Raw genomic sequence first — 57671 nt, 5'->3', positions numbered from 1 at the left:
GGGTGCTTTAAAAAGAATGTACATAGAAACTAAGATAAAAGAACTCTTAATTTTACAACTGGAAAGTCTTATTGAAAAAGCAGCCCCAAAAGAATTTATAGACGAAGATGATTTTATTAAACTTCAGGAAGCCAAATTAATATTGGATAAAGATTATGTGCACGCACCTACCTTACCCGAACTTTCAAGAATGATTTCTCTTAATGAATTCAAACTTAAAAAGGGCTTTAAAGCTTGTTTTGGAACTACTGTAAAAAGTTATATTATCGAACTTCGTATGCAATATGCCAAAGAATTATTTAAATCTAAATCGATTAGCGTAACCGAAGTTGCCTATAAATGTGGCTACAAAGATGTTTCCCATTTCTCTGCAGCTTTTAAAAATTTTTATGGTTTTTCTCCTCAAAAATTTAAAATCAATTGGAATATTATTAATGCCTGGCTCACGAGTTTTCTACTAATAACCTAAACTCCATTTTTAAATACAGGCTCTAATGAAGAAATCCATTCGGCAAGATTTATATAATCTTACTGAATGGATTTTTTGTTTTTTGTATCTAAAAATCATATCGCATAACTTTAACTATTTTGGAACATAATCCTATTATAAAAACAACTAAAAAAAACACTTAAATCAAACATTTTAAAATAGTTACAATTTTATTTAATAGTGTTGTTTTAAAATATTTTTAAACTACATCTAATTTAATTAATTAAAAATGACTGGATTTTATGCGTCATTTATTACATCTTAAAACGTCATTTATTATATAACTCATTTCTTAATTTAGCTCATTATTAAGTCTAAATAAAAATAATAAATGACCCCAAACAGCCAAATCTTAGAACAAAAAAAGATTGACAACTTAAACCTTTTTGATGCTTCATCAAAAACTGAATACCAAAACAGTATTCATAAAACAACTGAATATGTCTTAGGTTTCTTAGACAATAGCAAGTTTTATAGTGGAGCTACAGTAAGTGAACTCAGGGATAAAAAAAGGATAATCTCTGTATCTTCCGATGAAACTTTGACTCTCGATGAAGCTTTAAAAGATATAAAAGAATTGTATCTGGATCATGCAATTTCATTTCATAATACATCATATGTAGCCCATTTAAACTGTCCTATATTAATCCCAGCTTTGGTAGGAGATTTAATTGCTACGGCGGTAAATACTGCTGTAGAAACATGGGATCAGAGTACCTCGGCAACACTTATCGAACAAGAGATTATAAACTGGATATCGGGCGAGTTTCAATTACCACACACTTCCGATGGAGTATTTACCAATGGCGGAACGCAGTCTAATTTCATGGCTTTATTGATGGCAAGAGATCATTATGCGTATCAAAATTTCGGCATTAATATCAAAGAAAATGGATTAAATGAAATTGTAAGTAAGTTTAGATTCTTCTGCTCGGAGAAAGCGCACTTTAGCATCCAAAAAAATGCTGCCCTACTTGGTATGGGATATCAATCGGTGATAAAAGTAAAAGCCGACAGTGATTATAAAATGGATCCTGAAGCTTTATTATTGGCTATCGAAAGAGAAAAACAATTGGGTAATATCCCTATTGCTGTTGTGGCGACTACTGGTACAACCGACTTTGGAAGTTTTGATCCTGTCGAAATCATTTCGAAAATAGCTAAAGATTATAAAATGTGGCTCCATGTAGATGGTGCTTATGGAGGATGTTATATCCTTACAGATACTCATAAACATTTATTGGAAGGGGCAAAATTTGCAGATTCTATAACGGTAGATTTTCATAAAACATTATTCCAGCCTGTATGTTCAAGTGCATTTTTGGTAGCAGATAAAAGTAACTTTAAATATGTATCTCATTATGCCGATTATCTAAATCCTATAGAAACTAAAGACGATGAATATCAAAACCTAATCGTTAAATCGGTACAAACAACCAGAAGATTTGATGCCTTAAAATTATGGTTTACACTAAAAATTACCGGTAAAAAGAAACTAGCCGAATACCTGGAAATGGTTCATTATAAAGCCATCGAAGCACATTCGATATTAGGCAATGATGCAGCATTCGAAACTATTCATAAACCTCAATTAAGTACTGTTGTTTTTAGATACAAAGCACAGGGAATTGCAGATGATAAAATTCACGATACCGTTAATTTGTATATAAAAAACACCTTGTTTAAAAGCGGAGAAGCATCTGTTGCGAGTACAAAACTAAACGGAAATATTTATCTAAAATTTACTTTGTTAAACCCAAAAATAACAACCGAAGATATTCAACACATCGTAAGTCTTATGAAACAAAAAGGCGATGAATATCAAAAAAGCAATTAATCTCAAAATACAAACAAAGAATAAAATTAAAACAAAGTACAATAAAATGGATAATAAAATATACGATTATATAGGAATAGGTGTTGGACCTTTTAATTTAGGATTAGCTTGTTTACTAGACCCTATTAAAGAATTAGATGGAGTTTTTTTAGACAAAAAAGAAAATTTTAATTGGCATGCCGGTATGCTCTTGCAGGATACAACATTACAGATTCCGTTTCTTGCAGATTTGGTAACATTAGCAGATCCTACAAGTTCATTTAGCTTTTTAAACTACATAAAAGAACAAGGTCGTATCTATTCTTTTTATATCAAAGAAAATTTTCTTTTGCTAAGAAATGAATATAATCTTTATTGCAAATGGGCTATCGAAAAACTAAAAAATATTGAATTCAATACTTCTGTAGATCAAATATTTTATAGTGACGAGGAACAATGTTATATCGTAACAACTTCATGTACTCAAACCAATAACACCAAAATATATAAATCTAAAAAATTGATATTTGGTACAGGAACTTCCCCATTTATTCCTGCTTGTTGTAAAGATTTAAAAGATAAAATAATTCATTCGTCTCAATATTTGGATCAAAAGGAAGAATTACAAACCAAAAAATCAATCACAGTATTGGGCAGTGGGCAAAGTGCAGCCGAAATATATAATGATTTGTTACAGGAAATAGATTCCAAAGGTTATCAGTTAAACTGGATAACGCGCTCTGCAAGATTCTTTCCTTTGGAGTATACCAAATTAACTCTGGAAATGACTTCTCCGGATTATGTTGATTATTTCTTCAGCTTACCTTCTCAAAAAAGAGATCAGATGAACAAGGAACAAAAGAATTTGTATAAAGGAATCAATAGTGATCTTATCAATACCATTTATGATACACTTTACACCAAAAGTCTTATGACTAAAATTGATGTGAGCCTGAGAACTAATTCTGAATTAAAGAAAATAGTACATAATGCTGTAAAAAACACTTTTGAATTAGAAGTTCATCAAGTAGAACAAGACAAATATTATAAGCATTCTACCGAAGCTGTTGTACTCGCAACCGGATATAATTATAAAATGCCTGATTTTGTAAATGGTATTACTTCCAGAATTAAATGGGATACAAAAAACAGATTTGATGTTAATCGCAACTATAGTATTGACGTTAATGATTCTGAAATATTTGTTCAAAATGCCGAATTACATACCCACGGATTTGTAACTCCGGATTTAGGAATGGCCTGTTATCGCAACTCATTTATAATAAAAGGACTTACAGGAAAAGATTATTACCCTATAGAATCCCGAATTGCTTTCCAGCAGTTTAATGTACTTGCAGAAGAAGAAATTCAAATTCAGGAATCTGCTATAGCACAATAATCAAAAATTAAATCAATAATTCTGATAAACATGAAATACGTTCAAAAAGAACATGATTCCAGTGCATTTGAATACTCCAAAACCTATTCTGATTTCGGGAATATCGATTTTCGACATTTAGATTTAGAAAACGATATTCCGTTGCTTCATAACTGGTTCAATCAAGATTATGCCGCTTTTTGGGGAATGCAAAATACAACCTTGGCAGCTGTTAAAAAAGAATATGAGAGATTAACAAAACCAGACCATTATGATGTTTTCGTTGGGCTATTTAATGGCATTCCAGCCTTTTTATTGGAACGTTATAATCCTAAAGAAGATATCATTGGCCAATTTTACGATCCTAAAAAAGAAGATTGCGGTATACATATCATTGTAGCTCCTACAAGTAAATCCATACATAATTTTACCTGGCATATTTTTTATGCCATAATGGAATTTATTTTTTCTGATGATAAAATAGATCGCATTCTTGTAGAGCCAGATATTAGAAACCAAAAAATGTTTACGCTCTGTGAGAGAGTTGGATTTAAACTTGACAAAAAGGTAGTCTTACCTCACAAGACAGCTCAATTGGCTTTTTTATCCAAAATAGATTTTCAAAAAATAAAACCTACTAATAATACAATTCAGACAATGAATTTATCCAACCAAATCATTTCACCACAACAAGCAATATCCCATTTACAGCCAGAAACATGGAAAACGGTAAACACTTTGCTTGTTAAAAAAGCAATTTGCGAATTCTCTCATGAATTATTAATCGTCCCACAATTAATAGAAAAAAAAGACGGTTGGGGGCATTATGTTTTACAAACAGATTCTACAAACATAACGTATAATTTTAGAGCAAAACTACTGGAATTAAATCATTTGTACATTGATACTTTATCTATAAAAAAATATGACAAAGGGGTAATTGTTCCTGTAGATGCTGTTTATTTTATATTAGAAATTCAGGAATGCTTAGGCATCGACAAAAAGTTGCTGCCTGTATATATCGAAGAAATTACAAGTACTCTTTATGGAAGTGCTTATAAGCATTTGCATAAAAATCCAACTTCCAAACTTCTTGCTGTTGCCGATTTCCAAACTATTGAAACTGCAATGATGGAGGGTCATCCCGGATTTGTGGCCAATAATGGTCGTATTGGTTTTGATGCCAATGATTATCAATCTTACGCCCCAGAGGCTGGTAATCCTTTCCATTTATTATGGCTTGCCGGACATAAAGATAGAGCCGTTTATGCCGGTTCGGAAGCATTACCTTATGAGAAATTAATAAATCAGGAATTAGACGAAGAAACTATAAATGCGTTCAATAAAATAATCGAAGAAAACGGAGAAGATCCGGAATCTTACTTTTTTATTCCGATACATCCATGGCAATGGTATAACAAACTGGCAAATGTATTTTCTCCAGAGATCGCAAATAAAAAATTAATTTGTTTAGGATATGGACCTGATCAATACTTTGCACAACAATCCATACGTACTTTATATAATACTACTAATCCTCAAAAATTTTATACCAAAACTGCTTTGTCAATATTAAATATGGGCTTTATGCGTGGTTTGCCTTTATATTATTTGGGTACAGCCCCAGAGATGGCAATATGGTTGGATTACCTACTTTCTGAAGACCCTTTTATACAGGAAACAGGATTTACTATGCTTGGAGAAATTGCTTCGGTAAGTTATGTAAACCCTTATTTTGAAGCTTTTGGAAACCATAATGATTATAATAAAATGCTAGCTTCACTTTGGAGAGAAAGCCCAATGAACAAAATAACATCTGAACAAAGATTAATGACCATGGCGGCATTTTTGCACATTGATCATGAAGGAAATGCATTGCTTCCCGAATTAATCAAAGCTTCAGGTGTATCCATAGATTTGTGGTTACAACGTTATTTAAAAGCTTATTTAAGCCCAATTTTGCATTGTTTTTACAAATATGATTTGGTATTTATGCCTCATGGCGAAAACTTAATTATGGTAATCGAAAACAATATTCCTGTAAAGGTTTTACTTAAAGATATTACCGAAGAAGCTGCAATCCTAAATCCCGAAATAATCTTGCCGGAGAATCTAAAACGTATGTTTGCTCCTGTGCCGGATGATGTAAAACTACTTTCGGTTTTCACAGATATTTTTGATGGTTTTTTCAGATTTATGTTTCACATATTAGAGGAACACGCCGATTATTCCGAAAATCGTTTTTGGAAACAAGTTGCCGAAAACATTCATGAATATCAAATAAGATATCCCGAATTTGAAGAAAAATTCAATAAATATGATCTCTTTGAATCCGAATTTAAATTGTCTTGTTTAAATCGTTTACAATTAAACAATAACAAGCAAATGATAGATTTAGATGATCCTGTTGCTCTATTGCAATTTGCCGGTAAACTAAAGAATCCTATCGCTGCATTTAAGAAAATTAAATCTGATTTAGAAATTACAACTAATTGATATCCAAAATGAAAAATCTAACCCTATTAGTAGATCCAAACCACAACCAACATATCGGTATGGATTTTACAAAACATATTCCTAGTCTGGGAGACATTCATTTAAGACAATTAAATCTAGATACAGATATTGACTTTTTACATCAATGGGTTACCAAGCCTTATGCAACTTATTGGGGCATGGAAAAATTCTCTATAGATGAAGTAAAAGCTGCTTATCAGGAAATAGCCGAAATGCCTTCTCATGATGCATACATCGGAATCCTGAATGATAAGCCAATTTTCTTAATGGAACGTTATCTGGCATCCAATGATTTAATAGCAAATTACTACGATGCACATGAAAATGATTTTGGAATGCATATTCTTGTTGGCCCGCCCGAACATCAAATTCCAAATTTTACATGGAATGTATTTTCGACTATAATGGATTTTATTTTCACAAATGATAGTGTAAACCGAATCGTTGTGGAACCTGATACAAGAAATGAAAAGATTCACACGCTAAATAAAAGAGCAGGATTTGTATATCATAAAGTAATAGAGCTGCCTCATAAAACAGCCCATTTGGCATTTTGTACTAAGGATCAATATCAGGAAGCTTTAGCTAAAGAACAAAAAAACAATCAAGATGAATAGTTTATCTATAACACAAAATCCGGCACAGACTATTTCTCATTTGGAACCCAAATTATGGGATACCGTTAATAGACTACTCATTAGGAAATCAATAAGCGAGTTTACTCATGAATTACTTATTGTCCCAACATTCTTATTTCAGGAAGAAAATTGGGGACATTATTCTATAGTTTCTGATGCTCTAACTGTAACCTATACTTTTCGTGCAAAAAAACTAAAATTAGATCATTGGCATATTGATGAAAATTCTATTAAAAAAACCATCAATGAAAATGAAATTACACTAGATGCACTCCATTTTATTTTAGAATTTAAAACTCAATTAGGCATTCCTGAAGAAATGTTACCAACTTATCTGGAAGAAATTACCAGTACACTTTATGGAAGTGCCTACAAACAAACTCACGAAAAACATTCGGCAGCGGGATTAACAACAGCAAGTTTTCAGGAAATAGAGCATTCTATGACCGAAGGACACCCTTGTTTTGTTGCCAATAATGGTCGTATCGGTTTTAATGCTGTCGATTATAATTTTTATACTCCCGAAGCTGCTCATTCTTTTTCAATCGTATGGCTTGCCGGGCATAAAGACAGAACTGCTTATAATGGTACAAAAGAGATTCAATATGAAGATCTTATTTTACAAGAACTGGGTAAAGATACTATTGCCGAATTTAATGCTGTATTGACTAAACTAGATTTAAATCCTGATGATTATTTTTTCATTCCAGTACATCCGTGGCAATGGTTTAATAAGTTGGTTACGATTTTTACACCAGATATTGCACAGCGAAAACTAGTATGTTTAGGATATGGTTCGGATAATTTTCTGGCACAACAATCAATAAGAACATTATTCAATTCAAGTAATCCCCATAAGTTTTATACAAAAATGGCTTTGTCTATTTTAAATATGGGATTTGTACGTGGTTTATCACCTTATTATATGGATAGTACACCACCAATAACCGAGTGGCTAACTTCTTTATTCGAAAAAGATTCTTACTTGCAACAATGTGGTTTTACCATGCTTGGAGAAGTTGCAACGGTAGGATATCGCAATTTATATTATGAACAATTGGGCAGAACAAAAGCGCATAATAAAATGTTATCGGCTTTATGGAGAGAAAGTCCAGTTCCTATGCTTGCCAAAGGACAAAAATTAATGACTATGGCGGCGTTTTTACATATCGATAAAAACGGAAATGCTTTCTTACCAGAACTCATAAAATCATCGGGATTAACACCTTCGGTTTGGGTTCAAAAATACCTAAAAAGTTATCTGTCTCCTCTACTTCATTGCTTTTATAAATATGAAATTGTTTTTATGCCTCATGGCGAAAACATAATCATGATTCTGGAAAACAATATTCCTGTAAAAGCTATAATGAAGGATATTACCGAGGAAGTTTTGGTATTTAATCCTGATTTGGAACTTCCCGAAAAAGCCAAAAGATTGTTTACTCCAATTGCAAATGAAGATAAAATCCTATCTATTTTAACGGATGTTTTCGATTGCTTTTTCCGATTCATGGGAAGTATATTTGAAGAATATTCCAATGAATTTTCCGAAACTGATTTTTGGGAACAAGTTGCGATTTGTGTTATTGAATATCAATATGAGCATCCTCAACTAAAAGATAAGTTTGAACAATACGATCTCTTTGCTCCCGAGTTTAAACGCTGTTGCTTAAATCGATTACAACTTTGCAATAATAAACAAATGCTAAACTTAGCCGACCCAATAGAAAGCCTTCAGTTTGTAGGAACCCTTAAAAACCCTATTGCAGTTTATAAAGATGAAGTGATTGTAAACGACTTATAATAATCGTTTTTATTACCTTAAAATTTCACAATTAAAACAACCTCCTTAATCATTTTAAGGAGGTTGTTTATTAATTTAGGTATTGAATCCAGAATTAATTTCTCTAAATTTTTTTGGTGTTTTTTTCATTTTCTTCTTAAATGCAGCAATAAAATGTGTCGAGTTCTTATACCCTACTATATCCGATATTTCATTTATAGGTTTGGTACTATGCAATAATAAATCTACTGTTTTTTCCATCCTTATTTGTAGAAAAAATTGATGAATAGATTGCCTGAAAGTTTTCTCGAATTGCTTTTTTAAAACCTGATTGTTTAGACCTACTATTCTCGATAATTGAGTTGTTGTAAATTGTGCCGTTAGATCTGAGGAAATAATATTCTTGACCTTTTCCAATTTTTTTGACAGCTCATCATTATATACCTGTTCCCTATTTTCTTTCTTAGATTTATCCAGATACAATGCCAATAATTCTAAAACTTTACCAACAAGAAATAGCTCTTTCGATTTACCCGAAAGTTTTAATGACATTAACTCGGTTAATGCATCTTGGCTTTTACAACAAATAGGTAATATAAAATCATTTAATACTGTTGATGCTTTTTTATCGCAAAAAACATCTTCATTATTTAAATGATGTCTTTTTAAGAAATCGGCATCCATAAGAATTCTTATTTCTTTGTAATGCTTATTCTTAATACAGCAAAAGGTTTCTTTCATCTGATTGAGGTAAACAAGATAACTTTCCTGTGCCTCATACATAACATCTTCGATACTATCAACCGATTTTATAATTTTTACACCATCAATTAAAAATGATAACGCCAGTGCATAGGGAACATCTCGATGCACAACATTTAATTCCTGAGTTAAAGAAACATTTACGAGACTAATATATAGCCCATCCAAAAAACATTCTTTATAACTACCAACACCATATTCGGGACTGAATGCATATTCTTTGGAAAAGATGCAATCTTTACAACAAACACTTTTACAAAAGCTTTGCATTGTGGCCGAACAGTTTTTCTCTTTTGTATACGCTAAGTATTCATTAAGACTCTCATCCACTTTTTTATATTCTTTATCAATTTATAAATTATTTAGCCCTTTTTAAATAACTATTAAGATTGGATATAAATAACAAAGTAACTGAATAAAGAAAAAACATCCTACAAAAAAGCATAAATTATAATACAAATAATACACATCCTTAATATATAAGCAATTCCACCTCCATTTCTATCAAAAATTGGCAATAATAAATGCTATATATCTATAACAAAAAAAGACCATCTCAAGAGAGATAGTCTTTCTATTTGAAATTATAAATTGTAATCACCCTGCTAATTCTAGAATAACATTACAGGAGATAATGTATTAATTACGTTGGGATAATATTCTCTTGGCACAATCGGATGCACATAACAACCCACCTGCCATCATTATAACATCTTTAATAACAAGTCTTCCTGCCCCGGATAAATAAGGAAATCCGTGAGTGGCACTACCTAAATCGGGCACCCACGTTTCGGGAGTAGTTATTAAAAAAGTAAGAGTTACCAGTGCCATACCAGCGGTAAGAAGACCGCCAATAAGCCCTACACGAGCATTAAAAACACCAAATAAGGTTAATAATCCGATGATTATAATTACTCCACCCAATACATAAGAAAATATATAGGTTCCATTCTGGATATTCCATTTAATATTTTCTTCGACTACTTCTCCTTCTTTATTTTTATGGTCTTTATATTCACTTGGATTGTTATAAAAGAAACTCATTAAAGGACTATTGGCAACAAAAGGTACAATTCCATCTGCTTCATATTGAAAAACTTTAAGTCCACCAATCCATACCATTACAATGAAAATAGCTATTCGCATTAAATTAAAAAACTGACTTTGTGATTTTGCTAAGGTTGATAATAGATTCATATTTTTACTATTTAAGATATTTATATTTTAATACCCAAAATTAATACTCCTATGTTCTGCTCACAATGGACGAATATGGATATTACCTAGACAAATCTGCTACGATAGATATCCCAACGTTCTCACGAAAAGCTGTTGGTGTAATCCCGGTATGTTTTTTAAAGTAACGGCTAAAATAATTTTCATCATCAAAATTTAGCTCAGCAGCAATTTCTTTCATGCTCTTGTAACTAAGATGTATTAACTTTTTTGCCTCGAGTATAACTCTTTCGTGAATTAATGTAGATGGAGTTTTTAAAAAATATTGCTTACATATCTTCGAAAAATTATTAGGAGAAAGTCCCATTTGCTCAGCATAAAAAGCTGGTTGTCTTTCTTTTCGAAAATTACTCTCCAATAATTCTTTAAACTTCATCAAGGGATGATGTAGGTTCTTTTCTTCAAGAACAACATTATCTTCTGATTTTATTTTGCTGCATAATGCCAATATCAATTGCAAATACGCTCGCACTACTGCGGTAGAATAACTAGTAATATTTTTAAGTTCGGGAATTAACTTATCTAAAATATAATTCAACTCAATATAATCTTCATCTTCAAGATTTACATAAGGCTGTTGGTAAATATTATTGAATAAAAGCCCGTTACAAGCAACTTCTTTTTTATGATATTCTATGCAATAAAAATCTCCATGAAATTGCAATCTTCTAGTTTTAAGCGGACTTTTTATATCAAAATGAATGATTTGATAAGGAGTTGTAAATAATATAATTTTCCCCTCAAAAATATATTCTACCAGATCTACACTTACTTTACCGCTTCCCTCCAAAAGAAAAATACTATACATCGGTGAACTACCATTTAGATTAATATAGTCTGTATCACATTCCTGAACGGTGCACCCTTTGTAAGCTATTTGCTTTTCTTCCATTAGTTTTTTATTTCTTCAGATTATACCATTTTATCTCAATCTGATTTTTGGTCTTAGTATTTTCTATTAAATAGTTTTTTTCAAGCTTTTCGCCAATGGCAACTAACTTCCAAAAATAAGCTGAATCTTTGGGATAGGGAATTTTAATAAAATTAGTTTTTGATGGCTTATTACTTTCTTCATTTATAGATTGATCAATAATTGCATTGATGTAACTTAAAACATGAAACCTATCAAAACTTTCTCTAAACTCTCCACGAATTTCATCATCATTTGCAAAACAAACTTCCCCCTTTACATAATAATCTGTTATAAAAGGAATACCTAATATTTTTTCGATTGTATCTAAATCTTCTTTATCAAAGGTAGGTTTCATTAGAATATATAAATCAATTCTTAAACAACTTACTATAAATCTAGTTTATCAAATATACAAATATGTTAGCCTAAGAGCTAATATCATTTCTTACTATAACCTATCTAAAAACAAAAAAGCAGTAAACTTTTGCTTACTACTTTTTACAACTTTCTTTGACAGTTAATTATCTTAACGATTAAACTTATTGCTTTCTTCGTTTATTATACTGATATCCCAAACCAATTATTATAATTAGAATTGAGAGAAAAAATCCAGAATTTTTCATACTATATCATTTTTTAATTACTACTATTTCCCATTTCTCTAATGAGTAAAGATTTTAAAAATGGATTCTTAAATATATTTCTTCAAGACAAGAGCGATGGCTATCAAGATTAACACAATGAATATTGCGTTTGGATTGGCAAAATTAATTGTCCATCCCAATTCTTTTATTCTCTTGGGAGGAAATAGTCTTTGGTCTTCTTTATTAAAATAAAAAACACCCCATATCCAGTTTGAGGGATCTTTGTGCCATTTATCTTTGGTTTGTTTACTAGGTTCATTATTTTTTTCCATAATTTAAGTACGATTTACTATTTAAGATAAAAAGACAGCTCAAAATTGAGCTGCCCTTCCTTCAAAATAAAAATTAAAACTACTTTTTATTGCAATTGGAATAAATCAAAAAACAACTAAAACAATGATTAATAGCCCCTAAACAAGACCTTGTTTGGTTATAAAATAAAATATTCCAAGCATTAATGCCATAACTAGCATTCTGTAAATTGCTGAACGAAATGTTGTAGTACCATTAAGTTTATCTTCTCTTCTCATTTTTATAGTAATCATAATCATCATTGGAATGATTGATATAATCGATAGATATAAATAATACCTAACAAACTCCGGATATAAATCGGATATCGCCAGAAGTACTAATCCCCATAAAAAGTAAACTATATTTATTGTTGTAACATACTTTTTTATCATGTCTTTAAATTTTAAAAATTCTTCTACTCATTCTAAAAACACCCATTATCTATTTGATGGTCATTTATATTACCATTTTTATAGAACATAAACTGTGGCAATCTAGATTAATAAAAAGGTCATCTATAAAGACAACCTTTTTAAGAGGGGCAAACTAATTATCAATATTAAAACTGGCATATTATTAATCAACCAGAATTACAAGGATACTTTGGGCAAAAGCCATTAAAAAAAATAAAAGTATAATTATAAAAACGAATATTTTTTTCATAGCTCGAACGTTAAAGTTTTAAAACCATCTATTAAAACTTAGTAAAAAAGACAGGCTAATTAAAATTAACCTGTCAAAACTTTTCTTATTTATAAAGCATAGCTGGTAATTCTAAAAGGACTACTAGCACTTGTAAAAGTGTAAATTGTGTTAGAATAAGTAATTCTAAAAGTTTCTTTTTTAACATATAATCCTTTAGGATTAACTAATTCGGCATCCAATTCTTTTAGGAAAGCATATGCACTGGCCACCACTGTCCAACCAGCATCTTTTAGGATGATAGTTTTATTTACAGCATCTTCACTTGTTGTTACTAAGTGAGTTATAGACGCTTTACCACCATTAAATTGGTATTGAATATAATTCTGATTGGCAGCAGTATTAAAATATAATTGAACTCTACTAATTTTTTGGGCTGCAGGCAATGTAGCATTTGCTCTATCTAATAAGTATTTGCAATAATCAGAGTTTGATGGAGCTGTATACAAGTTTGCCGAGATGTAACCAAAAACAGTTGGAGGGTTACCTACACCCGCTAGTAAAGATTTATAATCATTTGTTAATACAGGAGGAGCATTTGTATATTTTATGGTTGCACTTACACCACCAGTCCCTGTAGCTACAAAAGTATTAGTTGGACTATCATATACAAAATTTGTCAATTTTTGTCCTTTAACTACTACTGCTGGTTTGGCTACTGCTGATGTTGGTGTATAAGCAAATCCAAAAAGGTAGCTTTCTGAGTACGTAGGATCCAAAGAAGTTGCTTCTCCAAAACGAGCATATGAATTAAAATCAAAATCAAAATTATGCGTCGCAGTCCCGTCATTGGTAACTAATAATCTAAATAATGGACTTGTCATATCTCCATTAATATTATCAAGAGTAGTAGCGTTCTTTGGTAAATCTATCCAATCTTGCGCCGTAGCTTTTACAAATCGCAATTCCTGAACGGTTCTATTAGTTCTAAAAACAATATCTCCTTTATCTTGTCCGTAATATAAAAACTGAAAATCACCAAGGAATCCTTTACCACGAAGAGCAGCTGTAGGATAATCATTAGAGTCTGATAATAGATGTATTCTATTGGCAGTTGTAAAAACTACACTTACAGTACTTCCTAACTGAATCTCGTACTGACTGTTGTAGACATCTGTATCGGTATCAAAATCTGAAGCCATATCTACTTTCCCATTAGGTAAAAATTTAAATAGATGTGTAAAACCTCCTAATTGCGTGCTATCTGTAAAATAAACTGCTTTCCATCCATGCTCTGAGGATAACAATAAGTCATTCAGCTCCTTTTTTCGAGCGTTTGTTCTCTCTGTTGGTGTCTGATCAAATTTTTGTTCAGCATCAGTATTATTAGTACAAGCAACTAATTGTAGCGCAAAAATTGCTACAATTAGATAACTAAATATATTTTTTACTTTCATAATATGTTTTTTTATAATTATGTATCTGTATTATTAAACGCTATTAATTATTTATTACAGCATCAGTATTTTTTTGTGCTTCATCTCTTAAAGCATAAAAATCTACATTAAATGCATCTCTATAATACTGAACTACAATAGCTTCTTTTTTCTGGATAGCAGCCTTTCCTGTAGCACTTGTTATCCCGGCAAGAATAGCTGCATATTCTGCTTTGGAGCTAAGTAAAATCATTGAAGCAGTTTCTGCAAAATCTTCAAATATATTTAATCTTGCGTAACTTGTTATAAAACCTAATTCTCTTGAAGTCGATACTGATTCTACATACCAACTTGATGTGTATCCAGATGGAGTTACTTTGGCCCAAGCCTGCTCATCAAAAGGTTTAGTTTGATTTAAAATGTGAACATATTCATGTTGAATTGTATGAATGAATTCACTAACATCTGCACGGCTTTTCTTATCTATATAATCTACTTGAAAAAGAGATATCCTTTGTCCGCCTTCTGCCAATCCTAATGTGATTGTACCTGTTGAGTTCAAATTTACACCACCTACTAAAACAAATTCTCTTGGCGCAATTTTCTTAACAAAATCAGCTCCACCAATAGTTGAATAACTATCAAGCCATATTTTCTTAACTATTTCAAGCGCTGGTTTTACTTTCTCGACAGTGGGAGGAAATAAATATCTGGTATTATCTACTGTATTTTGATTCCATATATATCGCACTTCGATATTATATGGATTTGTATAATTTGTGATAATCCAGTTATCCAAATCTGTTCTTACAGGTTGCTCAAAATTTAACTGGCTCTCTGTGGGTTGATCTTCGTGAGCACAACCAGTAAAGGTTAATACTACAGCACCCAACACTACTAATTTATATTTCTTTAATAATTTCATAATACTAAAATTTATCTAGGATTTTTTTCAATTCCGTTATTTGATGCACTAAGTGGTATTTGTAAAGCTCTACGTTTATCATCTTTAACCAAGATATTTTTTCTGCTTACCTTACCAGAAGTATAGGTATCATGCTCTACTACAATATTAAAACGTTTAATATCAAACCATCTAATCCCTTCGTGTATAAAGTCTCTTCTTCTGGCTTCGGCAATAGCCTTAATATAAGACGCTTGTATTGGAGTCAAAGCATAAAATGGAGTATATTCATTATCAATTACCGGGTATTTGGCAGCAATACTTGCTTGTGTCAGTTTATCGGTTGCAGCAACATATCCTGTTGTTCTTATTGAGAAGAAATATTCTAACTCGCTATTAGCAACATCTATTTGGTTGTTCATTACATGCGCTTCGATACGATTCAGAAACATTTCATCATTACTAAAAAGTACTACACCAGTATAAGGTTCTCCAATTTGGGCAGTTACATTGGTATATTTAAAGTATTCGTAAAATTTATTAACAAAAACATTAATTCCTCCCAGATAAATTCCTGAAGTCCTTGTTAACCAAGTTTTACCAAAGATATTAGTGTCTTTCCCTAAGATTTCATCTTGTCTGTTTCCAGTAAGATAGAATCTATTAGAGTAAGCTCTTCTCCAAATAGAGTAAGGATAAGCTACTAATAAATTGGTTGTTTTATCTTCTTTTGAATATTCAATAGGCATTTGTGCAAAAGCAAAAGCATTAAAAACGGTATAATCTCTAAGTTTACCAGCTGGTGCAGATCCTAGATCTTTTGAAAGTTCAAGAACTCTATTCCAATCTCCCTTAACTAAATAAAAACGACATGCAAAAGCTTTTGCTGCTTCTTTATTAAAATGAAATTTAAGTTCTTTATAATCATTCGTTACATATTTAAGACCTTCTTCTATATCTTTTTGAATTAGATCAAAAACTTCTTCAACAGAGTTTCTAGTATATTGTTTAATCAAAGCTGTTTCCGGCTCTGTTATATACGGAATTCCTAAATCAGTTTTTGCAGTCGCTGGATTATAACGATTCGCCCAAAATGTAACAAGCATAAAATGTGAATAGGCTCTGGTAAGTAAAGCCTCTGCTTTTTTAGGATTAAGATCTGGTGTGTCTCCCAACTCTTTTATAGCTGCCAAAGCTTGATTTGCAGATGCGATTGCTTTATAAGATTCGTTCCAGAATCTTGCTTGAGTATCTATATCTGTTTCGGTTTGCATATCCCAATTGTAATTTTGCTCATTCTTCTGGGTTACACTAGACAACTCACTGTCAAAAACATTATCCGACATCGTTTCTGCAATATCCATATAAGTCGCATTTGGATAGGCAGTAACCAATAATTCAGAAATTTTTTCCGGAGTATCTATTTTAGTTCTATTATCTGGTGTTTCCGAAAGGAATTCATCACAGCTAGTAATACTTGTAAGTACTAATAGGGATAAGATTATTTTTATATTTTTCATAATTTAAATATTATAATGAAAGATTTAGAGTAAAAGTGTATTGACTCGTAACTGGTAGCGCTACACCTCCAGTATTACGGAATTCAGGATCCTGACCATTTAATCTCTTATCAGAATAAATTAACCAAGGATTAACTGCAGATCCTCTTAAAGTAAATGTACTTACACCAATTTTTCTCTTAAAGTCTTTAGGAAATTCCCAACTTATTGAAACGTTTTTAAGTCTTACAAAATCTCCATCGGCTATACGAACATCCGAATAATTATACGTGTTATAAGCTCTTGCAAGTGTACGTGCACCACCATTATTTTCATTTAATCTTTTATCGGCAATAACTGGAATATTTGTAATATTCTCATCACCAGGATTTATCCAACGATTAGTAAAATCTTTTGTAAATACTGTTAAATCATCATAAGTACTATCATAAATAGGGTTTAAACGTACTTTATTACCTCCTGATCCTACAAAGAACACATATAACGACCAGTTTTTATATGTAAAAGTATTTGCAAGACCTATTGATTTATTAGGCTCTATAGATCCTTCGTATTTTAAATACTTCGTTACATTATCTATGTCTTGAAAGTTGGCACCGGTAATATTATTATCGGCTCCATCTTGCAAAAGAAATGTAGGTAATCCTTGATTATTTAAACCTGTGAATTGGTATGAATAGATTGAATTTCTTGGACGACCAATACTATTTCCTCCATTAGAATCAATTAAATCAAAAGCTGAAGGCTGGTTTGCCAATTTTGTTATTTTTTGATTATAAACAGAGAAATTAAGCGTTGTTGACCAGTTAAAATCTTTAGTAACGATATTTTTTGTTGTAAAAGCTACCTCAAGACCTTTTGTCTCCATATCGGCATTATTTCCTTGTTTAATATCTTGTCCACCTACTCCTGAAGTAAGTACATAATCTACTAAATCAAATGCTTTACGACTATATATATCTGTAGTAAATTGCACACGATTGTTAAACATTCCAAGATCTACACCTATGTTAGTTTCAAATTGTTTTTCCCATGTTAAATCACCATTTTGCAAATCGTCAATTCTTATTGCTCCTTCTCTGTCTGAAACATTGAAACGGTTTGTAACAAAGCTTTTATAAATAGCCATAGAGTTCGTTGCTGGTCCAGCAGTTGCAGTAAGTCCGTAAGAAGCTCTTAAAGCCAAAGTATTTATAGATTTTGAATCTTTCATAAATTTCTCTTCGGCAACATTCCATTTACCACTTACAGTATAAGTAGGCAACCATCTAGAAGAATTACTATCACCTTGTCTGTTCGACCCATCATAACGACCTGTTAAAGATGCAGTATAACGACGATCATAGGTATAACCTACTTTTCCAAAGAAACCAATTGTTCTTTCTCTTTCTTCATTCAATCCATAATAAGAACCTCCATCATTAATGATTTTTTCAAGAAACTTAGGATTAGTAAAAGGTGTAAGACCTCTGCTATATTGAACCCCAGCTGCAGTAAAATTATCACTACCTCTGTCTACAGATCTTAATTCGGTTCCAAACAAACCTTCAAGTTCATGTTTGTCATTCAACGTATTTCTGTAGTTAATACTATTTCTAATGTTATATGAAGTCATATCATTAGAAAATTTTCTTAAGAATCCACCATTTGGCAATACCGAAACTTTTGGTGCCGTTTGATCATTTGGATCTTGGTACAAATAGATATTCTCTTTTTGAACAATTGTATTTACATCATTTCCTACACCTGCATTATAAGCACCTACAACATTAGAACCTTCTAATATTTTATGCTCTCTGCTTGTATTAGCATAACGTGCAGAACCTGTAAGGTTATAAGTTAAATGTTTGTTTATTTTATAATCTAAATCCAATTGGAAACGAATATCCTTAACTTGAATATCCATATAATTATTTGCCAACTCATTGATAATATTCATCGGAGCCCAGTTATTTCTGTAATATTCCAGGTTTCCTTTTTCATCATAAGGTCTTAATGTTCTATTTGTATTTAAAACATAAGCAAAAGGATTGATGTCAAAATCTCTTGTTACTTTTCCAAATACTTCATCTTTTTGACTTTCATAACTACCAGGAGCTCCCTGATCTCTCACAGAAGCCAAAGTAGATAAGGTAATGTTTAAATTATCATTTACATAAAAAGTCCCTTTTATGTTTGATGAAAGTTGTTTTACATTATCAGCAATTGTCCATCCCGGATCGGTATAATAGCCTAACGATGCATAAAATGTATTGTTTTTTCCTCCACCAGAAAAACTTAAGGAGTGAGTTTGAGTTAAAGATGGTCTAAACACAACTTTAAACCAATTCGTATTGGCTAACTCATATTTTTTCAAAAATTCATTACGGCTTACAGGATCATTTTTCACCAAATAACTATCCGTTTCCGGAACGTAAGTATTGATCGCTCTACCTAAAATATTATAAACTCCACCATATCTACCATTTACTGTTGATGGCAAATCAAGATAGCCTTTGGCTTCCATTTCTTTATAAATACTCATCGACTCCTGAGAGTTCAAAATATCATATTGACTATAGTTAGGAACTGCTCTAACTGATTGTTCTAACGAATACGATATTTTAAGAGGTGTATCTCTACGTCCTTGTTTAGTAGTAACGACTACTACTCCATTTAAAGATCTTGATCCATAGATAGAAGTTGCCGAAGCATCTTTAAGAACCTCAATACTTTGAATATCATTGGCATTTAATCCAGCTACAGAAGAACTCAATAAAGTTTCTGAGTTACCTGAAGCTAAATCTGCAAATGATAAATTGATAATATCCTCTTGTACAACACCATCAATTACCCATAATGGTTTTGTATCTCCAAAAATTGATGATGATCCACGCACTGTGATTTTAGGAGCTGTACCAAATGTACCAGTTACGTTTTGAACTGTAACACCGGCAGCTTTTCCTTCGATCATTCTGCTAATATCTACAACACCATCAACTTTTAATTCGGCTCCCGAAATTTTACTAATAGCTCCTGTAAATGTTCTTTTAGACGTTTTTTCGTAACCAGTTGTAACAACAACTTCTTTTAAGCTTTGTCCTTGTTCATTTAAGATAATTGTAAGTGGAGATTTTTCGATACTTACTTCTTGCGTTTCCATACCTACGTAAGAAACCACAAGTCTAGTAGTATTATTAGGCATATCGATTGTAAAATTACCATCAAAATCCGTAAGTACTGCTATCTTGCTACCTTTGGCAAGTACTGTTGCACCAGGTAAAGGGCTACCGTTTTGATCGATTACTTTTCCTTTTACAACAGGAATAAATAAACTTTCAAACAGGGAGCTTGGTAAATCAATATCTTCAAAATTAGCTGCTTGTGAGCTATCCTTTTGCAAGATAATTTGATTACTTACCTCTGAGTAAGTAATATTAAATGGTTTAAGTACACGGTTAAGAATACTTGATAAGGTTTCATCATTGGCTTCTATACTCACTTTTTGATTCAATTGAGTCATTCTTGAGTTGTAAGAAAACTTAACTTTTGCCGATTTTTCAAGTTTTGATAATGCGTTATCTAAACTCAAATTAACAACGTCAATAGTCACTTTCGTATCCAATTTCCTTTGTCCTTTCACACTATTTGCCATAGTGACACTTGAAAAAACAAATGCCAAGGCAAACTGAAATAATGTTATTTTCATGATTCGAAAGAGTAATCGTTGTTTAACAACAGGTTTTTTCATAATTTTGGTTTGTTTAATTAATACTATTTACTGGGTATTGAGGAACATCACAAATTGCTCTTTACAGAGAGCAACTTGATTTTATCTAAGCGTCGAGAATGTTACAGCATCTTCGGCGCTTTTTTTTATATTTTTTTCACATAAGCAATTCGGTTTTATTCACATCCATTGGATGTAATGATGACTTGATTTCCGTTCATTTCGTAGCTTGTATTATTGCCAAGGCTTTTACAAATAATTTTAAGTTTTTCGGGTAATGGTTGATCACTTAACGAAGTCGTTAGATGACAATCTTTTAATTTCGAATGAGGAAAATCAATCTTTACCAAATAAGCTTGCTCAATTGTTTTAAAGATCTGAGCAACTGGAATATCGGTAAATTCAAAACTTAGTTGTTCAATATTGCCTACAGAATGTGCCAAAGACTCGTCTTGTGTAATATCTGTAATTTTATTAAAAGTAAATTCCTGACGTACAAATCGTAACGCTTGATTTGGCAATAAAACAACTTCTTCCTCTTTTTTGCCAAAGTTTGAAATCAATTCATTAGATCTTACTGTTACTTTTCCTGTACGAACAAGTACTTCTACATTTGGCTGATCCGAATATGCTTTAATTCTAAAGCTTGTTCCTACAACCCGGGTAACTATCTCATTGGCGAAGACAAAAAATGGTTTTTTTGGATTCTTACTAATTTCAAAAAAGCCTTCGCCAGATAGATAAACCTTTCTTTCATTGCCTACAAATATTTTAGGGTAACTTAACTTACTGTTTGGTTTTAACAAAACAGAACTACCATCTGATAAAGTTATAATTTGTGATTTATCCGAATTATTGGTTTGCTCTACAAGTCCTTCTCCATTATCATGGATAAGTTCTTTGTAAGTAACAATAGAATTTTCGGAAACAAAATCATCTTTATAAAACCAATTTAATAAAAGTCCGAAAAGTAAAACAGCTGCAGCTCCACTAAGCCAATAATTTCTCCACAGTTTTTGTACAGGAGAATTTATTTTATTTATTGTAGCTTCTTTTTTGGTGATTTTTACCAAAGTGGATTCTAATGCAGATTGAATATCTGCTGAGGATAAAGTAGTTTCGGGAACATTCATTGCCAATAACCATAATCGTGCTTGCTCTACCAGCTTTGCACGTCTAGGATTCTCCAGAGCCCATTCTTCCCAGTGCTCATAATCCTCTTCGGATCGAACCCATGTTCGGAATGATTCGTCGGACAAAAAATCTTCTACTTCTGTATAATTGTTACGTTCTTGCATCTTAAAATAAGGGTTACAAAAACATAGAGGACAGTTTTTATTTTATATACTCACCTAATTATGATTTTTTTTATATTTAATTAAAAAAAATCAAAAAACACTTGAGGATAATAGCACTAAAATAGAAATATTACCTTTCCATTCTTTACGAAGATTCAATAAAGCACGGTGTAATAAATTATTTGCAGATTGATAGTTAACATTAAGCATATCAGCAATTTGCTCAACACTAAGCCCTTGATTATATCTAAGATATAAAGCTTCTTTTTGTCTGCCTGGCAAATCATTTAATAATTTATTGAGTCGCGATACTTTACCCAAAGTTTCTTCATCGGCAATAAGCTGATGTTCTACCGAAAAATCAAATAAAAACTCAATCGAGTCTGTAGAAGTAGTTTTACGAAAAATATGATCGCGTTCATTAAGTCGCGCAATTCTTTTACGGACACTAGATAACAAATATGCCTTTACAACAACTTCATCATTTAATGATTCCCTATAAACCCAAACATCTGTAAATACATCTTGCACACAATCCTGTACTTTTTCGGCAAAAGAAGATAGTGAGTTTCCGTAACGTACCAAATGCGCATAATGTTTTTCGAAGAGTAATGAAAATGCCTTTTCATCCCCTGCCTTCAGATTATTCCAAAGTATGGAATCATCGAGGATATCGACATGTGTTGTTGTTTGGATTTTCATAATTTGGTTAGGATTATAAGACTCTTTTTATTATGAATATACTGACTTACAGTAGAATCACTTTTTTTATTCAAGTCAATTTGTTTTGGATAATTAACATTAGCAAATAAAAACTTACATATTTTGTTTTTAATAAATTTATACTCTGCAAACTTCTTTAGTTCATTTACAGGATAAATTTTAACAAATGATTTTAATTTACTTAACATTTAACTTAATTTCATTCTTAACAATGTGGTATTATTATTTCAACCTTCCCTATTTACAAAGCTATAGAAAACATACCCTTAGAAGATATGGTAATTCTATTCGCTTGTTTCTAGAGAGTTGATTACTAAATTAAAAAGTTAAATCTAACTAATAATTTAATATTTTATTAACAAACATAAACAATTATGCATAAAAAAAAATTTTACGGTCATAATTTTTTAAAGAAATATAACAATCTAATTAAAATTGTATTTTTTTTTATTAATCTAATTTTTTGCATGCATAATTTATAAATTTAATAAATCTGGGGTAACAGATAATTCTAAAAAAAAGTTATAAAACTCAAAATTACCACAAGATTTTCGAAGCATAAACGCTCATAACAATACAATTTCCATTCTCAAAATGCGTTTAAATACTATAATCTTCCTACAAGTTATTCACATATTTCTTCGCATATAGTGAATAAATGATTATGATTTATGCCAAAACAAAACTTAGAATACGTAACTTTATATTTTTCTAACAATTTTAAAATTTTAATTTATGGCTTTTGAATATATAGAAATTGAAAGAGTAGAAAAACTGACCAAAGAGGAATTCATTGAAAACTATTATAAGCCTCAAAAGCCTGTAGTTATTACAAACCAAATCGAAGATTGGCCTGCTTTTACAAAGTGGGATTTTAATTTCCTAAGAGAAGTTGCCGGAGATAAAACCGTCCCCTTATACGATAACCGTAAAACAGATCATACAAAAAAAGTCAATGAACCCGACTTTACAATGACTATGTCCGAGTATATTGACATACTGGAGAAAGGTCCCACACATCTTCGTATATTTCTATACAACCTAATGAAAGATGTACCTGCAATGAAAGCAGATATAAGATGGCCTAAACTTGGACTTAGACTGATAAAAAGTCTTCCTCTGGTGTTTTTTGGAGGTCAGAATGCTAAAGTTTTTATGCATTACGATATTGATTTTCCTAATATTTTTCATATCCATTTTGAAGGAAAAAAACAGTGTGTCCTTGTAGATCCCAAAGAAACAAAATACATGTATCGCCTTCCTTATTCCTGGATTTGTAATGAAGATATAGATTTTGATAATCCCGATTATGAAAAGTTTCCAGCACTTAAACTAGTAAAACCATATATCACTCATTTAAATCATGGTGAAATGCTTTATATGCCCGAAGGTTGGTGGCATTACATGAAATATATGACTCCCGGATTCTCTCTAAGTCTTCGTTCTTTATCCGGAAGACCTAGAAATTTACTTAAAGGCTTCGCAAATGTGGCGGTTATTCGCTATTATGATAACTGGATGCGTAAACGCAAAGGACAAGCTTGGCTGGATTATAAAGATGAAGAATCTATTCGTAGAACAAATGCTTTACTGAAGCAATTATAGATGTATGGAATAATAACTTATGAATTAATTCATAAGTTATTATGGTTTCCTATCTACAATCCTGAAAGTAAGATTAATTCTTGGCAATATATTCTTTGTAGTTTTAGGAACCTGATGTTGCCAAAAACTTTGTGTTGTTCCACCCATTAATAAAAAGGAACCATGATGCAATGGAATTTTCAATTTTGGAATCTCTTTTTTAAATTTATGTCTTAAACCAAAAATTCGGGTTTCGCCAAAACTAACTGAAGCAATAATAGCATCTTTTCCAAAATTTTGCTCTCGATCACTATGCCAACTCACTCCGTCGTTTCCGTTTCGATATAAATTGAGCAATACACTATTAAATTTAATTTGTGTCTCTGCTTCTACTCGCTCTTTTATCAGTAATAATTCTGGTGTCCAATCCGGAAGATTGGGGTCTGATCCAATATTTGTTTTATCTTCATACCACGAAATCATTCTTGGAACCTTAAGCGTCTTATCATACATTTCCATTTCATATTCCCGCCATGCTGTTGTGTTGAGCAAAACATTATAGTAATGATCTGACTCTTCTTTTGTAAAAAGAGTATCATGTAATATCAGCTCCGTATCAGGCAGGTCAAAAACCTTTTTCCCTTTATTTCCGCTTGTAAATATCTCGGTATCATCAAAAAGTAACATGCTATTGAATTAAGTGAAATGAACTATTCGTTATTGTTTTCATTTTATGCAAAACAAAATTAGTACATATCGTCACAAATTACATATATTTACTGTGACAAATTATCCCATTAACATATGTCTTTATTTTCTGATAATATTAAATACCTAAGAGCTAGAAAAGAGATTTCACAACGTGAAGTTGCCGAAGGTTTGCTTATATCCCGAGATCGTTATGCTAAATATGAAGATGGTAAAAACTCGCCACCTCCAGAAATATTGATAGCCATTTCACGCTTTTTTCATATTAGTATCGATATTTTACTTTCGGTCGAAATGAAAAAGATACCTATGGGCGAGTTACTCAAATTGGGAGATAATAGAATCTTATTACCAATTACAGTTGACCGAAATGGCGATAATTTAATAGAAATTATTCCGCATAAAGCAAAAGCTGGATACCTTACCGGGTATTCAGATCCTGAATTTATTGAAAGTTTACAACATATTTCTTTACCTTTTTTAGGTCATGGAAAACATAGAGCATTTCCTGTAGAAGGAGATTCTATGCCTCCTCATGAAAATGGTTCTTTTATAGTAGGCCGATATATAGAGAATTTTGGAGAGGTGATGGATGGCAGGACTTATATCCTGATTACAAAAACAGATGGGATCGTATATAAGCGTCTTAATAAAAACGGAAAAAATGATTTAATAGCACATTCCGACAATACATTTTACCCACCTTATCCTGTGAAAGCTTCCGACATTCTTGAAATTTGGGAATATGTATGCAACATTGGTCGTAATGATAAAGAGCAAAAAACATCAGAATTAGACAATGTTAAAACAATGTTTTTGGAATTAAAAAGGGAAATCAATGAATTAAAAAGTAAGCAAACTTGATTTGGCAATCTTTAAAAGAAGCATTTCTTAATCTTATCAAAGACTAAGACTTATCACATTTTCTTTTTTAAAGTTGGATATAAAATATCTCCAAACTCTTTAATTGCAATTGGTTTTCTTAAAAAATCGGTTACATAATGATTACTTTTAATCCTATCGATTTCTTCTTGAACTAAGGAAGAAGAAAGTATAAAAATTTGAGTTTCATGTTTTAGTTCTTCAGATAACTTATCGTATTCAATAAGAAATTCAAATCCATTCATTATTGGCATCTGAATGTCTAATAAAATAACCAAAGCTTTCTTAAAACCCTTCCGATTCGCAATAATCCATTCTATTCCCTCTTTACCGTTCTTAACAGCATTTACTTCAGTGACATCAAGTACTTTTTTTAATAATTGCTTTATGACAAGCTGATCGATATCACTATCTTCTACCAGCAAAAAACCATATTTAGATTTCATATAATTTTGGTATCGTTACAATAAATTTACTTCCAACTGAACATTCAGAATCAACCTCAATATTACCGTTAAGATTTCTAACAGCTTCCTTTACTATATAAAGACCAAGTCCTGAACCTTTATTACTATCAACTACAAAAAACATTTCAAATATATGTTCTCTGTACTCTGGTTTAATCCCAATTCCGTTATCGGTTACTTCTATCTTATAAAAGTCCCCTTCTTCATATGTTTTAATCGAAATACGCATCTGTTCTTTACTCGCATCTGCATATTTAATAGCATTAGAAAGTAAATTATTTATTATGATTTTCAATCTCAAACTGTCACTTTGAATTTTATCCACCAAAAACTCTTCGATAATAATAATCTTGGTAGCATTTTTTATGTGTTTGTGTTGTATTATGGCATCTTCAAATAAATTTACCAAACTCACTGGCTCAACAATTACATCTTTCCTTTTATTTTTTGAGTAATCAATAATATCATTTATAAATTGATCTTGTTTTACCAGGCTTTGATTCATTAAACTTAAATATTCTCTAATTTGTGTTAAGTCATCTTCCAACAGCATAATTTCAATCAATCCTTTGAGAGAAGTAATTGGCGAACGTAAATCATGCGAAACACTATAAACAAACCTGTCTAGTTCCTTATTAACAAGGATTAAATTCTCGTTTTGGTTTTCAATCTCTTTTTTAGAAATTATAATTTTTCTAACCATAATTGAGTAATATATACATACACTACTTATAATAATCAAGATAAAGATAACATTGGTAAACATTAATTGATCCTTAATCGTACGTGTACCTTCACCAAGTGTGTTCGAAAAATTACGCTCATTTATCGTTAATTGATCACTAATTACACTAATACGTTTAAGAATGCTTTCACGATCCTCGGCACTTAAATTAGATGTGCTTATTTTTTTTTCAATATTTTTTCCTATCTCAAATAATTCATTTATCAGCTTATCTCCTTCTTCCCATTCTTTAATAGCATTTGCTAAAAAAGAAACGTTTTTAAAATTTCTAAACAACCATATCATGTCATCCAGATCTTTTTCGTGGTTTCTCCCATCTCTTAATGCTTTTTTAATAACATTAACATCTCCATTATTCAAAAGTTCAATTCTTGCAACTCCATCCCCTTGAGGGACTTTCAACTCTTCTTTATACAAATCCCACTGATCTCTGTCTTTTGTATACAAATAAGTTATAAGATGTCGAACAGCATCTTTCTGACCTTTTGAATAATGCGATTCACCATTAACATAAGCCCTATTCGCAGATAAAATTTTAATAGTGAAAAAATTAATAAAAATTAGCAATGTACAAGATAGAAATACTATTAATAAAAGGATGTAAACATTGGGAAGTCTTAGATTTTCAATAATTTTGTTTCTTGGCATAATATCTATAATAAAGATTTGGGAAGCGTAATACAAATCATGCGAATTCTAAAGTTAGATTAAATTTAAGCATTTATTATATAATTTTAATAAAAAAAATGAACTCTTATGCATTAAATTTTAACAAGTCAAGTTTTATATGTATCCTAAATACGAATCATGAAAATCTTTTTTTTACCACGAAATCTCCTTATGTAAATTGTAAAAATCAAAAATTAACATTTTATTTTTGTTCTACTTAACCCATAGATTTTAATATAAACAAAATGTGACTTACATTTGCACCATAATTTTATAAGGTATAAAAAACCTATTGTTCTAGATTCTATAAGAACCTAAAGGTTTCCTCAACATTAATAATGATTACTATAAATAGAAAATGATAGAATTAAAAAACATAACCAAAAAGTTTTATAAGACTGGAAGGGAAATTACGGCATTAAAAAACGTATCTCTTCATGTGCCGGAAGGAAAGATTTTTGGTGTGATTGGTACTTCGGGAGCAGGAAAAAGTACACTAATACGTTGTATTAACTTATTAGAGAAGCCAACATCTGGCGAGGTAATTGTAGACGGGATTTCTTTATTACAGTTATCTAACTCTCAACTGGCGCAAGAAAGAAGACAAATCGGAATGATTTTCCAACATTTTAATTTACTATCCTCTCGTACCGTTTTTGATAATGTAGCCTTCCCACTGGAACTCGCCGGAGTTTCTAAAGCTGATATTAAAGACAGGGTAAAAGAATTGCTACAGCTTGTAGGACTCGAGGAAAAAATAAATGACTACCCAACAAGTCTTTCTGGCGGTCAGAAACAACGTGTTGCTATTGCAAGAACTTTAGCAAACAATCCTAAAGTACTACTATGCGATGAAGCTACAAGTGCATTGGATCCAGGAACCACAAGGTCTATTTTGAATTTATTAAAGGATATCAATAAACGTTTAAATATTACCATATTGCTTATTACTCACCAAATGGAAGTTGTAAAAGCAATTTGTGATGAAGTTGCAGTAATTAGTAATGGAGAACTTATAGAACAAGGAACCATTGGCGAAATATTTGCTAATCCAAAGCATGCCTTAACAAGCGAATTTATTGCGTCTTCGTTACATATCGAAATTCCGGATATATACCAAGAACGTCTTTCGATAGTTTATAAAAAAGGACTTAATCCATTATTGCGATTGGAATTAAACGGAAAATCGGTTAATGAACCAATACTTACGCAAGCAGCTAGAAAATTCAATGTAAATGCTAATATAATAACGGCACAAACTGCTTTTGCTGGCGATGTAAATTTTGGAATACTGATTGTAGAATTATCGGGTGACGAAAATGAACAAAATCAAGCAATCAATTTTTTTAAAGAAAAACATATTAAAACTGAAATATTAGGCTATGTCTGAATCTATTATAACATTATTATTAAAAGGTACCTGGGAAACTATTACTATGACATTTCTCTCTGGATTTTTCGGTTTCGTACTGGGACTTCCGGCAGGTATATTTTTATTCCTAACACGCAAAGGACAAATCTTGGAGCATGTTTTATTTAACCGAATCTTATCGGTTGTCGTAAACATCTTCAGATCTATCCCTTTCATTATTTTAATTGTTTGGATGATTCCTTTTACCAGAGCATTAGTAGGAACTTCTATCGGAGTAAGTGCTGCATTAGTTCCTTTAAGTATAGGAGCTGCGCCTTTTATCGCAAGATTGGTCGAAAACAGTCTTTTGGGATTACCTTCAGGATTAATCGAAGCTGCACGAGCATTGGGAGCAACACCTTTCCAGATTGTTTATAAGGTATTATTGCCCGAAGCACTTCCATCGATTATCAATGCCGCATCGATTACGCTTATAACTCTTGTGGGATATTCGGCAATGGGTGGTGCTGTAGGCGCTGGTGGTTTAGGACAAATTGGTTACCAATATGGGTACATTGGCTATGATGCAACAATTATGAATGCTGTTCTTATCTTATTGGTTGCCCTTGTATTTATAATACAATTTGCAGGAGATGCACTATCTAAACATTTTGATCACAGATAAAAATTTAATTTTAAAATAAAAATATGAATACAAGAAATAAATTTTCGATACTAGCTGGAGTACTACTACTTACTTTGGTGTTTGCAAACTGCGGAAAAGATAAAAAAGATGATCCCAACCATATAAAAGTTGGTGTTGCCGCAGGACCTGAATTTGTAGTTGCGCAAGCTGCTCAAAAAGTAGCAAAAGAAAAATACGGATTGGATGTAGAATTAATAACCTTCAATGATTATGTGGTTCCTAATGAAGCTCTAAATCAAGGTGATATTGATGTAAATGCTTTTCAGCATAAACCATATCTTGATGAGCAATCAAGACAAAGAGGATATAAACTGGCTATCGTCGGGAAAACTTTTGTTTATCCTATTGCTGGATATTCTAGAAAAATAAAAACTTTGGCCGAATTAAAACCAGAAAGTACTATTATCATTCCTAATGACCCTACCAATGGAGGACGTTCCTTGTTGTTATTGCAAAAAAATGGTCTTATAAAACTTAAAGACGGTGTTGGGCTTTTGCCAAAAGTAACTGATATTACAGAAAACCCTAAAAATCTAAAAATATTAGAACTTGAAGCGCCACAAATAGCAAGAGCATTAGATGATGCAAATGTAACAATTGCTATTATTAATAATACATTCTCATCTCAAGCTGGACTAGTTCCATCCAGAGATGCATTATTTGTAGAAGACAAAGACTCTCCTTATGTAAACTTAATCGTTTCCAGAGAAGATAATAAAAACGAAGAAAAAGTAAAAAAATTCGTTAAAGCTTTCCAATCTCCTGAAGTAGAAAAAGCAGCTGAAAAAGAATTTAAAGGCGGCGCTGTAAAGGGGTGGTAGTTTTTTTAGTATTCAGTCGCAGTTTACAATTATATAAAAAAGAGAGTTTGCATGCAAACTCTCTTTTTTTGATTAAATTTTATATTCAGTTTAGATGTCTCCAAACTGCTACTGCTACTGCTACTGCTACTGAATACTAAAAACTGAGACTAAATGCTCACCCGCATGATTAATTTCTTGCCTTTTGTTTTGTTCGAGCTAAGTATTTCATGTGCTTTGCTTACAGTCTCCACATTTAACTCTCCTATAATTTCAATATTTGGTGGAGTTATAGCCTTATTTTCTATTAATCGAACCAATTCCGACAATCCGTTTTTATAATATCCATAATCTTTCTCTACAGAATATGTATAATTTGAAATATTCATGATTACAGCACCTTTATTAAATAATGTTTCTCTAGATTCTTCGGTAGAAAGTGCGGTTACATCTAGAAACGTTCCATTTGATTTTAATAGTTTGGCTGCAATTTCGCCTATTTTATTTCCAACTAAATCTACTATAAAATCAAACTTTTGCTGGTTGTTTTTTGCTAAAGCAAAAATTGCTACATCATCCGTTTTATAATTAACAATTTGGCTATCCTTTACTCCTATTTCTTTTAGAGACGAAATACTTTCATCATTTCCTGCAGTAACAATGAAATTCGTAAATTGATTCGCCAATAAGATTTTAACCAGCATTGCTCCAACTCCTCCTGCTGCACCAGTTATTAAAACCGAATCGTTTTTTTGTAATTTCATTCGGTTAAAAGATTGCAAGGCTGTTAATCCTGCCGAAGAAATTCCTGCTGCTTGCGCAAAAGATAAAAACTTAGGTTTATGTACTACAATAGATTCTCGAATGGCTATATATTCAGCATATGTACCATTGGACCCCATACTTCCTGAACCCGAAAATACGGCATCACCAACCTTAAAGTCTCTAACATTTATTCCTACCCCGGCTATAATACCCGAGAATTCTCTCCCTAATATTGGAGAATGCATTAACTTTCTTTCCAGTTCATTCTCCAGCATCTGATAATCGATTGGATTAAATCCCGAAGCGATAATCTTTATAAGTAATTCATCTTCTTTTATTGTTGGAATATTTACGTTTTTTAGATGTAATTTACCGTCTTTATCTGCTATAATTGCTTTCATATTTATTGATTTAAAACACAAAAATATTATGAATATCATTTATATTTACTATCGGTTAACCAAAGGTTACTAGTTACCTAAAAGAAACTATTATGGCAAAAATTAAAAGAGATGGCATTTTGCGTGAAGCAAATTGTACAGAGGAACTACTTGCAATGCGTGATAGTCTGGACGTACTGGGAGGGAAATGGAAATTGATGATCTTGCGATTTCTAACCAACAGAACGCATCAAATAATTCATTTCAAAAAAATGCAACGTGAGATAGAAGGAATATCTGCAAAAATGCTAAGTAAAGAACTTAAAGACTTGGAAGTAAATTTACTTATTACAAGAGTAGTTCAGGATACCAGACCGATTACTGTTGCTTATTCTGTAACCGAATATGGCAAATCGGTATTACCTGTTACCGAAACTTTAGTACAATGGGGATTAAACCATCGCGAAAAGATAATTGAATCTGTTTAACTTTATTAAAACAAGTTTAAGCTGTTAAGTCTAGTGTCTTGATTACAACAACAATCAAGATTCCTACTAATGCCAATCCAAATAAATAATCGGCTATTATTTCCAATCTTCTCTCAAGTCGCTTTTTCTGTGTCTTGATAGATAAAAACGAAAAGAAACAGGAGAAAATAAGAAATATAGATATTATCGATGTGAATTCATCTATATGAGTTGTTTCTGATTTATTGGTAATATGTAAAGAGGTGATAACAATAAGGCAAAAACCCAAAAGATTTGCAGAAGTATTTAGAATATGTGGAGAGGTTTTATTAGCCATATCTATAATCCTTTTGAAATTTAAAAAGATAAAGTTAAGCTTTTAACATGAAGACAACATGAAGGAATAATTGATAATTATTAATTGTTGGTTAATAGTTGATAATCTCAGGTATATTGAGCCTCTGAAATTAATCGCAAAGAGCGCAAGGGTTTACGCAAAGTTCACAAAGCTATTCTTCCTTTGAACCTATAAGACGTACTGCTGCGTGCTGCCTTGGAAACCTTTGTACCTATGTAGGTAGCTTTATTTTTCAGAACCTTAGCATCTTAGAACCTTTCTTTTAAACCTTTAAGACGTACTGCTGTGCGCTTCCTCGGAAACCTCTGTGTCTTTGTCCCTTTATTTCTCAGAACCTAAGAACCTTTACTTCCCCGCTTGTTCCAGCACTTTTATCATTTCTGTATATCCTAGTTTTTTAGCATGACCTAAAGGGGTTACCCCATATTTATCGGTAATATTTACATTACAACCACCAGCGATCAAAGCTTTTACAATATCTATGTGCACAGAACCTCCATCACTTAGTAAAACTGCTTCCAGTAATGCTGTCCATCTTAGATTATTGATATGATCTTTGGGAAAATTAGCTGTATTTACTAAAAGTTTTACCACTTCCAGATGTCCTTTCTCTGCCGCGGGAATAAGCGCAGTGCCACCATATCTATTATATACTTCAAAATTTGCTCCGTGATTCAGTGCTAATTTTACAATCTCCAAATTTCCTTCTGCACCAGCATATAAAAATGGACTGTTAAGCATTTTATCTTGTGCATTTACATCGGCACCGGCATTAATTAATAATATTGCTATTTCATTATTATGATCATAAACTGCCTTCATTAAAGGGGTTTCTCCTTCATTATTTTTCACATCCAAAAAAGGCTTCTTTTTTAATAGAGTAACTATGTGAGTAACATCCCCCGTATTTACTGCTTCAAAAAGTGTTTTGCGATTCATCTTATCTATTTTTATATCCGTTTGCTTAGAAGAACATCCTACTAATATTAGCGCATTCAAAATTAAACAGCATAGAAGATTCTTTCTGTTTTGAATTTTCCAATAACTTTTTTTTTGAAAACCATAATCACTTCTGTAAATCATAATTGCTTATTGTTTACAAAAATCGTTTAGAAATCTAAATCCGAATGGTATTATTGATGATAAGTATGGTAAAGATTATAACTTTCTTTAAAATCGCCTGGTGTTTTTCCGGCATATTTTTTAAATACTTTACTAAAGTATCCATTGTCATTAAAACCTAGTTGATATGCTATTTCCTTTATCGACAAATCGGTGCTCGTGAGTAAACGCTTGGCTTCTAGGATTGTTCTTTCTTTTATAACATCACTTGCAGGTATCTTTAAATGTTTTTGAGAAAGAATATTAAGATAGTTTGGAGTAATACTGAGTTTATTCGCATAAAAATTCACCGATGATTCTACATGAAAATTATCTTCTATTAAAGCATTAAACTTTTTTATTACTTTTTCTGGCCTAACCGAAAATTCATATTCTGGAAATTGTTTTAAATAATCCTTTTGCACTAGCTTAAAAAGTAAATGCAATCGAAGTAAAACTATTTCTTTTGTAAGCAAGTCATTTTGTGGTAACCCTAATTCTATCTCTTGCAAATGTTCTTTGAGTTCCAGAAATTCATCTTTAATTAAAGAAAGACAAGATGGAACGCTTTGCTCAAAAAATGGTAGTTGTGATAAATTTGAAAAAATAGTAATGATATCGGGCGAAAGCATCAACTGAAATCCTGTTGTATTTATATTAAGCGACCAGTTATGTACTTGCCCTGGACGTATAAAATATATCTGATTATCGCCTACTGTGTGTTGTGTAAAATCTATGCTGTGAAATCCTGAACCCTCCTCTACAAAGAAAAGCATGTAAAAGTCATGTTTATGAGGCTGTTCGAATGCATTACGCCCCTTTACACTATGCCGAAACAAGGTTATACCTAAAGTTTCTTCGCCAAGAATATTACCAACAGATAAAGTAGGAATGAAAAGTTTGTTCAAAAGAATGGTGCTGTTGATTATGTTTTCAAAAATATATAATTAATGCTACATAAAGTCACAATGACTACTGTTTTTTACTTCAAAATTATATAAAGAATGGATTCTACTTATAGAATCCATTCTTCATAACCAATCTATTTAAGTGTTTCTACATTTCCAGTACGAATTAATACTCCCCAGCTTTGACTTTCTCCTTTAATGGCTCTTCTTAGTGCCTTGAATAAGATAACGTACATTAATTGACGGTAAACAAATCGCTGTGGAATCAACCAAATTAATTTTGTTAATTTCTCTTTTTCAAATATAAAGGCAACAAGACTTACCAACATATCCACTACCATAAAAACAATATAATAGATTCCTATTTTGTGCAAACTGTCTATATCATCGTGATTCCAAATTAAACTTAGTATAAGTACTAAATCGGCCAAGGGTGCAAAAATGGGTAATATTATCTGAAAAATTAATACGTTTGGTAAAGAAACCATTCCTAATCCTTTGAATTTTGGATTAAAACAAGCATCTCTATTTTTCCAGAATGCCTGCATAATACCATAACTCCATCTAAAACGCTGTTTCATAAATTCGTTAAGACTTTCGGGAGCTTCTGTTATGGCTACAGCTTCGATACAATTTATAATGCGATAATCGTTTCTCAATATACGAATGGTCAAATCACAATCTTCGGCAAGAGTATCGGTTGTAAAACCTCCCGCTTTTTCGATTGCTTCTTTCCTAAATGCACCAATCGCTCCTGGAACAACGGTAATACCATTGATTAAATCAAATGCTCTTCTGTCAAAATTTTGTGACGTGGTATACTCGATACTTTGCCATTTGGTAAGCATCGTATTTTCATTCCCTACTTTTACATTACCAGCAACAGCACCAATTTCCTGATTGTTTTTCACCTGCATTCTAAACCCTTTCATCAATTGCGAAATGGCATCTGTTTTAAGCTGAGTATCAGCATCAATACACACTACATAATCATTTTGAGTAAGTGCAATCCCATGATTTAATGCAGATGCTTTACCTCCATTTGGTTTTGTATATACTTTTACAACATCATGATTTTCAAAAACATCGTTAACCATTTTAAAGGTATTATCCTTCGATCCATCATCAATAAAAACAATATCAAAATCCGGATAGTCCTGACGAAGTAAATTCTGAATAGTTTTTACAGCATTTACCTCTTCATTATAAGCAGGAACAATAATGCTCACTTTGGGGTAAGAACCCACAACCGGATTATAAGTTGGCGGGTATTTATGATCTTTCCATTTTTTTATAAATGCCATTGCAGCCATAAGCGCAATACGTAAAAAACCAAGAAAAATAGCAACCCAGAATGTAGCTGTTATGAATTGTCCAAACCAATAAGCACAGTCAAAAATAAAATTATCCAGCGTTATATAATCTCCTTTTGCCTTGGGCATAATTTCATCCTTTGTTTTGCCTAACAAATGTGAAACGGTAGTAAACTGAATTCCTTTATCTTTAAAATATTTAATGATTCTAGGTAAAGCTTCTACTGTAGATTCTCTGTTTCCTCCTGCATCGTGTAGCAAAATAATTCCTTTATCGGGATTTGCTTCATATTGCTTTATTGTTCTTGAGTAAATACTATCGGCACTAACTCCTTTTTCCCAATCATTAGGATCTATACTTTCTCCAACAGTATAATAATTTTGAATTTTGCTTAAAGCAACTGGTCTTAATTCAGCTTCGGTAGTAGGCTCTGCATCTGCATTATACGGCGCTCTAAAAAGGACTGTACTTCTTCCCGTAACTGCTTCTATCAATAATCTTGTTGTTTCCATTTCTGCCGAAGCCCTTTCGGAGCTTACCAATGCAATATTTGGATGTGTAAAAGTATGATTCCCAATTTCATGTCCTTCCTTATAAATTCTTTGCAGCAAAGGAATATTACTTTCGCCCTGTATTCCTACAATGAAGAAAACGGCTGGTACTTTTTCTTTTTTCAAGATGTCTAATATCTGAGGCGTATAGGTAGGATCCGGTCCATCATCAAAAGTTAAAACTACTTGTTTATGTACATTACCAAACTTACTAATTACATATTTCGTTGGTAGCTGCACATACTTTTGTTCTGTAATTATAGACTCTACCGGATCTGTTTCTAGTTGTATTATACCTGGCTGAGGATCTGTTATAACATCAAGTATTTCTCCATCTCCAATATAATCGGGGGTTTCAAATCTTGTATTTACATGTTTAAGACGGTTAAAATCAAAAGGTTTCTCCTGAATACTTTCATTGGTTAAACTTCGCTGATAATAACTCCATAACCGCTGATCTTCACTTCCCAGCCTCCATAAAGCTGTTCCTGCAACCCCATACTCATCGGCAAATCGAATGGTATTGAAATTTGTAGCTGCATCTGTAAAATAAACATTATGCTCTTTTCCATTACCATCTGTATAACTGAAAGAGTTGTTATAACTGTTATCATTAAATTTAATAGTTGCTCCATATTGCTTGGCAAGAGATATTGCCTCGTTATAACTTACTGTTACTCCTTGACTTTTTTGTTGCCAATCATACCCATAACCTGCAATACAAAGTATAATTTTATCCGAAGGGATTTCTTTTACCGTTTCATCCAATATCCTTTCAATCCACTTTTGGCTACTTATATCCCCGGGAACACTACCGCTATAGTGTTCATCGTAGGCCATTAAAAACATATAGTCGTTATACTTTGATAATGCTTTTATATTAAAATCGCTATCTCCAGACATTATATCCTGTGAAACAATGTATCCCAGAGGATGTAATTTTTCATACAACTCTTTCTGAAAAGCTATAATAGGTTCATCACTATTTTCTTTAAACTCTTCAAAGTCAATATTTATTCCTTGTAATTCGTACTTTTTAAGATTCTTTACAATATCATTAATCAGTCTCTCTCTTTTTACATTATCATGAAGGATGCGATGAATTAAGTCTCCATCAAATTCGCCTTCTCCCAATGATTCATTGATGTTATTTATTATCGGAACGATTTTTACATGGCTTTTCTTCATTACTTTCAAAGCCGCCGTATCGATTTCGGTTCGCAATAAATCGGTTTTTGGATCAATAAAAAACCATTCCGGAATAACCATATTAAGTTTATTGATATTCTTTTGTAGTGAGAATAAACTCTGCGGATCCCAATCAACATAAAAGGCAGCTCTTACCTGTTCTATGTTTAAAACAGTTGGCTTTGCTTTTAATTTATTGATTTCTCTTTTTTCTCTTAAGAAAATATCAAAACCTTTATACTTTTTTAATTCTTTATCACTTAGCTCGACTGGAACTATCGGATTGGATAAACTTTTTTCTGTTTTCACATTACCTCCCAAAAGTGGTAATGCCGGTTTCAGCCCTCTTTTTAAGGTAATGATAAAAATCGGAATCATTAAAATGGCAATAAATAAAATAAATCTGGTTGACCATTGGAAACTTTTCCAACGTTGTTTAGTATTGGTTTGAAATACCTGTTTTTTATTGTCCATTATTGTTTTGTAAAATTATTTGTTCAAATTGATTAAAACTCGGGGTGAATTTATTTTTATAATTAATTCTTCTCTGTAACCTCAATAAAATTTCCTTTTTTGTCAAATACTACATCTAAGAATTTTCCGTTTTTTATAATCCCGACTTCATAAGTTATAACATTATTACCGTCGATAAGTCTTGCTGCTTCCTTAATATCTTGATTCGGATAATTACTTTTTATATAACTCAAAGCTGCTTTTGGGAGTTCTTTTTGGGGAATTGCCAACTCATATGCTTTTAATACTCCATTATTATCATAAACAGCCAAACCCACAGAAGAGCCTGTACTAAATTTGGCCAGATATCGAACATGATCTAAATCTTCTCCCTCATAATCCATTGACCATGTAGGAACTTTACCCGAAAATTCTTTTTGGAAAGCAATAGTTACTGCTATTGGAGGAACAACTTCTTGATTTGGTTTAACTTCACTTTGACCAATTACACAAGTACCATATAAAATAGTCAATACAAAGAACAGCTTTTTCATAATCTTTGATGTTTTAAAAATTAACAATTGGTTTAAATTTCTATCTAAAATTAATACAGTTAAATGAAAAACAAATGAACTATAGTAATTTTAACATACATATTCATCATAATTAAATTCCATGTGATATTTTACAATTTTTATAATATATTTATACTAAGATAACTAAACTCACTGTGAAAAGACTATCAAAAATTGATTATTGCATCAAATTCTTCAAAGAAAGAAGCGTCCCTTTATTGTCCCGAAACGGAAAAATAATTACTCAGTTTATTTTAACTGTTTTCTTCCTCGCTATAGCCATATGGTTCATAAAGCAAGAACAAACCGAATTGTCTCAGATAGGGGACAGCTTTACAAATTCAAAACTAGAATGGATTATCGGTGGAATTTCGGTGGCTTTGCTATATATTTTATTACAAGGATGCATGTATGTTACCTCATTTGCCTCTATTGGAGTTAAAATCAAATTAAATCAAGCACTAGTTTTATTCTTAAAACGTAATTTCATAAGTGTATTTATTCCAGCTGGTGGTGTTGCCTCATTATATTTTTTTACAGAATCGATAGCCGAAAAAGGAATTGAGAAAGTACAAATTCACTTGGCATCAACAATTTACGGTTTTATAGGGATTTTATCAGTTATTATTGTTGGAATTCCCTTATTCATTTATGCATTATTAAATGGAACAATCGCATCTAGTGAATGGATTGGAATGACTGTAATCATACTATTGATTGTGGTGCTATTTGTACTATTTAATTCGATATTGAACAAAGGAATAGCTAATAAATTAGTTTTAAAATGGTTTCCAAAAACTGAAATTTTCCTAACCGATTTACAAAATCACTCTATAAATCGAAACAAATTTATTTATACAGTTCTACTTTCCATTTTTATAGACATAATTGGAATTTCTCATTTGTATATTGCAATGGTAGCATTACAATTTGAACCTTCACTCGTAGCCGCGTCGATGGGATATATAATCTCGGTAATCTTTCTTATCATATCTCCTTTTCTTCGTGGTCTTGGCCCGGTAGAGGTTTCAATGGGTTTTATATTAATTCGTTATGGCTTTACCAATACCGAAGCAATTTCTATTACATTGTTGTATCGCGTATTTGAATTTTGGATTCCGTTATTCATAGGAATGCTTACTTTTTTATCCAAAATAAATAAACTCTTAATGCGAATCGTTCCAGCGCTATTGCTATTTTGCCTAGGAATAATAAATATAATTTCGGTTTTAACACCTGCCATTAGCGACAGATTAATGCGCTTAAAAAACTTTTTACCACTAGAAGCAATACATTTATCCAATTATCTGGTTTTTACTTCGGGATTATTCCTATTGGTTACCTCATCATTTATGTTAAAGGGCTTAAAAATGGCTTGGTGGTTTGGTTTAGGCTTATCTGTAATTTCACTAATAGGGAATCTTACCAAAGCAATCGATTTTGAGGAATCGACTCTTGCTTTGATAGTGTGCATCATTTTAATTGCAACGCGAAAAGAATATTACATCAAGACCAATCCCAGACTTCGATTATTAGGTTTACAAACGGCAATCCTGAGTGTTACTGCTGTATTAATATACGGAATTCTTGGCTTCTATTTCCTCGACAAGAAGCATTTCAATATCGACTTTAGTATTAGTCAATCTATTCGATATACCTTTCAAAATTATTTTTTACTAGGAAGTTATGATCTAAATCCTACCGATGGTTTTTCGAGACACTTTTTGGCATCAATTAAAATTAGTGGTTTTATCTCCTTTTCATTTTTAATTTATACACTGATAAAACCATATATATCTAAAAACTCTGTGAGTGCAGCAGAAAAAGAAATAGCAAACGATCTTCTGGAAAAATATGGAAATTCTCCTCTGGATTATTTTAAAACTTATTTTGATAAACTTCTTTTTATTTCACAAAATAACGATGCCTTTTTAGCCTATAGAATCACAGGAAACTTTGCTGTTGTGCTCGAAAATCCTGTTGCCAAAAACAGTCAGGAAGCAAAACAATGTATAATCGAATTTGATAACTTTTGCTATGAAGCTGGATTAAAAAGTATTTATTATCGCATTCCCGAAGAAAATCTGGAAATGTATCAATCACTTGGTAAAAAATATTTTTTTGTTGGGCAAGAAGGTATCGTCGATTTATCAACCTTCAGTCTAGAAGGCGGAAGCAAAAAATCATTACGTAATGGCTTAAAAAAAATTAGCGATTTAGAACTAAAAACAACCATAAACTTCCCTCCTATAAAAGATGGCTTATTGCAAAAAATACGATCTGTAAGTGACGAATGGCTAGAGGAAACTGGCAGAGAAGAAATCTTATTCTCTCAAGGAATTTTTTTATGGGACGAATTAAAAAAACAAACAATAATTACAATTGAGAACAAAGAAGAGAGAATTATTGCTTTTCTTAATATCATTCCTGATTATACCAAAGGTGAAGGCACTTACGACCTTATTCGTAAAACTACAGATGCTCCAAATGGGATAATCGATTTTATTTTAATCGAACTTTTTAATTATTTAAAATCTCAAAATCTTACCGCTGTAAATCTCGGTCTTGCTCCAATGAGTGGTATCGAAAACCCAAATACAATTCAGGAAAGATCAATGAAATACGCATATGAAAAAGTAAAATCATTCTCCCATTATAAAGGTTTACGAGATTATAAGGAAAAATTCTCTCCTTCATGGCATAACCAATATATTGTTTTTACGGATGATTATGACTTAATACAAATACCTCGAATTTTATCAAAAGTAATTAAACCTCGGTAATTTTATGGTTTAAACATTTGATTAAAAAGCTAAACCCCAAGATAAATCTTGAGGTTTTAAAATAATCAACTGTAAAATGATTGTTATTTTTAATTCCTAAATCTATAATTAAGTCCAAATTCAAATGTGTTATTTGCGTAAGCACCATTATTACCAATATAATTAGAATACGATAGGAAAGCACCAAATTTATCAAGTGTAATTCCTAATGCTGCAGAAAAACTTTCATTGGAATGATAAAAACCTGATAAATTTATATTATGCTCTGGCATATTAAACCTTGCCCCTAAATCTAAAATATCTTTGTACCCTTTTACTCCTCTATAAGCAACCAATGGCTCAATGTTGAAGTCATTTATTTCGTTCGAAAGAAGTATCTTGTAGCTTACAGCCGAATAAAATACAGGGCGATCTACATATTTTTTTGTACCATCATTGTTATCAAAGAAAAGACCGTGTAGGTTTGGTACTGCAGCTTGTATCGTTAATAATTTTGATGTGTATGCAACACCAAAATCTCCATCGAAAACACCGCCTTCTTTAAAATTCTGCACTGTTGGGTCATCAATACTTCCTACAATCTTATTATAATCAATAGAAGCAAAACTTGCTCCTAATGATAGTCCAAAATTTATTTTTTGATCATTCCCTCCAATTGGCAAATGATAAGCATAAGTTCCCAGTACTCTTGTTCTATTAATTAAACCCGCTTTATCACTGTGAACATTTAACCCCAGTCCTACTCTATCTCCTGAGTTATACTCGACTGTAGCATTCATTAATACTGGATCTCCAGGAACTGGAGCCCATTGCCGTTGGTAGCCAATATTCAAATTTAGCCCTTTGTCCGTTCCTGCCATAGCTGGATTTGCCAAATATTGATTTTGAAAATACATGGATTGGAACTCTGTTAACTGGGCATTTGCCGTATTCCCGCCTAATACAATTAGGAATATAATTATCTTACTATAAATTGATTTCATTGTATATTTTTTTTTAGTAATGTCTATTGCCAATAATGGCAATAGACATTTTTTTACTACTTGTTATTGCTCCGTTTATACTCTTTCTTGGTTAGTCCCTAAGGATTGTAATAAATCCTTTGATGTTAGGTAAACCAGTTCCAAGATCAATTAGATAGTAATAAGTATTTTCAGTCAATGGAGATCCGTTATAAGATCCATCCCATTCATTATTATAACCGTTTTTAGAATATACTATTCTTCCGGCTCTATCATAAACTCTAACTGAATTGTTTGGATATAAGTCAATATTTTTAACTTCCCAATAATCATTTTTACCATCTCCGTTTGGAGTAAGAATGTTATTTGCAATAACTGCACCTGGTGTAACATATGCTCTATTAACAACAACTGTATAAGTATCTTGTGTACCATCTGGTGCTGTAACTACTATCGTGATTACGTTATCTCCAATTTTTAAATCTATTGGAGCAGTAGGATCAACTGGCAATCCATCAACAAACATCGCTATTGTTGCATTTGGATCGATTGGCGTAGGAGTTATTATGATCGAATTAATATCATTCGGTACATCTACTCTGTAGTCGTTTGTATCTGTATTAAATGCTGGACTTAAAGTTCCTTCATTAACAGTAATATCAGATAAACCTGCATTGTCTGCTGCAGCTGCCTCTCTTGTAACAACCACTGTATATTCTTTAACAGTCCCATCCTGAGCTGTCACCACTGTAGTAATTGTATTTTCTCCTACTTGCAAAGCAATTTCTCCCGAAGCTGTTCCGCTAGGTACTTCTACTCCATTTACCGTTACAGTTGCATTAACATCCGAATCAGAAGGTGTAACTGTTATACTAGTAACATCATTAGGAACAGTAGTTGTGTATTCTGTAGTTCCTTCTGCAAATGCTGGACTTAAAGTACCTTTACTAATTTCTAAATCAATTAAATTCGCATCATCAGAAGGTATAGGCACAACTGCCGCCTCTCTTGTAACAACCACTGTATATTCTTTAACAGTTCCATCTTGAGCTGTTACCACTGTAGTAATTATATTTTCTCCTACTTGCAAAGCAATTTCTCCCGAAGCTGTTCCACTAGGTACTTCTACTCCATTTACCGTTACAGTTGCATTAACGTCCGAATCAGAAGGTGTAACTGTTATACTAGTGACATCATTAGGAACAGTAGTTGTGTATTCTGTAGTTCCCTCTGCAAATGCTGGACTTAAAGTACCTTTACTAATTTCTAAATCAACCAAATTTGCATCATCAGAAGCTATAGGCACAACTGCCGCCTCTCTTGTAACAACCACTGTATATTCTTTAACAGTTCCATCCTGAGCTGTTACCACTGTAGTAATTGTATTTTCTCCTACTTGCAAAGCAATTTCTCCCGAAGCAGTTCCGCTAGGTACTTCTACTCCATTTACGGTTACAGTTGCATTAACATCCGAATCAGAAGGTGTAACTGTTATACTAGTAACGTCATTAGGAACAGTAGTTGTGTATTCTGTAGTTCCTTCTGCAAATGCTGGACTTAAAATACCTTTACTAATCTCTAAATCAACCAAATTCGCATTAGATGAAGCAACGATAGTTAAGGTACCCGGAAGGTAATCGTTAATAAAATAATTTGTAGCTACTGCTATTGCTCCGCTAACAACAATTTGATAATCTCCCGCTGGACTTCCTATTCCTGCAGTAGTAACAAACACAGGTAAAGTTGTTAAAGATACTTCTGCATCAGTATCTCCATTTTTAAATCCGATATAACTTATTGTAAATATTGGATTCTCTATACCATACATTCTACTGTCATCATTTGCTTTAATGGTTAAAGGTGCCTTCTCAACTACAACTATTCCTCCAATGAAATTAATATCATAATTCTGTGCAGCTATTACTGTACTTGACACTATACCGTAAATTCCTACTGGACTGCTAGCATTTGCCAAAGTTACAAGCGCAGGTGCTGGTGCTAAACTAGCTATTGTATCTCCATTTTTAAAACCTTCATATTTCATTGTTAATGCAAGATTATCATCTCCATAGAATCTATATTGGTTGTCAACAGTAATTTTTAAAGATGCCGGAGTAATTTTTAATGTTCCTACGTTATACGTAAAAGTATAGTTATCCGAAACTGCTCCGCTTGCTATAATAGGATACCCTACCACATTTACTGGACTTCCTATTTCTGCTGTAGTACTAATTTCTGGTTTAGTTATATCAGCTACTGTATCTCCGTTTTCAAATCCTTCATATGTTACTGTTAATTCTGGATTAACAGCACCATAAACTTTACTTACGTTAACAACAGTGATTCTTAGTGTCGCCTTAGTAACTACTACATTTCCTGCTACATATGTAATATTATAGTTACCTGAAGTTTTTCCGCTTCCTGTAATAGGATAACTCCCTACTGCGCTTTCTATGTTTGCTGTAGTATCAAATATTGTCAAACCTGTTAAAACTGCTTCTGTATCTTCATTTTTAAATCCATCATATGTCGTTGCTGTAAATGCAAGATTATCTTTTCCGTAGATTCTAGTCTGACTATCAATGACAATGTTTAAATCTGCTTTATTTACAGTTCCAGAAATAGCAACACTGTTATTAAATACCCCACTTACTAAACTAACATTTCCAGAATAAGCAACATCTGCTGCTGGAGTAGTTCCTTTTATTCGAATATAAACCGGTGTAGATGCTATAGTACCTAATCCGTCAATAATAACGGAACTAGTAAAAGTGATACCGTCTTTACTTACTTCAAATTGTGAAGGTGGAGTTATCGTGATTCCTTCAAGCATATTTGCCCCAGACACATTAATTATTTTTGAATCTGATGCAGTACCATAAGTCGTTACATAACCCAGTAAATCTCCTGCTATTGTAATAGTTGGTGGTGCAGTTCTGGTTATAGTTACCTCATAAGTTGTTGTTGTTATACCATCTTGAGCTGTTACTACTACAGTAAAAACATTAGCTCCTACTACCAAAGGATATGAATCAGAAGCAATTCCACTAGGAACTAATACATCTTTTATTTTTACCGTTGCATTTGCGTTTGTAGTAACTGGTGTTAATGTTGTATTTTCAACAGCATAAGGTACAGTAGTACTATACTTAAGAATTGTTGGAGAAAAATCTGGACTCAATACTCCAGCACTTGCGCTTAAATCTATTAATGAAGATATATTACTAAGAGCAATAACATCTTTAGGATTAGTATCATTTGTAGTTGTTAAATATAATTCGTTACTAAGGGAACCATTATATTCAAGCGTCATTAAACGGTATTCTACTCCTGGTGTCAAACCTGTTATGTCTACTGTGGTACCTGTACCATTATAAATACAATACCAACCTGTTGCACCAACTTGAGTTCCTGTCCCAAAAACAGTATTAGGGGTATAAGTTGTATAATCAACAGGTAAAGGACTATCACTTGTACCTACATACATAAATACCAATCTTGTTGATCCATTACCATTTACCCAACTTGCAGTTGTAGTTGTTGCTGTAGTATTAGTAAAAATAACATTTGTAGCTTGTATCGTTGGTACAAACACTGGACTATTATAAAAAATAGACATGGTACCATCTCCACCATTTTCAGTGATTAAGTCATTTCTACCATCACCGTCCAAATCTCCGATAGATACTTTATCAATATTGGTTGCTCCTTTAATATCAACTCTATTTCCAAAACTGATTGTTCCAGCTGCTAATGATGTATTATGAAAAACAGACAAAACTCCAGTAGAAGTAACTACCAAATCCAGTTTCCCATCACCATCCAAATCACCAATTGCTATTGATTTTACACCACTTTTAGCAGTAAGATCAATCTTAGAAGCAAAACTTATGTTTCCAACTCCTGAAGTTGTATTTCGTAAAATAGATACTGTATTGCTAGTTCGATTAACAACAGCAATATCTTGCTTATCATCTTTATCTAAATCTCCAATTACTAAACTATATGGACCTGCTCCAACAGGAAAAAGTACTTCACTATCAAAACTGATGGTGCCAATTGTAGATGTGTTTTTTAAAACTGATATTGTAGCACTACCACTATTTGCTGTAACTAGTTCTACCTTACCATCTCCATCCAAATCGGCAGTCTCTACAAATGAAGGATTAGCACCAGTAATATAATCAACTTTGTTGGCAAAACTGATACGCCCGATTCCTGTTGAAATATTTTGTAAAACTGACACTGTATTATCGTCAAAATTCGACGTTATCAAATCGGCCTTACCATCACCATCCAAGTCAATAATAGCAATACTTACAGGATTAGCACCAGTAACATAATCTAATACTTCATCAAAACTGGTAACTCCATTAGAAGACGTATTTCTTGCAATAGAGACTACACCAATACCACTACTTGCAGCACTTGTTATTGCAATATCTAGTTTACCATCATTATCTAAATCACCAATAGCTATAGCTATAGGAATTAACTCCTCATCTATATCAAAGGACTCAGCATTAACAAATGAAGAAGAACTTATAGAGCCAGCCGAAGATATATTATGAAAAATAGACACTGTAATACCACTAAGCACAACCAAGTCGGACTTCCCGTCTCCATCCATATCTGCAATTAATACATTCTTCAATGCACCAGTACCTGTAAGCGCTTTACCCGAAGTTACCTTTATATCATCAACAGTTATATTTCCTTTACTAGGTATAAAAGTGGTGATAAATGGTGTTTTAGAGTACCCTATTAAAGATGTTGCTCCATTTACTACCGATATCGGTTCATATGTAGCTCCTACTGGTACTTCAACTGTTAAACTCGTGCTCGTAGCAGCCGAGACTTTAGCTATGGTCGCGCCAAAAAACACAATATTTTGTGATGGCGTTGTGCTAAAATTAGCTCCATTAATGGTTACCGTACTCTTAACAGGACCATTTTGCGGACTAAAATTGTTTATTGTGGGAGCTTGTCCTTTTACTGTTTGAAACACAGACAAAAGCAACATCCAACAAAATAAAAAAGACATTCTTTTAAAAGAATAAGTAGATGTACACATCATGCTAATAATTTTTAATTAAGGGATTAATAAATTGTGTTAAGATTGTTAATGAATTAAAAAAGTAAATTGTCTTTTAACTAAATCGAGTATCTTCATTATCTTGAAATAGTGTCCTTTTAAACGATGTGATTTTATTCTATCGATTTGTAATTATTTTAGATCCTTTTTTTGTAATAAAATAACTATCAATTAGTTACAAATAACACGTGTAAACTGTTTATTAAATACAATTATATTTTTTTAACATGTCAAATATTGCAATTAATCGATGTTTATTTTACTCTTAAAAGTTTTAAAACACCCAGTATAAGCCATTTTTAATCAAAAAAAATGAAGATAAAACCGTAAATGAGTTTTATAAATTAAAGAATGGTTTGCATAATTTTCTCAATCCAAATCTATTTTTCTTAACTTCGTTTCTCATCAATATTTAACTTAACCCTTTACAAATAAAACACATGAAAAACATTTTTAAACTGACTTTACCTTTTATGCTGCTCCTTACAATTATAAGTTGCCAAAAAAATTCTGCATCTGATGAATTAAACGGAACATGGGAACTCCGTCATATCGAAGGAATACAAGTTGCTGGAGTTGATCCTAATTTTAAAGCTGGAAATGGTAATTTATTTAAATTCGAAGGGCAAAATTTCGAAAAATATAATGATGGTAAAAAAGTAGAGACTGGTACATTTACCATTACACCTGAAGAGATGCCTATAAACAATCGCAAAGCCAATTACAGCATTACGTTTAACAATAAAGAAAAAACATATGTTTCTCTTATAGAAAATAAACTGATACTTTTTAATGGAATGATTGCCGCAGATGGAACGGAATCTACTTATGAGAAGAAATAAGACTTAGAGAGGAAAAAGACAAGACTGAAAAGGAAGAGGCAAGACCAAGAGGGTCAAGATTGGAAAGAACAAGATTGATTCCAATTCGTTTAATGTCGTAAAACTCCCGTGGCAGTAGCAGTTCTTCAAACGATTCCCAGAGACTTTAGTTTAAAACAAGAATCCATTTAAATCCCCATCATCTGCGTTCTCTTTTAAGAAACACAAATAAAAACGCCTGCAAAGAAAATCCTTGCAGGCGTTTTTTAAATTTAAAAAACAGATAATACAGTAAGATGCTAAATTGTTAAGCATACTTTATAACATAAACGCATTGTTGTACATTTTTCTACAGAAAATCTTTGAAACTATGAGCCTTTAGGCACACTGCTGTATGTCTCTACAGAGAACCTTAAAACCTAAATCAACTAACCACACTTAGAAGATCCACAATCATTACAAGTAAGACAACCTTCCTGATAAATAAGGTTCTCTGAATTGCAATTACTACATTTTTGACCATGAGCTTCTGTTCCATCTACAATATAGCGTTTAAGCGCACGGGTAACGCCATTTTTCCAAGTATTTATGGATTCCCCGTCCAACTGAAGACTACTTACTAATTCTACCACTTTATCGATAGGCATACCATGTCTTAGCGTACTTGATATCAGTTTGGCATAATTCCAGTATTCTGGATTAAATTTATGCGAAAGTCCTTCGATAGTCGTTTTATAACCTCGTGTATTCTTGTATTGAAAATCGTAACGACTGCTTCCGTTTTCATTTTTATTTTTGATAATAAGCCCTTCAGAAACCCAACGTGGTATTAAAATTCCATCTTCATCATCTACAAGACCCGTAAAAATCTCATATGGTCTGCCTTCTAATAATCCTATAAAAGCAATCCATTTATCTTTACTATTCTGAAAACGAACTACATGAGCTTCCAATATTTGAGGACGTTTAGTCGGAAAGATACTTGTATGCTTTTCCGTAGTCTCCTCTTTCTTTTCTGTATTAGCGATAAGAACACCCGAACGTGAACCATCCCGATATACTGTAACTCCTTTACATCCTGCTTCCCACGCTTCCATGTACAATTTATCAACCATTTCCTCTGGCGTTTCATTCGGTACATTAATAGTTACTGATATAGAATGATCTACCCATTTTTGTATTTTACCTTGCATACGCACTTTGCTAAGCCAGTCAATATCATTGCTTGTAGCTTTATAATAAGGAGATTTTGTAACCAAATCATCAATTTCATCCTGACTATAATTTTTAGAAACATCATAGCCATTAATAAGCATCCATTCTTTAAACCTATGATGGAATACAACATATTCTTCCCAACTGTCCCCTACCTCATCAACAAAATCTACACGGGCATCTTTATCATTTGGGTTTACTTTTCTTCGGCGTTTATAAACAGGTAAGAAAACAGGCTCAATACCCGATGTAGTTTGCGTCATAAGACTTGTAGTTCCTGTAGGGGCAATAGTAAGCAAAGCAATATTACGACGCCCATGTTCTTTCATTTGGTAATATAACTCACTATCAGCTGCTTTTAATCGAAGTAAGAATGGATTGTTTTTTTCTCTCTCAAAATCATGTATAGCAAATTTCCCTCGCTCTTTGGCTAAATTTACCGATCCGCGATAAGCCTCTATAGCAAGTATCTTATGTGTTTTTTCGGAAAACAAAACGCCTTCCTCACTTCCATAACGCAAACCAAGCGCAGCAAGCATATCTCCTTCGGCAGTAATTCCAATTCCTGTACGGCGACCTTCATTGGCTTTATGTCGAATATTAAGCCATAGATTTTTTTCTACCAATTTTACCTCATCACTTTCTGGGTCGGAATTAATTTTTTCTAATATTGCATCTATCTTTTCCAATTCAAGATCAATAATGTCATCCATTATTCTTTGGGCAATGGCAACATGTTTCTTAAAAAGATCAAAATCGAAAGTTGCATCTTTAGTAAAAGGTTTATTTACATAAGATAATAGATTAATAGCCAATAAACGGCAAGAATCGTATGCACAAAGCGGAATTTCTCCACATGGATTTGTAGATAAGGTTTTGTATCCTAAATCGGCATAACAATCTGGCAAAGATTCATTAATTATAGTGTCCCAAAATAAAATTCCTGGTTCTGCCGATTTCCATGCATTATGAATAATCTTATTCCAAAGTTCCTTGGCTTTTACCTCTTTTGAATATAACGGATTATCACTAAATATTGGGTATTTTTGAACATATATGGCATCATCCTTTACTGCTTTCATAAATATATCATCAATACGAACAGATACATTTGCCCCTGTGACTTTCCCTTGCTCCATTTTGGCATCAATAAAATCTGCTGCATCAGGATGATTAATCGACACAGAAAGCATTAATGCTCCACGACGACCATCTTGAGCAACCTCACGAGTAGAATTGGAATAGCGCTCCATAAATGGTACTAATCCTGTAGATGTTAATGCCGAGTTTTTAACCGGTGAACCTTTAGGACGAATATGTGACAAATCATGACCAACTCCCCCTCTTCGTTTCATAAGCTGTACTTGCTCCTGATCGGTTTTCATAATTCCACCATACGAATCTGAATTATCATTACCAATCACAAAACAATTAGATAATGATGCAACCTGAAACGGATTTCCGATACCTGTCATTGGACTACCTTGAGGAACCAGATATTTAAAATCTTTTATTAAATTAAAAATTTCATCTTCAGAAAGTGGATTATCATATTTCTTTTCAATACGAGCTATTTCTCCAGCTATACGATGGTGCATATCGTTTGGAGATTTTTCAAATATATTACCTTGAGAATCCTTAAGAGCATACTTGCTTACCCAAACTGTCGCCGCAAGACTATCACCCTTAAAGTAGTCTAAGGATGCTTGTGTAACTTCATCTTGAGTATACGTAATTGGGCTGTTTTTTGTGGCTGATAATTTGTCCATGATATGATATTTTAAATGTTTTAATTCTGAAGTAAATTTAAAAATAATTAAACTATAAAAAAAACAACCTGCAAAAAGCTTACAAAAAATACAACCTAAAAAGATGAAAATCAATAAATTAAAAATTTACAAACAAACAAAAGTTAACAAATAATATTATTTAATGTAAATACTAAACAATTAATTATTCTCAATAAGTATCCTTTTAATGAATATCATTCAATATGTTAAATACTAAATTAAACACATCAATATTTTGATTTTTTTAAAGAAATCAAATGCTAATTAAGAATTTTAACGAATGCTAATTTTCGAAACACCTACCAAAATTATATATAAATAAAAATACCTGCAAGTAGTTTTCCTTGCAGGTATTTTTATTTATCAATTTACCGAATTGATTATTACAAGTCTTCTTTCATTCCTTTCCAGAATACTTCTCCAAACAACCATTAATAATGATAATATCCCAAATCCCATTCCTGCCCAAGGAATATTACTAATACTACTTTGAGAAATTACCCAACCTCCCACAGCCGTTCCTAGAAATACTCCGAGATTTCCAAAAGAAGTTGCCAGACTATTAGCAAATTCCAAAGATTTTGGTGCTGCAGAAATCATGTATGCCGAAGCATTTAAAAAACATGGCGCATAAAAGAATCCCCAAATTGCAACCAAAATCACAGTTACCCAAATACCATCGCCAGAATAAACAAGTATAAGCGGAATTATTACTGTTCCTGAAAGAAAAAAAGTAACTGTCTTGGTTATACTTTTGGTTAGCATTTTCCCCGAGAGCCAATTTGAGAAAACCCCCATAATACCAAATAACAAGAGCATATAACTAATTGTTTCCATATCAATCTTTCTTGTTCTCACTAAATAATCTGCAAAATAACTATAGGTCGAAAACCAGGAAGCAATCATAAAAAAGTTCATTGCTGTACTTAAAACGAAAGGTTTATCGCTTAAAATCTTAATCTGACTTCCGTATGATTTTTTCTCGGGTACATTCCCTGAAGGCATTATCTTGAAAATCATAACCAAAGCCAACATGCTTACTATTGCCTGAGCAAAAAAAGAAACCTGCCATGTAAAGACACTAGCCAAATAAGTTGCTACAGGAACAGTTGTAACCATTGCCAAAGCAATCCCGCCAAGAACAATACCCATTAATTGATTCTCTTGGCTTTTTTTACCCGAAGCTACAGCGGCTGCAATTGCAGTGGCGATATATACTGGCTGCAAAAAAGCCGGTAACATCCTCACAATCATCAAAAGCCAAAAAGGCGGTGATAATGTCGAAACAACGGCTGATAATAAAAAAATAAAAATAGTTGCAAGCATTATCTTTTTTCTATCAAATCCAGAAAACAATAAAGTCATAAAAGGACCTGTAAGCGCTATTACCAGAGCAAATGCACTTAAAAGACAAGCAGCCTTATCGATAGTAACTCCATAATAGTTAGCAATCTGCGGGAGAATTCCAATTATTCCAAATTCTGTAGTTATTATACCTATCATCCCCAGGCATCCTACGTATGCAATTTTCTTATCTACCTTCATTACTTTCGGAATTTAAATAAGGATAAATTGTATTTTTAAATAATAATCCTAAATCCCAATAAGACTCAGGCATATATTCCTGCGTAAAAACAAGACCTATAAGTCCCTCTTTAGGATCTGCCCAATAATGCGTATTAAATGCGCCGCCCCAATAGAATGTTCCTGTACTAGAAGAATACAGGTATTTATTCTTTTCGGTTACCAAGCCAAATCCTAAACCAAATTGAAAATCCTCTCCCATTCCATTAATTTTTACAGCATCGCTCAACTGATTTTCCATAAGGAGCGCTACAGTTTTTTGTCCAATCAATCGTTTATGATTGTATTCCCCTTTATTCAAAAGCATCTGAAGAAACTTTCCATAATCGGCAGTTGTCGAACTCAATCCAGCTCCGCCAGAATTATAAATCCCTTTAGTGATTGGGTACATTATTTCATTTCCTTCATATATTGGAATTTTTACCTTTTCTAGTTTTGAATTCAAATTATGATAAACAGATACTAAACGATTTTCCTTTTCTTTGGGTAAAGTGAAATAAGTATCATTCATATTTAAAGGTTCGAAAATTCTTTCCTTAAAGAAAACATCCAATTTCTTTCCGCTCCATATTTCGACCAAATATCCAAGAACATCAGTATTTAATCCGTAAGTAAATGCTTCACTGGGATTATGTAGTAATGGCATATTTCCAAGTTTTATAATCTCCTCTTTCAAAATACCTTTACTTCCTATTCCTGTTGTGATTCCAGCTTTGGCATAAATAGCATTAAAACGCTCATCTATAGAAAATACAGGATATGTAATCCCCGAAGTATGGCGAAACAAGTCACGAACCGTAATCTCTCTTGATGCGGGTTTTGTTGTATAACTACTGTCCTTCGCATTAAAGGAAACAAGTACTTTTGGATTTTTAAAAGCTGGAATATATTTAGAAACCGGCTCATCCAAAAGAAATTTTCCTTCTTCCCAAAGTATCATTGCTGCAATCGAGGTAATTGCCTTTGTTTGCGATGCTATCCTAAAAATACTATTGGTTTCCATTGGCTTCTTAGTTTCAATATCTGCAAAACCAAATGCCTTTTCATAAATTACTGTGCCGTCTTTTATTAATAAAATAGATGTGCCTGAAATTTTCTTTTGATTCAAAAGTTGTTCAGCAAGCTTATCGATACGGTCATATTTTTCTTTTTTGATTGTTTGTGCTTCCACAGAAATTCCAATAAATGCTATTGCCATAATAAACGAAAATGTGTATTTAATCATGTTTGTTAATATTTTAATTATTGTTGCAAAATTACAGACAGTACCATAATTTTGTATAACAAACACCCCATTGTAGGGTACTAACAAAAAAGTAAGTAATGGCTAAACGCAAGGAAACATCTACCAACACAGAGAATAGAAATTACATAACAACATGTAATCTTACCTACGCCGTATGCCTTGTAGGTGGGCGATGGAAGTTATTGATACTTTGTAAACTTGAAATAGGAAAACTAAGATTTGGTGAATTAAGAAACCAGATATCTAATATTACGGAACGCATGCTTACTCTACAACTAAGAGAATTAGAGCGCGATGGAATGGTAAAACGTACTGTTTATGCCGAAGTTCCTCCTCGTGTAGAATATGAACTCACTGATATAAGTAAAAAACTGGTTCCGATATGGTGCCAATTAAGCAATTGGGGAGCACAACATAAAGAAACTATGCTAGAAAAAAGTGCTAATGAGATAGAAAGTTTAGCTGAATCGAATTAAAAATGAGTATATACTCTCAATCTTGTTTTTTCTCAATCCTCTCATCACGAGAAAGGAGAGGTCTCACCAAAAAATCCACAATCTTTATCGAGCTTTGAACCTTAAAATAACTAAGATCCTTTACGTATCAGTTCTTCTATTTTAGAATAAGAAATTTCAGGATTTGCGCCAACAGCTTCGGCAACTAAAGCCCCAACTGCACAAGCAAAATCTATTGATTTTTGCGGATCTGTATCCGTAAGCAATGAAGTAATCAATGCTGCCAGAAAAGAATCTCCTGCCCCTACTGTGTCTGCAACCTTAATTGAATAACCGCTATTATGAAATAAATTCCCTTCCCATAACAAAGATGCCCCATGTTTTCCTTTGGTAACACACATCGCTTTGGAGTTTGTTTTTTTGGCAATAAATGCCATATTATCCTCCAAATCAGTAAAAGGAGATCCCATAGCCAAAGCTATTTCTAACAACTCTTCGTCATTAAACTTTATAAAATTGGCAGATTTCATTAGTTTTTCGATTATATCATAAGTGTAATGTGGTTTTCTTAAATTGACATCAAAAACTTTATATACATCATTTTGAAGTAATTCTTCTAATGACAAACGCGATACTTCATCCCTGCAAACCAAACTTCCATAAATAAGCACATCGGCATCTCCAACAAGTTTTTTAGCAGAATCATTTAGAATTATCTTATCCCAAGCCGATGGATAATTTATCTCATAACTTGCCGATCCCATTTTGTTTAATGAAACCTGAACTAATCCTGTTGGAAATTCTTCAGATTTAACAATAGTACTGGTTTCCAAGCCTAAGCTTTTAACCTGATCTACAATAGCAACTCCGTCTGGATCATTTCCTACACAACTTATCATAGCAACATCACAACCCAGGGTTTTCATTCGCAAAGCAACATTAAGTGGAGCACCGCCTATTTTCTTTTCATTCCCAAAAACATCCCAAAGTACTTCTCCGTAAGACACTGCCTTTAGCCTTTTTCTATTATTCATTCTAAAATTAATTTATATTGATAATGTAAAAACTGAACTTAATATAGTAAAAATAACCTTTTATTTTACATCCTAAGGAGCTTATATAACATCTTAGATTTTGTTTTTCTCTCAATCTCTCAGTACTTGATATACTAAATAATCATACTTGGTTACAACTACACTACAAACAAACTGAAATACAATAATTTACAAATAAAAAAAGTCTTAATTTATAAGTATAAAAACGTTTACCATCAATAACAGCTATAATTTATAAATACTTTTGCCGCTTCAAACAATCAAATTTTATTAAACAAAACCCATATCATTTTATATGGAAACAAATAACAAGAAAAAAGACAAATTATGGCATTATTAAGTAAAAAAGTGATGAATTTCGCTTACGGTATGGGAGCAGCAGTAGTAATTATTGGAGCTTTATTCAAGATCACCCATTTTGAAATTGGACCTTTAACAGGTACATTGATGCTTTCAATTGGATTAGTAACAGAGGCATTAATTTTCGCACTTTCTGCTTTTGAACCAGTTGATGATGAATTAGATTGGACATTAGCATATCCAGAATTGGCTAATGGACAAGCAAAAACTAAAACCGCAAAAGTTGATACTACAGCTGATACACAAGGTTTGTTATCTCAAAAATTAGATGTTATGCTTAAAGAAGCTAAAATCGACGGAGAACTTATGTCAAGCTTAGGTAACAGTATCAAAAACTTTGAATCTGCTGCTAAAGGTATTGCTCCAACAGTTGATTCAATTGCTTCTACTAAAAAATACAGCGAAGAGTTGTCTACAGCTGCTACGCAAATGGAGTCATTAAATAGTTTATATAAAGTTCAATTGGAAAGTGCTTCAAGAAATGCAGAAGCGAACAAAGAAATTGCAGAAAACGCAACTAAATTAAAAGAGCAAATGCAATCAATGACTGCAAATATTGCTTCTTTAAACAATGTTTATGGTGGTATGCTTTCGGCTATGAATAATAAAGGATAATTAGTTAAAAGACAATTATCATTAATAAACTAATTATTTAGAAAATATGGCAGGAGGAAAATTAACCCCCAGACAAAAGATGATTAACCTGATGTATCTGGTTTTCATCGCAATGTTGGCAATGAATATGTCAAAAGAAGTATTATCTGCTTTTGGCTTAATGAATGAAAAATTTGAAAGTTCTAATTCTGCAGCAACAGCAAGCAATGAACAAATGTTGTCTTCATTAGATCAGAAAGCTGCTGAAGCAAAAGGAGAGTTTGCAATGGCTGCAGGAACAGCTCACAAAGTAGAAACTATAACTAAAGAATTTTTTAATTACATAAGCACATTAAAAGCCGATGTAGTAAAAGGATTTGAAGTAGATAAAACAACTGGAAAATTACCTTACGAGTCTATGGACAAAGGCGATACTATAGACAATTGGTTTACTGGAGAAGGTTATACTGCAAAAGGCAACGAGATTATTGCTAAGATCGACAAATATAAAGCTGATATGAAAGCTGCATTGACTGATAAAAAGTACAGCGCAATTATAACTGAGATTGATAATAAATTTGATACTTCTGATGTTAAAAATAAAGAAGGTTTAAAAGACAAATATTTAACCTATCACTTTAAAGGTTTTCCAGCAGTTGCTTCAGTTGCAAAACTGTCTGCTTGGCAAAATGACGTTCAAAAAGCAGAATCAGATGTTTATAGTGCTGCTTTAGGAAAAGCTGCGGTTGCTGCTGCATCTTACAGTAATTACCAAGCAATTGTAGTTCTTGATAAAAGTGCGTACTTTCAAGGAGAAACTGTTACAGGTAAAGTTGTTTTAGGTCGTTATGACGAAAACACAAAACCTACTTCCTTTTCAGGTCCAGGTAAAATTGATGCTAATGGTCAAGCCATTATATCTATGACTGCAGGTGGAATTGGAGAACAAAGTATTAATGGTCAATTTACATTCTTGGAAGATGGAAAAACAATTCCACTTAAATTTTCTGGAAACTATGTTGTAGTTCCTAAACCA

At 32.3% G+C, this 57671-nt stretch carries 44 protein-coding genes (2 of these 44 cut by a window edge); 17 read left to right on the top strand and 27 right to left on the bottom strand.

What is annotated here, in order from left to right; translation table 11 throughout:
• The 6 genes from OIU83_RS13250 to OIU83_RS13225 all read left to right on the top strand — a co-directional run.
• Positions 1-469: the 3' end of a helix-turn-helix domain-containing protein gene (locus OIU83_RS13250; protein ID WP_264206741.1), read on the top strand. It extends 563 nt beyond the left edge of the window; the window shows 469 of its 1032 coding nt (coding positions 564-1032); its start codon lies off the left edge, out of view; its stop codon occupies positions 467-469.
• A gap of 352 nt (positions 470-821) precedes the next feature.
• The gene (locus OIU83_RS13245) at positions 822-2327 is read left to right on the top strand and encodes a pyridoxal phosphate-dependent decarboxylase family protein (protein WP_264206740.1); all 1506 of its coding nucleotides are present in this window, start codon (positions 822-824) and stop codon (positions 2325-2327) included.
• Positions 2328-2373: 46 nt separating this feature from the next.
• Positions 2374-3705 (top strand): lysine N(6)-hydroxylase/L-ornithine N(5)-oxygenase family protein, encoded by a 1332-nt coding sequence (locus OIU83_RS13240; protein ID WP_264206739.1) that lies wholly within the window; start codon positions 2374-2376, stop codon positions 3703-3705.
• A gap of 30 nt (positions 3706-3735) precedes the next feature.
• Positions 3736-6180, top strand: a complete 2445-nt coding sequence (locus OIU83_RS13235) for a GNAT family N-acetyltransferase (protein WP_264206738.1) — start codon at positions 3736-3738, stop codon at positions 6178-6180.
• 8 nt (positions 6181-6188) lie between these two features.
• The gene (locus OIU83_RS13230; protein WP_264206737.1) at positions 6189-6818 is read left to right on the top strand and encodes a GNAT family N-acetyltransferase; all 630 of its coding nucleotides are present in this window, start codon (positions 6189-6191) and stop codon (positions 6816-6818) included.
• On the top strand, positions 6811-8643 hold the full coding sequence (locus OIU83_RS13225; RefSeq protein WP_264206736.1) for an IucA/IucC family protein: 1833 nt from the start codon (positions 6811-6813) through the stop codon (positions 8641-8643). The genes OIU83_RS13230 and OIU83_RS13225 overlap by 8 nt, the downstream gene beginning before the upstream one ends.
• Before the next feature lie 75 nt (positions 8644-8718).
• Here the strand turns inward: OIU83_RS13225 and OIU83_RS13220 are convergent, their stop codons facing one another.
• From OIU83_RS13220 to OIU83_RS13165, 12 genes are all read right to left on the bottom strand, one after another.
• Entirely contained in the window at positions 8719-9714 is a 996-nt protein-coding gene (locus OIU83_RS13220; RefSeq protein ID WP_264206735.1) for a helix-turn-helix domain-containing protein, read from the bottom strand.
• A gap of 309 nt (positions 9715-10023) precedes the next feature.
• Positions 10024-10581 carry a reactive chlorine resistance membrane protein RclC gene (gene rclC, locus OIU83_RS13215; protein WP_264206734.1) on the bottom strand — a complete coding sequence of 186 codons (558 nt, stop codon included), beginning with the start codon at positions 10579-10581 and terminating at the stop codon, positions 10024-10026.
• Between the two features lie 82 nt (positions 10582-10663).
• Entirely contained in the window at positions 10664-11512 is an 849-nt protein-coding gene (locus tag OIU83_RS13210) for an AraC family transcriptional regulator (protein WP_264206733.1), read from the bottom strand.
• Positions 11513-11519: 7 nt separating this feature from the next.
• Positions 11520-11888, bottom strand: coding sequence for a hypothetical protein (locus tag OIU83_RS13205; protein ID WP_264206732.1), 369 nt, complete (start codon positions 11886-11888; stop codon positions 11520-11522).
• Positions 11889-12224: 336 nt separating this feature from the next.
• Positions 12225-12449: a DUF5808 domain-containing protein gene (locus OIU83_RS13200; protein ID WP_264206731.1), complete on the bottom strand. Its 225-nt coding sequence runs from the start codon at positions 12447-12449 to the stop codon at positions 12225-12227.
• A gap of 138 nt (positions 12450-12587) precedes the next feature.
• Positions 12588-12863 carry a hypothetical protein gene (locus OIU83_RS13195; protein WP_264206730.1) on the bottom strand — a complete coding sequence of 92 codons (276 nt, stop codon included), beginning with the start codon at positions 12861-12863 and terminating at the stop codon, positions 12588-12590.
• Between the two features lie 360 nt (positions 12864-13223).
• Entirely contained in the window at positions 13224-14570 is a 1347-nt protein-coding gene (locus OIU83_RS13190) for a DUF4302 domain-containing protein (protein ID WP_264206729.1), read from the bottom strand.
• Positions 14571-14613: 43 nt separating this feature from the next.
• Positions 14614-15474, bottom strand: coding sequence for a zinc-binding metallopeptidase (locus OIU83_RS13185; protein WP_264206728.1), 861 nt, complete (start codon positions 15472-15474; stop codon positions 14614-14616).
• 11 nt (positions 15475-15485) lie between these two features.
• Positions 15486-16973 (bottom strand): RagB/SusD family nutrient uptake outer membrane protein, encoded by a 1488-nt coding sequence (locus OIU83_RS13180; RefSeq protein WP_264206727.1) that lies wholly within the window; start codon positions 16971-16973, stop codon positions 15486-15488.
• A 10-nt stretch (positions 16974-16983) separates the two neighbouring features.
• A complete protein-coding gene (locus tag OIU83_RS13175; protein WP_264206726.1) occupies positions 16984-20703 on the bottom strand; it encodes a SusC/RagA family TonB-linked outer membrane protein in 3720 nt (1239 codons plus the stop codon).
• Between the two features lie 155 nt (positions 20704-20858).
• Positions 20859-21980, bottom strand: coding sequence for a FecR family protein (locus OIU83_RS13170; RefSeq protein WP_264206725.1), 1122 nt, complete (start codon positions 21978-21980; stop codon positions 20859-20861).
• A 90-nt stretch (positions 21981-22070) separates the two neighbouring features.
• Positions 22071-22682 carry an RNA polymerase sigma factor gene (locus OIU83_RS13165; RefSeq protein ID WP_264206724.1) on the bottom strand — a complete coding sequence of 204 codons (612 nt, stop codon included), beginning with the start codon at positions 22680-22682 and terminating at the stop codon, positions 22071-22073.
• 756 nt (positions 22683-23438) lie between these two features.
• Here OIU83_RS13165 and OIU83_RS13160 point away from each other — a divergent pair.
• On the top strand, positions 23439-24308 hold the full coding sequence (locus OIU83_RS13160) for a cupin-like domain-containing protein (RefSeq protein ID WP_264206723.1): 870 nt from the start codon (positions 23439-23441) through the stop codon (positions 24306-24308).
• 39 nt (positions 24309-24347) lie between these two features.
• On the opposite strand, the gene OIU83_RS13155 is transcribed toward OIU83_RS13160, so the two are convergent.
• Positions 24348-24974, bottom strand: coding sequence for an alpha-ketoglutarate-dependent dioxygenase AlkB family protein (locus OIU83_RS13155; RefSeq protein WP_264206722.1), 627 nt, complete (start codon positions 24972-24974; stop codon positions 24348-24350).
• Between the two features lie 117 nt (positions 24975-25091).
• Here OIU83_RS13155 and OIU83_RS13150 point away from each other — a divergent pair, with 117 nt between their 5' ends.
• Positions 25092-25859 (top strand): XRE family transcriptional regulator, encoded by a 768-nt coding sequence (locus OIU83_RS13150; protein WP_264206721.1) that lies wholly within the window; start codon positions 25092-25094, stop codon positions 25857-25859.
• Positions 25860-25912: 53 nt separating this feature from the next.
• Here the strand turns inward: OIU83_RS13150 and OIU83_RS13145 are convergent, their stop codons facing one another.
• Positions 25913-26323: a response regulator gene (locus OIU83_RS13145; RefSeq protein WP_264206720.1), complete on the bottom strand. Its 411-nt coding sequence runs from the start codon at positions 26321-26323 to the stop codon at positions 25913-25915.
• Entirely contained in the window at positions 26313-27737 is a 1425-nt protein-coding gene (locus OIU83_RS13140; protein WP_264206719.1) for a sensor histidine kinase, read from the bottom strand. Before OIU83_RS13140 ends, OIU83_RS13145 begins: the two co-directional genes overlap by 11 nt.
• A 379-nt stretch (positions 27738-28116) precedes the next feature.
• Between OIU83_RS13140 and metN the strand changes: the two genes are divergently transcribed.
• Genes metN through metQ form a run of 3 tightly spaced genes read left to right on the top strand, consistent with a single transcriptional unit; the run spans position 28117 to position 30636 of the window.
• The gene (metN, locus tag OIU83_RS13135) at positions 28117-29148 is read left to right on the top strand and encodes a methionine ABC transporter ATP-binding protein MetN (RefSeq protein ID WP_264206718.1); all 1032 of its coding nucleotides are present in this window, start codon (positions 28117-28119) and stop codon (positions 29146-29148) included.
• On the top strand, positions 29141-29794 hold the full coding sequence (gene metI / locus OIU83_RS13130) for a methionine ABC transporter permease MetI (protein ID WP_264206717.1): 654 nt from the start codon (positions 29141-29143) through the stop codon (positions 29792-29794). The genes metN and metI overlap by 8 nt, the downstream gene beginning before the upstream one ends.
• 23 nt (positions 29795-29817) lie before the next feature.
• Positions 29818-30636: a methionine ABC transporter substrate-binding lipoprotein MetQ gene (gene metQ, locus OIU83_RS13125; RefSeq protein ID WP_264206716.1), complete on the top strand. Its 819-nt coding sequence runs from the start codon at positions 29818-29820 to the stop codon at positions 30634-30636.
• Positions 30637-30785: 149 nt separating this feature from the next.
• Here the strand turns inward: metQ and OIU83_RS13120 are convergent, their stop codons facing one another.
• Positions 30786-31781 (bottom strand): NADP-dependent oxidoreductase, encoded by a 996-nt coding sequence (locus OIU83_RS13120; protein ID WP_264206715.1) that lies wholly within the window; start codon positions 31779-31781, stop codon positions 30786-30788.
• Positions 31782-31873: 92 nt separating this feature from the next.
• Between OIU83_RS13120 and OIU83_RS13115 the strand changes: the two genes are divergently transcribed.
• Positions 31874-32248 carry a winged helix-turn-helix transcriptional regulator gene (locus OIU83_RS13115; RefSeq protein WP_264206714.1) on the top strand — a complete coding sequence of 125 codons (375 nt, stop codon included), beginning with the start codon at positions 31874-31876 and terminating at the stop codon, positions 32246-32248.
• 16 nt (positions 32249-32264) lie between these two features.
• Here OIU83_RS13115 and OIU83_RS13110 read toward each other — a convergent pair whose 3' ends face one another.
• The 5 genes from OIU83_RS13110 to OIU83_RS13090 form a co-directional block, all read right to left on the bottom strand.
• Positions 32265-32564: a hypothetical protein gene (locus tag OIU83_RS13110; protein WP_264206713.1), complete on the bottom strand. Its 300-nt coding sequence runs from the start codon at positions 32562-32564 to the stop codon at positions 32265-32267.
• Between the two features lie 366 nt (positions 32565-32930).
• On the bottom strand, positions 32931-33584 hold the full coding sequence (locus OIU83_RS13105; protein WP_404827691.1) for an ankyrin repeat domain-containing protein: 654 nt from the start codon (positions 33582-33584) through the stop codon (positions 32931-32933).
• A gap of 134 nt (positions 33585-33718) precedes the next feature.
• Positions 33719-34594, bottom strand: a complete 876-nt coding sequence (locus OIU83_RS13100; protein WP_264206711.1) for a helix-turn-helix domain-containing protein — start codon at positions 34592-34594, stop codon at positions 33719-33721.
• Positions 34595-34728: 134 nt separating this feature from the next.
• Positions 34729-38121 (bottom strand): polysaccharide deacetylase family protein, encoded by a 3393-nt coding sequence (locus OIU83_RS13095; RefSeq protein ID WP_264206710.1) that lies wholly within the window; start codon positions 38119-38121, stop codon positions 34729-34731.
• Positions 38122-38183: 62 nt separating this feature from the next.
• Entirely contained in the window at positions 38184-38654 is a 471-nt protein-coding gene (locus OIU83_RS13090) for a PepSY-like domain-containing protein (RefSeq protein WP_264206709.1), read from the bottom strand.
• Positions 38655-38830: 176 nt separating this feature from the next.
• Between OIU83_RS13090 and OIU83_RS13085 the strand changes: the two genes are divergently transcribed.
• Positions 38831-41458: a phosphatidylglycerol lysyltransferase domain-containing protein gene (locus tag OIU83_RS13085; protein ID WP_264206708.1), complete on the top strand. Its 2628-nt coding sequence runs from the start codon at positions 38831-38833 to the stop codon at positions 41456-41458.
• An 89-nt stretch (positions 41459-41547) separates the two neighbouring features.
• On the opposite strand, the gene OIU83_RS13080 is transcribed toward OIU83_RS13085, so the two are convergent.
• Positions 41548-42441 carry a PorP/SprF family type IX secretion system membrane protein gene (locus OIU83_RS13080; protein ID WP_264206707.1) on the bottom strand — a complete coding sequence of 298 codons (894 nt, stop codon included), beginning with the start codon at positions 42439-42441 and terminating at the stop codon, positions 41548-41550.
• Positions 42442-42532: 91 nt separating this feature from the next.
• Positions 42533-47464 (bottom strand): cadherin-like beta sandwich domain-containing protein, encoded by a 4932-nt coding sequence (locus OIU83_RS13075; RefSeq protein WP_264206706.1) that lies wholly within the window; start codon positions 47462-47464, stop codon positions 42533-42535.
• Positions 47465-47955: 491 nt separating this feature from the next.
• On the opposite strand from OIU83_RS13075, the gene OIU83_RS13070 reads away from it, so the two are divergent.
• The gene (locus tag OIU83_RS13070) at positions 47956-48357 is read left to right on the top strand and encodes a hypothetical protein (protein WP_264206705.1); all 402 of its coding nucleotides are present in this window, start codon (positions 47956-47958) and stop codon (positions 48355-48357) included.
• Between the two features lie 407 nt (positions 48358-48764).
• Here OIU83_RS13070 and OIU83_RS13065 read toward each other — a convergent pair whose 3' ends face one another.
• The 3 genes from OIU83_RS13065 to OIU83_RS13055 all read right to left on the bottom strand — a co-directional run bounded on the left by OIU83_RS13065 (position 48765) and on the right by OIU83_RS13055 (position 54150).
• Positions 48765-51320 carry an adenosylcobalamin-dependent ribonucleoside-diphosphate reductase gene (locus tag OIU83_RS13065; RefSeq protein WP_264206704.1) on the bottom strand — a complete coding sequence of 852 codons (2556 nt, stop codon included), beginning with the start codon at positions 51318-51320 and terminating at the stop codon, positions 48765-48767.
• A 384-nt stretch (positions 51321-51704) separates the two neighbouring features.
• Entirely contained in the window at positions 51705-52886 is a 1182-nt protein-coding gene (locus OIU83_RS13060) for an MFS transporter (RefSeq protein WP_264206703.1), read from the bottom strand.
• On the bottom strand, positions 52873-54150 hold the full coding sequence (locus OIU83_RS13055; protein WP_264206702.1) for a serine hydrolase domain-containing protein: 1278 nt from the start codon (positions 54148-54150) through the stop codon (positions 52873-52875). The genes OIU83_RS13060 and OIU83_RS13055 overlap by 14 nt, the downstream gene beginning before the upstream one ends.
• Positions 54151-54248: 98 nt before the next feature.
• Between OIU83_RS13055 and OIU83_RS13050 the strand changes: the two genes are divergently transcribed.
• Entirely contained in the window at positions 54249-54647 is a 399-nt protein-coding gene (locus tag OIU83_RS13050; RefSeq protein ID WP_264206701.1) for a winged helix-turn-helix transcriptional regulator, read from the top strand.
• Positions 54648-54757: 110 nt separating this feature from the next.
• On the opposite strand, the gene OIU83_RS13045 is transcribed toward OIU83_RS13050, so the two are convergent.
• The gene (locus OIU83_RS13045; RefSeq protein ID WP_264206700.1) at positions 54758-55660 is read right to left on the bottom strand and encodes a carbohydrate kinase family protein; all 903 of its coding nucleotides are present in this window, start codon (positions 55658-55660) and stop codon (positions 54758-54760) included.
• A 348-nt stretch (positions 55661-56008) separates the two neighbouring features.
• Between OIU83_RS13045 and porL the strand changes: the two genes are divergently transcribed.
• Both porL and porM read left to right on the top strand, forming a co-directional pair.
• Complete coding sequence (gene porL / locus OIU83_RS13040) at positions 56009-56656, top strand: type IX secretion system motor protein PorL/GldL (protein ID WP_264206699.1); 648 nt, start codon at positions 56009-56011, stop codon at positions 56654-56656.
• A 46-nt stretch (positions 56657-56702) separates the two neighbouring features.
• Positions 56703-57671: the 5' portion of a type IX secretion system motor protein PorM/GldM gene (gene porM, locus OIU83_RS13035; RefSeq protein WP_264206698.1), read on the top strand. Its footprint extends 573 nt past the window's final position; 969 of the gene's 1542 nt are visible here — the first part of the coding sequence; it begins with the start codon at positions 56703-56705; the stop codon falls past the right edge of the window.

This window comes from Flavobacterium shii (assembly GCF_025847235.1).
Lineage (GTDB): Bacteria > Bacteroidota > Bacteroidia > Flavobacteriales > Flavobacteriaceae > Flavobacterium > Flavobacterium shii.
Note: the sequence above shows the minus strand (reverse complement) of the source record. Positions and strands in the feature narration are given on the sequence as shown.

What these genes read in the sequence shown, in the direction of transcription:
- OIU83_RS13245 (WP_264206740.1), top strand. Translation starts at nt 822, where the DNA reads ATGACCCCAAACAGCCAAATCTTAGAACAAAAAAAGATTGACAACTTA.
- OIU83_RS13240 (WP_264206739.1), top strand. Translation starts at nt 2,374, where the DNA reads ATGGATAATAAAATATACGATTATATAGGAATAGGTGTTGGACCTTTT.
- OIU83_RS13235 (WP_264206738.1), top strand. Translation starts at nt 3,736, where the DNA reads ATGAAATACGTTCAAAAAGAACATGATTCCAGTGCATTTGAATACTCC.
- OIU83_RS13230 (WP_264206737.1), top strand. Translation starts at nt 6,189, where the DNA reads ATGAAAAATCTAACCCTATTAGTAGATCCAAACCACAACCAACATATC.
- OIU83_RS13225 (WP_264206736.1), top strand. Translation starts at nt 6,811, where the DNA reads ATGAATAGTTTATCTATAACACAAAATCCGGCACAGACTATTTCTCAT.
- rclC (WP_264206734.1), bottom strand. Translation starts at nt 10,581, where the DNA reads ATGAATCTATTATCAACCTTAGCAAAATCACAAAGTCAGTTTTTTAAT.
- OIU83_RS13210 (WP_264206733.1), bottom strand. Translation starts at nt 11,512, where the DNA reads ATGGAAGAAAAGCAAATAGCTTACAAAGGGTGCACCGTTCAGGAATGT.
- OIU83_RS13205 (WP_264206732.1), bottom strand. Translation starts at nt 11,888, where the DNA reads ATGAAACCTACCTTTGATAAAGAAGATTTAGATACAATCGAAAAAATA.
- OIU83_RS13200 (WP_264206731.1), bottom strand. Translation starts at nt 12,449, where the DNA reads ATGGAAAAAAATAATGAACCTAGTAAACAAACCAAAGATAAATGGCAC.
- OIU83_RS13195 (WP_264206730.1), bottom strand. Translation starts at nt 12,863, where the DNA reads ATGATAAAAAAGTATGTTACAACAATAAATATAGTTTACTTTTTATGG.
- OIU83_RS13190 (WP_264206729.1), bottom strand. Translation starts at nt 14,570, where the DNA reads ATGAAAGTAAAAAATATATTTAGTTATCTAATTGTAGCAATTTTTGCG.
- OIU83_RS13185 (WP_264206728.1), bottom strand. Translation starts at nt 15,474, where the DNA reads ATGAAATTATTAAAGAAATATAAATTAGTAGTGTTGGGTGCTGTAGTA.
- OIU83_RS13180 (WP_264206727.1), bottom strand. Translation starts at nt 16,973, where the DNA reads ATGAAAAATATAAAAATAATCTTATCCCTATTAGTACTTACAAGTATT.
- OIU83_RS13175 (WP_264206726.1), bottom strand. Translation starts at nt 20,703, where the DNA reads ATGAAAAAACCTGTTGTTAAACAACGATTACTCTTTCGAATCATGAAA.
- OIU83_RS13170 (WP_264206725.1), bottom strand. Translation starts at nt 21,980, where the DNA reads ATGCAAGAACGTAACAATTATACAGAAGTAGAAGATTTTTTGTCCGAC.
- OIU83_RS13165 (WP_264206724.1), bottom strand. Translation starts at nt 22,682, where the DNA reads ATGAAAATCCAAACAACAACACATGTCGATATCCTCGATGATTCCATA.
- OIU83_RS13160 (WP_264206723.1), top strand. Translation starts at nt 23,439, where the DNA reads ATGGCTTTTGAATATATAGAAATTGAAAGAGTAGAAAAACTGACCAAA.
- OIU83_RS13155 (WP_264206722.1), bottom strand. Translation starts at nt 24,974, where the DNA reads ATGTTACTTTTTGATGATACCGAGATATTTACAAGCGGAAATAAAGGG.
- OIU83_RS13150 (WP_264206721.1), top strand. Translation starts at nt 25,092, where the DNA reads ATGTCTTTATTTTCTGATAATATTAAATACCTAAGAGCTAGAAAAGAG.
- OIU83_RS13145 (WP_264206720.1), bottom strand. Translation starts at nt 26,323, where the DNA reads ATGAAATCTAAATATGGTTTTTTGCTGGTAGAAGATAGTGATATCGAT.
- OIU83_RS13140 (WP_264206719.1), bottom strand. Translation starts at nt 27,737, where the DNA reads ATGCCAAGAAACAAAATTATTGAAAATCTAAGACTTCCCAATGTTTAC.
- metN (WP_264206718.1), top strand. Translation starts at nt 28,117, where the DNA reads ATGATAGAATTAAAAAACATAACCAAAAAGTTTTATAAGACTGGAAGG.
- metI (WP_264206717.1), top strand. Translation starts at nt 29,141, where the DNA reads ATGTCTGAATCTATTATAACATTATTATTAAAAGGTACCTGGGAAACT.
- metQ (WP_264206716.1), top strand. Translation starts at nt 29,818, where the DNA reads ATGAATACAAGAAATAAATTTTCGATACTAGCTGGAGTACTACTACTT.
- OIU83_RS13120 (WP_264206715.1), bottom strand. Translation starts at nt 31,781, where the DNA reads ATGAAAGCAATTATAGCAGATAAAGACGGTAAATTACATCTAAAAAAC.
- OIU83_RS13115 (WP_264206714.1), top strand. Translation starts at nt 31,874, where the DNA reads ATGGCAAAAATTAAAAGAGATGGCATTTTGCGTGAAGCAAATTGTACA.
- OIU83_RS13110 (WP_264206713.1), bottom strand. Translation starts at nt 32,564, where the DNA reads ATGGCTAATAAAACCTCTCCACATATTCTAAATACTTCTGCAAATCTT.
- OIU83_RS13095 (WP_264206710.1), bottom strand. Translation starts at nt 38,121, where the DNA reads ATGGACAATAAAAAACAGGTATTTCAAACCAATACTAAACAACGTTGG.
- OIU83_RS13090 (WP_264206709.1), bottom strand. Translation starts at nt 38,654, where the DNA reads ATGAAAAAGCTGTTCTTTGTATTGACTATTTTATATGGTACTTGTGTA.
- OIU83_RS13080 (WP_264206707.1), bottom strand. Translation starts at nt 42,441, where the DNA reads ATGAAATCAATTTATAGTAAGATAATTATATTCCTAATTGTATTAGGC.
- OIU83_RS13075 (WP_264206706.1), bottom strand. Translation starts at nt 47,464, where the DNA reads ATGTCTTTTTTATTTTGTTGGATGTTGCTTTTGTCTGTGTTTCAAACA.
- OIU83_RS13070 (WP_264206705.1), top strand. Translation starts at nt 47,956, where the DNA reads ATGAAAAACATTTTTAAACTGACTTTACCTTTTATGCTGCTCCTTACA.
- OIU83_RS13065 (WP_264206704.1), bottom strand. Translation starts at nt 51,320, where the DNA reads ATGGACAAATTATCAGCCACAAAAAACAGCCCAATTACGTATACTCAA.
- OIU83_RS13060 (WP_264206703.1), bottom strand. Translation starts at nt 52,886, where the DNA reads ATGAAGGTAGATAAGAAAATTGCATACGTAGGATGCCTGGGGATGATA.
- OIU83_RS13055 (WP_264206702.1), bottom strand. Translation starts at nt 54,150, where the DNA reads ATGATTAAATACACATTTTCGTTTATTATGGCAATAGCATTTATTGGA.
- OIU83_RS13050 (WP_264206701.1), top strand. Translation starts at nt 54,249, where the DNA reads ATGGCTAAACGCAAGGAAACATCTACCAACACAGAGAATAGAAATTAC.
- OIU83_RS13045 (WP_264206700.1), bottom strand. Translation starts at nt 55,660, where the DNA reads ATGAATAATAGAAAAAGGCTAAAGGCAGTGTCTTACGGAGAAGTACTT.
- porL (WP_264206699.1), top strand. Translation starts at nt 56,009, where the DNA reads ATGGCATTATTAAGTAAAAAAGTGATGAATTTCGCTTACGGTATGGGA.